The sequence below is a fragment of the Kitasatospora purpeofusca genome, from assembly GCF_034043715.1.
GTDB lineage: Bacteria > Actinomycetota > Actinomycetes > Streptomycetales > Streptomycetaceae > Kitasatospora > Kitasatospora purpeofusca_A.
Map to the genome: position 1 here is coordinate 1 of NZ_JAXCLC010000007.1, position 54740 is coordinate 54740.

Here is a 54740-nt window from a genome sequence, read left to right on the forward strand (position 1 = left end):
CGGTGGTTCCGGCCGTCCCGCCGGGGGTGGACCCGGCGGTACTGCCGGGCGTGCCGGTGGCTCCCGGGCCGGGCGTGCCGGTGGCTTCCGGGGTGGACCCGGAATCGGTCGCGGTGGCCGACACGCCGGGAGAGCCGGGGGCCGTGCTGCCGGCCGCGGTGGTACCGGAGCCCGAGCCGGAGCTGGAACACGCGGCGAGGCTCACCGCGGCGAATGCCGTGAGGGTGGCGGCGAGAAGACGAGTGCGCATGCCGTCACCCTGTCATGTTCGCGCCGCCCAAGGGAAGATCTGTCGAATCCGGGATCGCCGCCCGGCCCCTCCCTCGTCGGTCCCGGCGGTGGAAGGCCCCGGCGCTGGAAGGCGGAAGCCGCCGCGGGGCGGGACCGTCCTCCCGACCGGTCCCGCCCCGCGGCGGCTTCCCTCCGACCCGGGGGTCAGGACAGCCCGCTGCTCTTCAGCCAGTCCTTGGCCACCGCCGACGGGTCCTCCTTGTCCACCGCGACCTTCTTCATCAGCGCCAGCAGCCCCGCCGTGTCCAGCTTGGCCGACACCGCGTTGAGCGCACCGGTCGTCGTCGCGTCCACCTTCGCCTTGTTGACCAGCGGCGTGACGTTCTGGGCGCCGAACAGGTTCTTCGGGTCGGTGAGCGGGACCAGCTTCAGCTGGGTGATCTTCGGATCGGTGGAGAAGACGTTGCCGACCTGGATCGAGCCGTCCTTGACGGCGTTGGCCGTGGTCTCGCCGGTCGACTTCCACTCCTTGAAGGTCAGGCCGTAGACGTCCTTCAGCGGCTGCTCCTGCCGCGACTTGAACTCCGGCGGCCCGCCGATGGTGAACTCGCCCGCCTTGGCCGCCAGGTCGGCGATGGACTTGAGCCCGAGCTTGTCGGCGCTCTCCTGGCTGATGCTCAGGGTGTCCTTGTCCTCGGCGGGCGAGGACTCCAGGATCCCGAGCGAGGCGGGCAGCGTCTTCGTCAGCTCGGCATTGACCGCCGCCGCGGTCGGGTCGGCCGACTTGCCGCCCAGGTAGGCGAGCAGCGCGCCGTTGTACTCCGGCAGGACGGAGAGGCTGCCGCTCTGCAACTGCCCGTAGAGCACCTCACGGCTGCCGATGTTGAACTTCTCCTCGACCTTCACGCCCTTGGCCCGGAGCGCCTGGGCGTAGATCGAGCCGAGCAGCACGTTCTCGGGGAAGTTCGCGGAGCCGACCACGACCGTCCCGCCGGGGGCGGCGGCCGCCGAGGTGCCGGCGCCGCCGGCCGCCGAACTCGACGCGCCGCCGCCCAGCGGGTCGCCACCGGAGGAGGAGCAGGCGGTCGCGGCGAGGACGAGCGCGGCCAGGGTGGCCACGGAGGCGGTGCGGCGCACCGCCGCCGCTCCGGCCGGCTTCGGGGCGGTGGAGCCGTTCAGCGGGATGAATGTCGACATGGTGACAGGGGTCCTCTCGGGATGGTCAACTCGGCAAGGCGGAGCCGGGAGCGGGAACGGAAGTAGGGGGGAGGGCGGGTGCCGGGAGCACGGTGGCCGGGACGCCGGCCCCGAGCGGTCACGACGACCGGCGGTCCGCGGCCCGCTGCTGCGCCCGCAACCCGGGCGGGAGCGCGTACCGGGCCAGCAGGGCGAAGAACGCCTGGGCCGCGACGGCCAGCAGGACGACCAGCAGCGCGCCGCCGACCGTCGCCGCGTAGTCCCGGGTGGCCAGCCCGTCGACGACGTACCGGCCGAGGCCGCCGAGCCCGACGTACGCGGCCACCGTCGCGGTCGCGATGACCTGCACCGTCGCGGTCCGGAAACCGGCCAGCAGGGTCGGCAGCGCCGAGGGCAGACAGACCTGCCACAGCACCTGCGGGTGCGTCAGCCCGACCCCGCGGGCCGCGTCCCGCACGTCCGGGTCGGTGCCCCGGACCCCCTCGACGGCGGCGACCAGCAGCGGCGGGGCCGCCAGCGCGACCAGCGGCACCAGGACGGCGGTGTCGCCGACCCCGGCGAGCAGGACCGCCAGCGTCACCAGCCCGAGCGTCGGCAGCGCGCGGGCCGCACCGGCCATCGCGGTCACCACGGTGACGCCGCGCCCGGTGTAGCCGATCAGCAGCCCGAGCGGGACGGCCAGCAGCGCGGCGTAGAGCAGCGCCTCACCGGAGAGCAGCAGGTGCTCGGCGATCCGGTGGGCGATCGCGTTCGAACCACTGCGGCGGTCCGGGTCGGAGAAGAAGTCCCCCAGCCAGGTGAACCAGTTCACTGCCCGGCTCCCTTCTCCCGGACGGCCCAGGGCGCGAGCAGCCGGCGGGCGCCGACCAGCAGCAGGTCCACGGCCAGCGCGAGCACCGCGATCAGGACGATCCCGGCCACGATCGGCGTCGGGAAGGTGCGCTGGAAGCCGTCGACGAACAGGTAGCCGAGGCCGCCCCGGCCGACCAGCGCGCCGACCGAGGCCAGCGAGATGCTGGAGACGGCCGCCACCCGCAGCCCGGCCACCAGGTAGGGGACGGCGGCGGGCAGTTCGACGGCGGCCAGCCGGTGCCACGGCCCGTACCCCATGGCGGTCGCCGCCTGCCGCACCGGGTCGGGGACGGCGCGCAGCCCGTCCACCGTGGTCGGCAGCAGCACGGCGACCGCGTAGAAGGTGAGCGGGATCATCACGGTGGCCTGGGTGGCCAGCCCGGTGTACGGGATGAGCACCACGAAGACGGCCAGCGAGGGCAGGGCGTAGACGATGTTGAAGACGGCGGCGAGCGGCTGGTAGAGGCGCGGGAACCGGGTGCAGGCCAGGCCGAGCGGGACCGCCAGCAGCAGGCCGATCAGCACCGGGACGAGGGCGATGACGGCGTGGTCGGCGAGCAGGTCGCCGAGGTAGCCGAGGTGGTCGCCGATCCAGTACCAGCGGACGAGCGGTTCATCGTCCACCGCCGGCTCCGTCCTTCTCGACCGTCTCGACCCTCTCGACCGTCTCGACCCTCTCGGCCGTCTCGGCCTTCTCCTTCTGGGCCGTCTCCGTCCCGGCGTCGGCCGTCCCGGCCTTGCCGGTCCCGGCCGCCGTGGCGGGCGGGCGGGCGGCCGCGAGCGCGGCCAGCACGGCCTCGCGGTCGGCCGTGCCGATCGCGCGGCCGTCGGGGTCCAGGGCGACGGCGATCCCGGTGGGGGACAGCACGGCCGCGTCCAGGGCGGCCCGCAGGGTGTCGGCATCCGGCCGGAACCCGGGCGCCGGCTCCAGGGCCGCGCCCGGCGCCTCCCGGTCGATCCAGCCGATGGGCCGCCGCCCGTCGTCCAGCATCAGTTCCCGACCGCCGAAGCGGACCGCGTGCGGTGACCGCCCGGCGTCGTCGTCGCCCGGACCGCCGGGTATCGGCCGGACGGCGACCGAGGCGGCCGGCCGCAGCCCGAGCCCGCGCAGGCCCCGGTCACGGCCGAGGAAGGCGGCGACCTCCAGGTCCGCGGGCGCCGTGAGCAGCGTGTGCGGATCGGCGAGCTGGGCGATCCGGCCGCGCTCGCGCAGCACCACCACCTGGTCGCCGAGCCGGACCGCCTCCTCGATGTCATGGGTGACGAACAGCACCGTCTTGTGCAGCTCGGACTGGAGGCGGAGCAACTCCTCCTGCAGCCCGGCGCGGACCACCGGGTCGACGGCGCTGAACGGCTCGTCCATCAGCAGCACCGGCGGGTCGGCGGCCAACGCCCGCGCGACACCCACGCGCTGCTGCTGGCCGCCGGAGAGCTGGAACGGGTACCGCTTGGCGGTCTCGGGCGCCAGCCCCACCAGGTCGAGCAGCTCGGCCGCCCGGGCGCGGGCCTTCTTCCGGTCCCAGCCGAGCAGATAGGGGACGGTGGCGATGTTGTCGATCACCCGCCGGTGCGGGAACAGCCCGGCCTGCTGGATCACATAGCCGATGCCGCGCCGCAGCTTCGCCGGGTCCAGCGCCGCCACATCGGTGCCGTCCAGCAGGACCCGCCCCGAGGTCGGTTCGACCATGCGGTTGACCATCCGCAGCAGGGTGGTCTTCCCGCAGCCGGACGGGCCGACCAGCACGGTCGTCCGACCGGTGGGGACGTCGAGGTCGAGGCCCTCGACGGCGACCGTGCCGTCGGGGTGGCGCTTGCCCGCGCCGTCGAATCTGATCACGGGGGATGTCCTCGTCTCGGCGGCTCCCGGTGGCGGCGCCGATGGTGGTGTCTGTCGCTCTGCCGGTCCGCCGGCCTGTCTGTGGTGTGCCTGTCGGTCGCGTGGTTGCCCGCCGTCGGACCGGCGGAAACTCTGATCAGCCTATGACCTGGTGAACCCGGTGTCCCTGATTTACCGGGCGTGGTCGGATTCACCAGGGGCGGCCGACGCGCACGCGGGGAGCGCGAGGCACGTGCTCCGCGGCGCCGAACCCCTCAACCTCCCTGACGGGTCGGCAGTCCGGCCGCCGCCCAGGCGACGAATCCGCCGTCCAGGTCCGTCGCCCGGTGCAGGCCGAGCTCGCGCAACGAAGCGGCGGCCAGACTCGACGCGTACCCCTCCGAGCACACCACGACCACCTCCAGGTCGTAGCCGGTGGCCTGCGGGATCCGGTGACTGCCCGTCGGGTCGAGCCGCCACTCCAGCACATTGCGCTCGATGATCAGCGTGCCGGGGATCTCCCCCTCGGCAGCGCGCTGCGCCGCCGGGCGGATGTCCACCAGCAGCGCGCCGTCGCGCTGCGCCCGGAGCGCCTCGTCCGGGCCGGGGCGGTGCACCCCTTCCCGGGCACGGTCCACCAGGTCGTCGATCGTGGTCACCACTGTTCGGGTCCTTCCTCGGAGGTGCGGACCAGGCCACCGGCCCGCAGTTCGTAGTGCGCCATGGAGTTGAGCGGCGGGGAATAGGCGTGCAGCGTCACGGCCGGGCCGGGCGCGGTGTTGCGGACGTCGTGCACGTACTCGGGGCCGAAGGCGCGGGTGGTGCCGGACCCGATCCGTCGGATCAGCAGCCCCTGCTCGGGACCGCCCAGCGACAGCTCCTCCAGCTCGCCCAGCGCGACGGTGAACGCTCCGCGCGAGCCGCCGTGGTCGTGGAAGCCCGTGGACTGGCCGGGCAGCCAGCTGATCAGCCAGACCTCGTGGTCCTCGTCGGCGGCCAGCCGCCGGTACCAGCGCTCCTCGGTGGAGAGGCGGACGTGGTGGATCCACTGCTCGGGCTGCTCGGCCAGCTCGCGGACGATCTCCCGCAGCGCGTTCGGGGTGAGCGGCGCCCGGCCCTCCCCGGTCGGTGCGGGTGCGGGTGCGGGTGCGGGTGCGTGGGCCGGAGCGGGTGCCGGGGTCGGCGCCGACGGGACCGTGACGGCGGTGGGCGGCGTGTCGAGTGCGAGGTCCAGGCTCATGTGGGTGTCCTCGGGACGGGCGGGCGGTGGTCGTGGAGCGGTTCGCCGTGCTCCCCGCGCGCCGCCGCGGGACATGGTGCGGCGGGGCGGGGTGGGACTGCTCGTTGCCGTGCGGTGCGGTGCGCTGCCGTGCGGTGCCTTGCCGTGCGGGCGTTGCCGTGCGGAGCGGTGGCGCGGGATCCGTGCCGGAGCCGGTGGCGGGTGCGTGCCGCGCCGGTCGGACCGGCGGGGCGGCACGGTGGTGCCGGGTGGCGTGGCGTCAGGAGAGCGGGTGCGCGGCGCCGGCCCTGGCGAAGGTCACAGGGCGGAACCGGCGGGAAGGGACTGCGTCAACAAGCACAGATGGAACTCGCCTGGCGTCGGAGGTCGACGTGCAGGCGGCAGACCAGAGTGGTGCCGGTGTCCATGCGCCGGATCCTTCCCGACGGGACGGCCGCGAGTCAAGCGAGCGCGGTCACGGCCGCCCGTCAGGTCCCTGGTCGGACGCGGTCGAACGCGGTCGGACGCGGTCGGAGCCCGTTCAGCGCCGGGCGCCGCCCCGGGCCCCGGGACGGTCCCGCACCGGCCCCGTCCTGATCCAGCCCCGAGCCGGCCCCGAGCCGGCGGGCCCGCGGCCCGGCAGGGCGTCACCGCCTTCCTCCCCGTCGCGCCCCGCCCCGGGCATGCATTCGCCCGAATGAGTAAGGGGTGCGCTCCCGGGGTAGATGACCGTTTCATCCCACCTACGAGACCCCGCGTGTCCGCCCGGCAAGATCGCCCCGGCCGCCTCGCGTCGGACGTATTGTCAGGCGACCGGAGCCGGGCCTACGGTCGACGCACCAACTTTCTACGCACGTAGACATCCACCGCAGGCAGCACCGCCCGCCGACCCTCGGACCGCGGGCCCGCCCCCGGACGGGCCGCGGAGTTGCGGAGGTACCCATGTCGCAGATCGTCCGCGCCGCCCTCGTCCAGACCCGCTGGACCGGCGACCAGGAGAGCATGATCGCCCTCCACGAGCGCTACGCCCGCGAGGCGGCCGCGCAGGGCGCGAAGATCCTCGGCTTCCAGGAGGTCTTCAACTCCCCGTACTTCTGCCAGGTGCAGGACCAGGAGCACTACCGCTGGGCCGAGCCCGTCCCCGACGGCCCCACCGTGCGGCGGATGCGCGAACTCGCCCGCGAGCTCGGCCTCGTCCTGGTCGTCCCCGTCTACGAGGAGGACCAGCCCGGGGTCTACTACAACACCGCCGCCGTGATCGACGCCGACGGCAGCTACCTCGGCAAGTACCGCAAGCACCACATCCCGCAGGTCAAGGGCTTCTGGGAGAAGTACTACTTCAAGCCCGGCAACCTCGGCTGGCCCGTGTTCGACACCGCGGTCGGCAAGGTCGGCGTGTACATCTGCTACGACCGGCACTTCCCCGAGGGCTGGCGCGCCCTGGGCCTGGGCGGCGCGCAGATCGTCTACAACCCCTCCGCCACCAGCCGCAGCCTCTCCGCCTACCTGTGGCAGCTCGAGCAGCCGGCCGCCGCCGTGGCCAACGCCTACTACGTGGCGGCCATCAACCGCGTCGGCACCGAGGAGTACGGCGACAACGACTTCTACGGCACCTCCTACTTCGTCGACCCGCGCGGCCGGTTCGTCGGCGAGGTGGCCTCCGACAAGGAGGAGGAGCTGGTCGTGCGCGACCTCGACCTCGACCTCATCGAACAGGTCCGCCAGCAGTGGGCGTTCTACCGCGACCGCCGCCCGGAGGCGTACGGACCACTGACCGAGGCGTGACGGAGAGGGGCACGAGCACACTATGACCAGCACCCCCGGCGGCACCCCCGCCAACACCCCCGGCAGCACCCCCCGCACCGGCACGGCCACCGCCCGGACCGGGCGCACCGCCATCCGCGGCGGCCTCGTCGTCACCGCCACCGAGGAACTGCGCGCCGATGTCCTCATCGAGGGCGAACGGATCGCCGCCCTCGCCGCCACCGGCAGCGAGGCCGCCCTCTCCTGGACCGCGGACACCGTGATCGACGCCGACGGCCACTACGTCGTCCCCGGCGGCGTCGACGCCCACACCCACATGGAGCTGCCGTTCGGCGGCACCCACGCCTCCGACACCTTCGAGACCGGCACCCGCGCCGCCGCCTGGGGCGGCACCACCACCATCGTCGACTTCGCCGTCCAGTCGGTCGGCGGCAGCCTGCGCGAGGGCCTGGACACCTGGCACGCCAAGGCCGAGGGCAACTGCGCGATCGACTACGCCTTCCACACCATCGTCTCCGACGTCACCGACGCCGTCCTCAAGGAGATGGACACCCTCGTCGACTCCGGCGAGTCCACCTCCTTCAAGCTGTTCATGGCCTACCCGGGCGTCTTCTACAGCGACGACGGGCGCATCCTGCGCGCCATGCAACGCGGCGCCGCCAACGGCGGGTTGACCATGATGCACGCCGAGAACGGCATCGCCATCGACGTCCTCGTCGAACAGGCCCTCGCCGCCGGGCGCACCGCGCCCCGCTACCACGGCGAGGTCCGCCGCGAACTGCTGGAGGCCGAGGCCACCCACCGGGCGATCAAGCTCGCGCAGGTCGCCGGCAGCCCCCTGTACGTGGTCCACGTCTCCGCCGCCGCCGCGCTCGCCGAACTCGCCCGGGCCCGCGACGACGGCCTCCCCGTCTTCGGCGAGACCTGCCCCCAGTACCTCTTCCTCTCCACCGACAACCTCGCCGAGGAGGGCACGGACGGCTTCGAGGGCGCCAAGTACGTGTGCAGCACGCCGCTGCGGCCCCGCGAGCACCAGGAGGCGCTCTGGCGCGGGCTGCGCACCAACGACCTCCAGGTGGTCTCCACCGACCACTGCCCGTTCTGCTACACGGGCCAGAAGGAGCTGGGCCGCGGCGACTTCTCGAAGATCCCCAACGGCCTTCCCGGCGTGGAGAACCGGATGGACCTGCTCCACCAGGCCGTGGTCGACGGACGGATCAGCCGCCGCCGCTGGATCGAGATCGCCTGCACCACCCCGGCCCGGATGTTCGGCCTGCACCCGCGCAAGGGCACCCTCGCCCCCGGGGCCGACGCCGACGTGGTCGTCTACGACCCGAACGCCGTCCAGACCGTCTCCGCCGCGACCCACCACATGAACGTCGACTACTCGGCGTACGAGGGGCGCACCCTCACCGGCCGGGCCCGTACCGTGCTCTCGCGGGGCACCGTGGTGCTCGACCGGGGCACCTGGCTGGGCCGGGCCGGCCACGGCGCCTTCCTGCGCCGGGACACCTGCCAGTACCTCGACTGAGCCACCCGCCCAGCCGCCCACCTGCCCAGCCGCCCACCCGGTCGCCCTTCCCGACCGCACGCCCGACCGCACCCCCGACCAACTCCCGGAGCCCGCCTTGGACATCGGCCTCGTCCTGCAGACCGACCCGCCCGCCCGCCTGCTCATCGATCGCATGATCCGCGCCGAGCGGGCCGGCTTCAGCCACGGCTGGACCTTCGACTCCTGCGTCCTGTGGCAGGAACCCTTCGTCATCTACAGCCGGATCCTCGCCGAGACCAGCACCCTCACCGTCGGCCCCATGGTCACCAACCCCTCCACCCGCACCTGGGAGGTCACCGCCTCCCTCTTCGCCACGCTCAACGACATGTTCGGCAACCGCACCGTCTGCGGCATCGGCCGCGGCGACTCCGCGATGCGGGTCGCCGGCCGCAAGCCCGCCACCCTCGACCGGCTCGGCCACGCGATGCACGCCGTCAAGGAGTTGGCCGAGGGGCGGACCGTCGAGGTCGACGGCACCGAGATGCACCTGCCCTGGGTCGGCGAGGGCGCACGCCTGCCGATCTGGATGGGCGCCTACGGACCCAAGGCTCTCGATCTGACGGGACGTCAGGCCGATGGCTTCATCCTCCAACTCGCCGACCCGTTCCTCACCGAGTACATGGTCAAGGCCGTCCGCCGGGCCGCCGCCGAAGCCGGCCGCGACCCCGAGGCGCTCACCGTCTGCGTCGCCGCCCCCGCCTACGTGACCGCCGACGACTCCCCGGCCGCCCTCGCCCATGCCCGCGAACAGTGCCGCTGGTTCGGCGGCATGGTCGGCAACCACGTCGCCGAACTCGTCCGGCACTACGGCGAGCACTCCGGCCTCGTCCCCGACGCCCTCACCGCCTACATCAAGGACCGCCAGGGCTACGACTACAGCCACCACGGCCGCGCCGGGAACCCCGACACCGCCTTCGTCCCCGACGAGATCGTCGACCGCTTCTGCGTCATCGGCCCGGTCGAGACCCACCTCGCCCGCCTCGAACAGCTCCGCGGCCTGGGCGTCGACCAGTTCGCCGTCTACGCCATGCACGACGCCGTCGAATCCACCATCGACGCCTACGGCACGGACATCATCCCCGCACTGGGCGCCTGACCGATCCCCTGACCGATCCCGGAGTGGGGCCGAACCTCCTCCGACGGCTCAACGGCCCCCGAAACGACGGCGTTTGGAGGCCCTGCTCCACCCGCTCCCGGCCCCGTCCGCCGAAGGTCCACCCCGGGGCGACGGCACCGGGCGGTCCGCCGGGCGGTGGATCAGCGTGAGCCCCTCGTGGTCCACCGGCTGCCACCGGTGTTCGTGGGTCGCGAAGGCGAAGCCCTGCTCGCTGTCCGTGCTGTACGTGAGGACGGCCCGGCCCCGGCCCCGGTATGCCCGCACCTCCTCCCACAGCACCTCACGGATCCGCGCCGACGGATCGCCGACGAAGACCCCGGGCGAGATCTCGGTGAGCCACCTGGTCAGCAGCCCCCGCAGCCCCACCGGGCAGTCCGCGAGCACCAGGGTGATCACCGGACCGCCTCGGCGCCGTGGTTGCGGCCACCGGCCAGCATGCTGCCGTGGTCGTCGTGCAGCATCACGACGTCCTCCTCCGGACCGTCCGGCCCGTCCGGGCCACCCGGGCCGTCCGTCTCGCGCGCCTCGCCCGCGCCGGCCTGCCGGTACGGAGCGAACAGGCCCTGGACGTCCGTGACCACCCGCTCCAGCAGCCTCCCCGCGCGGATCCGCTCGCGCAGCGCCCGCCGGGTCCGCCCGGCCACGTCCTCCGGCCCCTCCGCGGCCGCGTCGAACGCCGCCGGGATGCCGAACTCCACCTTGTAGAGGTCCGCGACGTCCAGCACGAACGACCGCTCGTGCCCCGAGTGCACGAAGCCGAGCGAGGGCGAGCACCCCAGCGCGACGACCACCGAGTGCGCGACCCCGTACAGGCACTGCGCGGCCGCCGTCACCGCCTGGTTCGGCGCGTCACCCGCCGCGAAGTCCCCCGGATCGTAGGTACGCCGCATCCAGCGCACACCCGTCCGGGCCGCCTCCGCGCGGTACACCTCCTTGACCCGGGTGCCCTCGCCGCCCAGCAGCTCCCGCCTGGTCATCCCCGCCGGCTCCGCGTCCGGGAACCGCAGCCGGTACATCTCCCGTGCCACCTCCAGCCGGTGGCGCCGGTTCACCCACGCCGTGGCCTGCGCCTCCACCAGCCCGGCCGACCGCGTCAGCGCCCGCCCGCCCGCGTAGTACCGCACGCCGTGCTCGCCCACCCACACCACGCCGGCGCCGCACTCGCCGAGCAGGCTCATCGCCTGGTGCGTCACCGTGGTACCCGGCCCGAACAGCAGCACCCCGATCGTCGCCGAGGGGATGTACCGGACACCGGACTCGTCGGTGGCGATGATCGCGTTGTCCTCGCGATGGATCGTGCAGCGCTCCAGATAGAGGAACGAGACCCGGTCGCCGATCCGGGTCAGCTCACGGGGAGAGGAGACCGGCCTGCGCGCCGGAGTCGTGGCCATCCCGTCACCCCCGCACCGGCGTGAGGGTCATCAGCCCGCACCCGTAGGCCTTCGCCTTTCCCAGCCCCGCGGTGAGGGTACGGCGCAGCGCGTCCGGATCGGTCACCCGCAGCCGGCCGTCGTAGGTCGCGGTCACCAGGGTGACCGTGTGGCGGCCGGCCTTCACCCGGTCGTTCTTGCCGAACGACACCGCTTGCTGCCGGTGGACCACGAGTTCGTGCTCGTCCCCCTCCGGCAGCAGCCGCCGGTCCGGCGCCTTCTCGACGACGGTGAAGCCGGACCGCTCCTGCTGCTTCAACAGCCAGGCCGCCTGGTGGCGTTGGGTGAGGTGCGCGGTCCGCTTGGTCGGCTCGTCCGGGTTGCGGCGGATGCTGTGGACGGGGTTGGCGGTCAGCCGGAACGCGAAGGTCGAACCGGCGGCGATACCGGCCAGGAACGCGCCGTAGTCGAAGGTCTGCCAGCCGCCGGTGGTCGGCCAGCCGGCCTGCTCGACCAGGTGGGTGAGGTCCGGGCGCTGCGGGCTCACCAGGTAGAGGAGTACCTCGGAACGGGAGTTGTGGTCGATCCGCCAGAGCACGCGCGGCGCCGACCCGCCCGCGGCAGGCTCGCCCGCGGCAGGCCCGCCCGCCGCCCAGGGGCCCGACGGCAGCGGTTCGGCGAACGAGGCCATCACGGCACCGTGCAGGAGCTGGGGTGAGGAGAGCAGCCGCCGGGCCCCGGCGCGGGCGGTGTTGACGCGAAAGCGGGTGAGGAACATGTCAGACCGATTCCGGTTCCAGGAGGTTCAGGTGGGCCGTCGGATCATGCTCGGCGGCGAGCGTCGGCGCGTTGACGACGAAGGAGACCACCCCGCGCAGCGCGTACCGGCGGTGCCGGGGGTCGAAGCTCAGCGGGAGGTCCCGCAGCAGGTCCGCCCGGGGCTGTTCCCCCGGTTCGGCGTCGGCCTGGACGGGCAGCGCCACGGACGCCGCGTGGTGACGCCTCCGGTACCAGGGCGCCGCCTGCCACGGCTCCCGCTCCAGCACCGACCGCAGCCCCGCCTCCGACCGGACCCCCAGGTCGACCGGCCCGCTCGGCGGGCACGAGCGGCGGCCCAGGTACGGGAGGTGCACCGGTGCGCGCAGCGCCGCCGCCAACGCGTCGACCGTCGCGTCCGGCCCCTCCAGCGCGGCCACGAACACCGCGTCCGCGAGGTAGAACCGCTCGGACAGCGGCATGGGCTTCCCGGTGTCCGCGTGGTGGGCCGTCTGGAGGTCCCGGACGCGGGTGCCCGGCTGGTCGGTGCGGACCGCGAACCGCAGCGCCGCCAGGTCCGCCAAGTCCTCGCCCCGGTCCCGGCCGAGCGCTCCCGCGAGCATCCCCAGCACCCCGCTCTTCGTGGGCGCCGACTCGGTGGTCCGCCGGACGAACCGCGCGGCGACCCCCCAGGACTGGAGGGGCCCGGCCAACCGCAGCAGCAGCACGCTCACCCGGCCGACCCCGTCAGCCGCTTCGACACCGCCACGCCGATCGCGCCGACCAGCTCATCGAGCCCCACCTCGGTGCCGAGCCCCGAGAGCGCGGCCGTCCGCTCGCCGACCCTGAGCACCCAGCTGTCCTCGGTCACCGCGCCGAAGGCCCGCTCCACCGCGGGCACGTACGCGGCCAACGCCGCACAGGCGCCCGCGACATGGCCACCGGTGAGGCCGTCGCCACCCGCCTGCACGGCCTCCTCGAACGCCCCGGCGAAGCTGATCGGCCGGGCCGAGCGGAGCTTGACGACCACCGCGTCCGGCAGGGTCTGGTTGGCGAAGGTGTTGATCTTGCCGGTGGGGATCGACATCACGAACGCCTCGACGAACGCCTCCACCGCACGCCGGACCGGCTCCGCCGCCGGTTCGTCCGCGCGCAGCCCGTCCCCGAGGTTCGCCCGCAGCCGGTCCACGTCCACCGCCGCGTAGCGGTACAGCGTCGCCGAGTTGAAGTCGACCGTGCCGATCATGCCGGCGCCGGGCTCGTCCTCGGACCGCTGGTCGTCCACGGCCGTGTAGTAGTCCGATTCGATCTCCACCGCGTGCACGCTGATCGCGTGGGCCACCTGCGCGGCGGCGTCCACATTGATGTCCGAGGCGTCCGCGACCATCCGGCCGAACAGCGCGATGTCCACCGAATGGCGGGTGTTCGCCGCCTCGCGGGCGCGGGCCTTGTTCTCCTTGCCCTTGAAGAACTCCTTCAACCCGCCGGACTCCTTCAATCCGCCGGACTCCTTCAACCCCTCGGCGGCGAGCGCCGCCAGGGCGTCCAGCTGCCGGCTGCTGAGGAACATCAGGTACTGCGACTCGGGCGCCGGATCGTCACCCTCGCTCTTCGCCTTCCGCGTCGGCGGAGCCACCTTGGCGCCCGTCGCGGCCGTGATCGTGTCGGCCGCCGCCTCCCAGGCCGCCGCCTCCTCGAGGCCCACCCCCAGCGCGGTGATCCGCGCCGCCAGCAGCTCCGCCACCTTCTTGGTGCGCACCCCGAGCTCGGCCGGGTCCAGCAGCCCGTCGAAGGCCCTGCGGGTCGCCCGCTTCCACGCCTGACTGGACACCCGGGCCCGCCGAACGCCGCCGTACACCGCCGACTTGGGCGAACCGGTGTCGTCCCGGTTGAGGTTGCTCGGCGGCACGGTCTGCAGGATGTGGATGTCCAGGATGGTCCGGCTGCTCACGATTGGTCCTTGTCGGTGTCGGGGTCGGTGTCGGTGCCCGGATGGTCGCTCCCGGTCCGGTCGGCGGAGGTCCCGTCCGTGGTGCTCCTCGGACGCCGGTACGCGTGGAAGCTGCGCCCCCAGGACCTGTTCACCTCGCCCCGGCCGTCCGGCAGTTGCCACCGGTACAGCTGGTCGGCGAGCAGCCCGTAGTCCAGCGGGACGGCCTCCCGGCGCAGCAGCACGACGATCTCCCGCAGCCGCTGCGCGAGGATGTCGAAGGTGGGCGCGGCGCCCGCCCGGACGAACCGCTTCCGCAAGGGCTCGTCGATATCGTCGGCTGGCATCAACTGCCTGACTGCTCCGCCCAGTTGAGGTCCACTGGTGCGGTGCATCCCGGTCTCGCGGTGCGACTGCTGGTGCAGCGACCAGAGGGTGACGGCCGTGTGCATCGCGTTCTCGGCCAGGGCGTCCGAGGAGCCGGTCCGACCCTGCGGATAGAGCCGCTCCAGGCCGGTCAGGCCCCACAGTTCGGGCAGCGCGCCGATCGGCCGGCCCGCGCCACGCCGGATCTGCGCGACCCGGGCGACGGCGGCGGCCTCGTCGGCGCGGTAGCCGCGCTGCAGTTGGCCGATGTGGTCGCGCGTCGCCGCGCCCGCCCGTCCGAGAGCGGCGAGCCGGGGCGGCGGTACGTGGTCGGGGGTCATCGCTCGTCGTTCTCCAGGGAGTCGTCGTGGTTCCCGGCAGGGCCGTCGGGCGGGTTCCGGCCGGGGAAGGCCCTGGCCAGCGCGAAGCCGAACCGCCGGAACGCCAGAGTGTCGTTGAGCCAGATCCGGCCGCCCGGGCCGGTCGCCACCCGGCCCTCCCGGGCCGCCTGCGGGGCGGTGTCCACCAACTCGGCGCCCAGCGCGAACAGGATGCTCCGGGCCTGCGCCTGCCAGTCCGCCAAAGCCCCTTCGGGGTCGGTCCGCTGGCCCAACTCCGCGATCCAGAGCCGGAAAGGGCCGTCCAGGTCGGCATAGCCGCGCTCGGCCGCCGCCGCCCTGGGCCCGTCGACCGCCGCACCGGTGGCCTCGGCCAGGTCGGCCGCCAGGTGGACGACCGCCTGGACAGCCTTGTCCGAGTGCTCCACCGCACTCACGGCCTGCCGTCCGTAGCGCCGGTCCTGTCGGTGCATCAGGACCACCGCCAGGGCGACGCTGTCGTCCACGACCTCGTCGAACACCGACTGCTGGGTCCCGTACACCGCGCCGATCGTCCGGGCGCGGATCAGGCGCCCGCGCTCCAGCGCTCGCTCCGTGGTCAGCCGGGCCACCCACTCCAGCACCAACGGGCTCAGGTACTCCGCTGGTTCACCGGGCTTCGCGGCCTTCGATGCGGTCTCCTTCTGCAGAAGCGCGGGCAGACCGCGCCATGCCGAACGCGCCGGATCGTGCTGACGGGGCAGGTACACCGGCACCCGGCCGAGCTTCTTCTCCTGGGGCCGACTGCGCCGCCAGCCGGTGAGCGGCTCGGTGAACCGGCGGTCGTGGGCCGCGAGCGGGTCCCCGTAGGAGAGCACCGCCCCGGTCACCGCGCTCCCGTCGTGGTGCAGCCGGATCCGTCGGGACTGCCAGGTGTACAGGTCGCGTGGTCCGGACGGGCGCTGCGAGGGGTCCGCCGCCTCCGGGTCGGCCTCCGGGCCGTACGGGCCGCGCCGCCAGGCCGGCCGGTCGTCCGGGCGGAAGCGGGCGCCGGTGGTGTCCGCGGCCACCAGGTTGAGGAGGAGGGTCTCCCGCAGGTCGTCCCCTTCGGCGAGGATGCCGCCGAGACCGCCCGCCCACCCCGTGCCCAGCGGGTACACCTTCCCACCCTTCGCCCGACCGTCACCCGCCGCGGCCGACTTGATCCCCGAGGTGTCGAAGGCGTGCGCGTGCACCAGCCAGCGCGCCGCCTCGGCGAAGGTGAGCCGGTCGACGGACGGCATCCGCATGGAGAAGAACGGGTCGCCGTTCGGCACATCGGCCACCAGCCGGTTCAGCGAGGCGACTTCGTTCTTCCCGGTGCGCAGATCCGGGACCTGGAAGAACGGGCTCACCGGGTGCAACAGGTCGAAGTGTTCACGGTGCCGGTCGAGGTAGCGGCCGACGACGGCGAAGGCGCCGGGGTCCTCCCACAGCTCCTCCCAGTGCTCCAGTTCGGCGGGCCCGTCCACCGCGTCGTGCAGGATCGCCAGCAACAGCCGCATCAGCGCGAACTCCTGCGTCGGCACGTCTCCGACCAGCCGGCGGACCGTGGCCGCTTCGGTGAACACCTCGCGCAGCGACAGCTCGGCGGTCGTACCGTCCAGCCGCCGCACCGGCAGCCAGGGGCGGGCGACCAGGTCGAACGACGGCACGTTCTTCACCAACCTCACCTCGCGGGCGCCGGCCGGGTGCACTGCCAGGCCGTCGCTCGGGTTGTAGTCCAGCTCGAAACCCGCCAGTTCGGCCCGGCCGTGCTCGTCGAGCAGCAGCACCAGCTCGCCGTCGAGCTGCGGACACTCCTTGACCTGCCACGCGGGGATGTACAGCCGTTCCAGCTCCTTGATCGCCTTGTCGATCACCCAGGGCTTGGAGAAGTGGTAGGGGAGCCGCAGGCTGCTGGCCGCGAGGGCCTGGGCGGCGTTCCAGGCGGGCACCGTCTCGGTCGGCAGCGGCAGGCCGCCGCGGCCCCGGTCCAACCAGGGGAGAGTGGTGAGGCTGCCGTCGGGGTGGCGCATCGCGACCATCACCTCCAGGCTCTCCTCGCCGTCCCGGACCTGGGCCTGGCCGGAACGCTGGTCGTCCACGTCGCCCACCCCGGCGTCCAGCCAGCCCACCAGGGACCGCCCCGGCCGCCGCACCTCGCCGAGCCGGAACACTTCGGCCCGGGCGGTCTGCGCGGCATCCGCGAGTCGCTGTTCCTCCGCCGCCTCGGCCATCGCGCCGGACCAGGCGGGCGGGCCGAGCGGTTCGCCGCCGTAGGCGCGCTGGACGAGCGCGTTGATGCCGTCCGGGAGCGTCAGGGGGACGTTCTCCGCCAGGTGCGGCCACAGCACGGCGGCCGAGCGCAGCAGGTGGTGCGGGCCGTAGACGGACACCGAGCCCTTCGCCGGGCCCGGCAGCGGTTGCGCCGCCCAGTCCACGCCGGTGACCAGGCAGCGCGCCGTCCGCAGCCGCGCCGGCCGGGCGCGCTGCCCCTCGCCGCGGCGGTGGCGGTGCAGTCGGCCCATGCGCTGGAGCATGAGGTCCACCGGGCACAGGTCCGTGACCAGGAGATCGAAGTCGACGTCGAGCGACTGCTCCGCCACCTGGCTGGCGACCACGACGTGCGGCCCGCGCGGCCGGTCCCCGGCGGGGCCGAACCGGGCCAGCAGGCCGTCGTCCTTCCGTGCCCGGTCGAGGTCGACGAAGCGCGCGTGCGCGACGGTGACGGCCTCGTCCCCGAACCGCTCGCGCAGCCGCTCGGCAGCCGCCAGGACGCGGTCGACGGTGTTGCGGACGACCAGCGCGCAGCCCCCGTCGGCAAGCTCGGCCGCCAGGCGGTCGGTGAGCACGGCGAGGTCGTCGTCCAGCCGTTCGAGAAGGACGGTGGTCCGACGGGCGGCGTCGGCCCCGGGGCGGCGCGTCAGGGGAGGGTGTCCCGGCGCGACGGCGGTGAGCAGGGGATAGCCGAGTTCCCCGGCGGCCCCTTCGGCTTCTTCCGGCGCCGTCACCGTTCCGCAGTACGCCCGCACCAGGGCGCGCCGGGTGGCGGCCGGCAGGGTGGCCGACAGCATCACCACCGGTACCCGGTAGGCGCCCAGCCAGGAGAGCACCCGCTCCAGGTAGGTGTTCATGTAGGCGTCGTTGGCGTGCACCTCGTCGATCACGACGACCTTGCCGGCGAGCGCGAGATGGCGCAGCGCGAGATGCCGGTTCTTGAGACCGGCGAACAGCACCTGGTCGATCGTCCCGACCGCGAAGGAGGCGAGCATGCCCTTCTTGCGTCCGCGCAACCACTGGTGGGCGATCAGCCCGGCGTTCTTCCGCCGCGCGCGATGCCCGGAACCCTGCGATCCGTCCGTGTCCACGGCCGCGATCCGGCGCCGGTCGGTGGCCATCATGCCCGCGTACTCGTCGTTGAGCGCGGCTTTCGCATGGGCGAGGAACACCGCCCGCTCGTCCCCGTCCGCGGGCAGGTGGTCCAGCCATGCGGTGAGGCGGGGGAACATCGCGTTGGCGGTCGCGCGGGTCGGCAGCGCGACGTAGCACCCGCCGGCGCCGGTCCGGGCGGCGAAGATCTCGGTGACGGCGAGCGCGGCCTCCGTCTTCCCCTCGCCCATCGGCGCCTCGATCACCAGCAGCCCCGGCACGGGCAGTTCGCGCGCCAGCCGGACAGCCTCCTCCTGAACCGGCCGGGGTGTCGCCCCGGCGGGCAGCTCGAAGCGGGCTTCGAGCAGCTCGTTCGCCGTCAGCGGGGGATCCCCGGCCTCCCAGACGGGCGGAAGGTTCAACCCGGCCCAGGCGGACCGGATCCGCTCCTCCTCCGAACGGGGGCGCTCCTGCGGGAAGTAGGGGAAGAGGTCGGGATTGCTGGCGATCCAGTCGGCCATGATGACGACACCGGTCAGCAGCACCTGGACGGGCTGCGGGAGCTTGACACCCTTGACGGTCGTCAGCAGGCGGTCGGCGCCGAGCACCGCCGTGCACGTGTCGAGCAGCTCGAACTGCACAGCGCGCCAGAGCGTTTCACTCGCTCCGGGCGTGCGGATCAGGTCCTCCCGCAGTTCGAGGTCGTGCAACTGCCCGTGCCCCGGCGGCACTCCGTGGTGTCCGCCGACCACCGCCGCCAACTGCCCGGCGCTCCGGTGCGCCCACCCGTGCCGCTCCACCAGCCATTCCTGAATGATCAGTTGACCCGCGAGCCCGTGCGGAGCCGTCCGCCGGTCGTCCCCGTACTGCTTCGGGTCGCGCATCGCCAGCCCGGCCGCCCGCATCCGGTCGGCGAGTCCGTCGACCTGACAGGCGAACGCGGGCGTGGCCTTCCCCACGTCGTGCGTGGTCGCCAGCCACACCGCGAGTTCCCGCGCCGACTCCTGGCTGTCCCCGAGCGCCGCGGCGATCAACTCCCGCACATTCCGCGGAAGCCACTCGTCCCACAGCAACCCCGCGACAGCCCCGCTGTCCGCCATGTGCCGCCACAGCGGCATCCACCCGGAGGTGTCCCGGTCGGACTTGGCCCAGACGGTGCGAGCGGCATCGGACAACCCCGCGGACAGGTCTGGACGGGTAGGCGTTCCAGTCACGCCGCCATTCAACAGGGCCTACGGGTGGGCACTGATTGATCGACCGGGAGTGATCGGACCTGATCGGAATTGAATTCTGGCGGCCCTATTTGCTTGGCCTTCCCGCGCTGTCTTCGACGGTCGGCCCGCGGGCCGGCAGTGGCACCTGCGGGCGCCGGTCAGGGGCCCTTCCCCGCCGCCCGGCATCCCTAAGCGGATACATCATCCGATTGTGTGCTACGGTCCCGACAAGCGGATGAACTATCCGAATGACTGGATGGAGGAGCGCATGACGAAGACGGCTCTGGTGACGGCGGGGACAGCCGGCATAGGACTGGAGACGGCCCTGGGCCTGGCCGACGCCGGGTTCTCGGTCACCGTGGTCGGACGCAACACCGGCCGGGGCGCCCAGGCGGTCGACCGCATCAACGCGACGAACCCGGCGCTCCCCGCACGGTTCCTGCCCGCCGACCTCGGCTCGCTCGACCAGGTGCGCGCGCTCGCCGACCGGATCGCCGCCGAGCACGCCGCCCGCGGCGAACCGCTGACCGTGCTGGTCAACAACGTCGGGGCGATGTTCCCCGAACGGCAGACCCTGGACGGGATCGAAGCGTCGTTCGTCGTCAACCACCTCTCGCCCTACCTGCTGACGGAACTGCTACTGCCCACGCTGACGGCCGGGGCCCCGAGCAGGATCGTCAACGTGACATCGAGTGCGGTCGGGCTCGCGAAGAGGTCCTTCGACACGGTCGAGCCGCCCGGCGGCTACTACGGTTTCCACTGGTACGGCCGCGCCAAGCTCGCCAACCTCGCCTACACGTTCGACCTGGCCACCCGACTGGAAGGCACGGGCGTCTCGGTCTTCGCGGCCGATCCCGGAGGCGCCGCGACCGACATGACCAACGGCACCATGACCGACCCGAAGATCGTCTCACCGGCCCTGCGGCTGCTGTGGCCACTGGTACGCCGCAAGTTCGAACGCTCCACCTCGGGTCCGGCATCCCTGGCCGCACGGCCTTCGATCGTCGCCGCCACCGACACCGCCCTTGCGGGTCGGACCGGCATCGTCATCGGAGCCCGCGCGCAGCCGGTGGCGCCGCTGCGCGCAGCCACGGACGCCCGCGTCGCCCAGGACGTGCGCCGGCTCAGTGAACGGCACGCACCTCTCACGGTCTCCTGACCCGAGAGGCGGTGCGGGTGCCGGCGGCGGCATCATCCGGATGGGGAATCCGGTTAACATGGCCCCTATGACGACGCCCCTGCGCAAGGACGCGGCCCGCAACTGGGACCGGATCGTCGCCGTCGCCCGCGCGCTGGTCGACCAGGGCACACCATTGCAGCTGAACGACGTCGCCGGCCGCGCCGGACTCGGAGTCGGCACCGTCTACCGGCACTTCGCCACCCCCGAGGCGCTGCTGGAGACCGTCGCCACTCCCTGCCTCGAAGCCCTGGTCGCCCACGGCCGGCACGCGCTGGCCGACACCGACCCCTGGCGCGCACTCGAGGCCTTCCTGTTCCGCACTGTCGAAGCGCAGGTCACCGACGCGTCCTTGGCCCCGGTCGCCGCCGCAGCCACCGACACCCTGCCGCGAACCACGGAACTCAAGGAAGAGCTCCAGTCGGTCGGCGGCGCGCTCCTCGACCGGGCCCACGACGCCGGGGCGGTCCGCCGCGATCTGGCCGCCGCCGACCTCGTCCCGCTCATGTGCGGCATCGCCTACGCGGTCAACGTCCACGACGGCACACCCGCCGACCGGATCGACACCGCGCACCGCTACCTGGCCACACTCCTCGAAGGACTGCACGCCACGCCACAGCACGCGTGAGAACACCGCCCGCGCACCAATCTGGGCGATCCGGGCGGTCCGTAGGGTTCCCCGTGGACGACGAGGTCGCCGTCGACCGCGTAGTGCACGCCCCTGTCACCGTTGATCCGAGCAGGAGCCCGAAGCACCTGCCCCCGGATCGGCTGAGGATCGTAGATCTCGTCAGCCACCAGAAGGCGCGCGGCTCGGGGCCGCCGCCGAACCGCCGGATCACCTCGGCCTCGGCAACACCCTCGACGAGTGCGAGGACCGGACCGGGGAGAACTCTTCCTCGTCCTCGATCCAGGGGCCGCCCGGGCTCGCGACCACAAGCTGTCGGCGCCCCGGCCAAGCCTTCTCGGACGTTCCGCCCAGACCCGGCAGGTCGGCCGATCAGTGGCTCCCCAACTCGCCGAAGTGGCTCCCGAACTCACCGAAGAACACCCGCCATGAACGAGTACACCGCCGCCCCGAACGGCCTGGACCCGGCCCGTTCACGCCGAAACCATGGCGCTTCATATGACCCGACAAGATCGGGCCGTTGCCCCCGCACCGGGCCCGACGGTGGGTCGGGCCCGGTGCGGCGCAGGGGACTACGAATCCTGCTGGGACCCGCGGCGGCGTGCCGGCCCAGCCGCAGCCGCGACAACTACCAGGGCAACCAGGGTGGCGACACCGAGCCGGACGCCGACGTCGGCTGGGGCGCTCGACCCCGCACCAGCCGCCACGCAGACGGCGAGCAGGCTCAGCAGTGTCATCTCTCCGTGGCGGCTGAGGCTGAACGGCATTGGCTTGGACGTCATGTGGTTCTCCGTTGATCAGATCGGAGGTCGAGGCCGCGATTGCGGCAGCGCCGTCGGAGTCGAAACGACTCGGTGGCGAGCGCTGGACCTGGCGCCCAGTATGCGCAGAGATGTACCGAAAAGAGCGGAATGACTTGTTGGAATGTAGCTGTTGGTGCGGAGGCAGTAACACAGTTGTCGAGACAGGTCATGGCAAGCAGGCGCGTTCGCGACGATGCGGACGACAGATCCCCATCGGAGTGGCGAAAAAGACAGGCCTTCCGATTCCAGGGATGGGGTTCGGGTGGCCAACCCCGCATGCACGGGGAGCAGAGGTCCGCTGGTGCCGCGAGGGCAGTCACACAGGGATCATCCCCGCGTACCGCAGGGATCGGCTGCCCATTGTATTTCGAGGATGTGATGTGAACGGCCCTCCCCGCATGCGTGGGGAGCAGTTCGTCTACGAGGTCCGGGGCGTCGTTCGCCGGGGGCCAACCCCGCATGCGCGGGGAGCAGGAGGAGTTCGAGCGGATGCGCCGCGACCTGCTGGGACCAACCCCGCATGCGCGGGGAGCAGATGAGCACCTTCGAGAAGATCGGCATGGGGATCGGGGCCAACCCCGCATGCGCGGGGAGCAGGAGACCACCTGCTCGAGAGCCGTGACGGCACTGGGACCAACCCCACATGCGCGGGGAGCAGGCGGCCGAGGTGGCGTTCTTGACCGTGTCCCAGGGACCAACCCCGCATGCGCGGGGAGCAGGCGGCCGAGGTGGCGTTCTTGACCGTGTCCCAGGGACCAACCCCGCATGCGCGGGGAGCAGAGCTCGAACGTCAACTTCGTCTTGCCGCGCCCGGGACCAACCCCGCATGTGCGGGGAGCAGGACCCGGCCACCTGGGCCAAGGCCAACCCCGGGGGACCAACCCCGCATGTGCGGGGAGCAGACACCGGCCCACCGGGGCAGCGGGGCGTCCGGGGGACCAACCCCGCATGTGCGGGGAGCAGCTGCAGATCGGCGGGGAGGCGGTGATGGAGACGGGACCAACCCCGCATGTGCGGGGAGCAGAATGGACCTCTCCGGCCGGGCCCTCGGGACTTGGGACCAACCCCGCATGTGCGGGGAGCAGAGTTCGTGAGCTGGGGTGTTGTCACGCGCGAGTGGCGGTTTTGGTAACTTCCTTTGAATCGGGCATTCTTCGCAATCCGGCGAGAGTGTGGGTCAATGTCAGGCTACTGGGCACGAAGATCGAGGGCAGGCGAGCCATGGCGAGTCTCCTTCGACGGCGGTAGCCGGTGTGCGGGCGTGTCGGATGCTAGGCCAGTGCAGCGGCGGCCAGCCTGGCGGTCTCGGCGATCAGTGGTTCATCGGCCGACGCGTCGGCGGCGTTCTTGGTGGAGAGCACGGCCACCACGATCGGGCCTCCCGCCGGGGGCCAGGTGATTCCGACATCGTTGGTGGTGCCGTAGCTGCCGGTGCCGGTCTTCTCTGCGACGGCCCAGGTTGTCGGCAGTCCGGCGCGCAGGCGGTTGGTGCCGGTGGTGTTGGTCAGTAGCCAACTGGTCAGCCGCTGCCTGTCGGCCGTGTCGAGGGCCTTGCCGAGGGTGAGTCGGGCGTAGGTGAGGCCGAGGGCGCGAGGGCTCGACGTGTCGGTGGGGCGGCCTGGTTCGGCGGAGTTCAGTGCGGGCTCCCAGCGGTCGAGCCGGGTCACTCGGTCGCCGACGGAGCGGCAGAACCGGGTGATCGCTTCCGGGCCGCCGAGTTCACGGAGGAGGAGGTTGGCGGCGGTGTTGTCGCTGTACTGGATGGCCGCCGCACACAGCTCCTCGACCGTCATGCCGGCTTCGAGGTTCGCGGGCAGGCCCGTGATCGGCGCGTAGCCTGATTCCGCTACATCCCTCGTCGTGTAGTGCAGTCGTTCGGCGAGGAACGTGCCGTCCTGATCGAGGTCCCTCAGCACCGCGGCCACGGCGATCGTCTTGAACGTGGAGCACATGGGGAACAGTTCGTCCGCGCGATACGCCACCCTCCGTCCGGTGGCGGCGTTTTGGGCGAAGACCCCCAGTCGTGCGGAGTGCAACCCTTCGAGCGCGCCGAACTGATCGGCGAGTTCGCCGCCACGTGCGTGTGTTCCCTGCGCGAGGGCGCGTCCTCCACTGGAGAGGACGGTGACTGTCGCGACCGCCGCGACTCCACCAAGGACCTGTCGCCGCCCCGGCCGGTAGTTCATGCCGCCTCCTCTTGATGCCGTGTTCGCGAGCATTCCCCGTACGCGCGAGGGGTCTTCTGAACGTATCGCCGAATTCACTGCGCCGGACGATGGGGGTGCGCTTCGACGAGTTCCCGGCCGGTTCGGGGCTATCGGGCCAGGCGGTCGATGGTGGCCAGGACGCCGGCCGGGCCGTCCTCGGTGGCGAGGGCCGAGGCGAGGGTGTGGGCGTGGGTGCGGTGGTGGGGGTTGTCGAGGGTCTGGCGGATGGCGGTGGCGAGGCGGGGGGCGGTGAGGCGGGGGAGGGGGATCGGGCCGGGGGAGGTGCCGAGGCGGGTGAGGCGGGCGGACCAGAAGGGGGCGTCGAGTTGGGCGGGGACGGGGATGGTGGGGGTGCCGGCGCGGAGGGTGGCGGCGGTGGTGCCGGCGCCGGCGTGGTGGACGGTGGCGGCCATGCGGGGGAAGAGCCAGTCGTGCGGGGTGTCGCCGATGGTGAGGACGTCGTCGTTGTCCTCGGGTGCGGCGAGGCCGCTCCAGCCGGACTGGACGACGGCGCGGACGCGGGCGGCACGGACGGCGGCGAGGACGGTGGCGGTGAGCCGTTCGGGGTCCGGGACGACGAGGCTGCCGAAGCCGATGTACACGGGTGGCGGTCCGGCGGCGAGGAAGTCCAGGAGGCGGTACGGGGGTTGCCAGTCGGGGTCGGTCCGGGGCCACCAGTAGCCGGTGACGCCGAGGGACGGGTGCCAGTCGGCGGGGCGGGGGACGACTCGTGGTGAGAAGCCGTGCAGCACGGTGCGATGCCGGCGGCCATGTGCTACGGAGCTTGCGGGTAAGCCGAGTTGGCGGCGGAGGCCGTGCACGGCGGGGGCGAAGAGCCGGTCGACGGCGGACTGCACGGCGTGGCCGGCGAGCAGGTTGCCCGGTCCGCCGAGGGATCGGGTGCCGGTGACGGCCGGGGCGAACTCGCGTGTGGGGGTGAGGGGTTGGAGGTGGAGGGCGATGTTCGGGATGCCGGCGGCCTCGGCGACGGCCTGCCCCAGGTCGGCGGTGGTGCTGGTGGTGAGGAGGAGGTCGGCGCCGGGTTCTGCCGCGGCGGCGATCCCGACGCCGAGGGCGGGCATGAACGCGCGGGCGAGGCGCATCAGTTGGATGATGCCGAGTGGCCCGGATCCGGCCCGCAGGAGCTGTTGGCCGTGGGCGGAGGCGAGTTCGGCGCGCGGGTCGATCGGCAGCGGGCGGAACTCCAGTCCGCAGGCGCGGACGGATTCGGCGAAGGTGGTGTGGGTGGCGAAGGCCACCTGATGGCCGGCCGCGTGGAGGCGGGCGCCGAGTCCGGTGAACGGAGCGACGTCGCCCCGTGAGCCGGCGGTGGCGATCAGGATGCGCATGGCCGCAGTATTCCGGGGCAGTCGGGTCCCGAGAAGGGCGCCACGCCAGCGGTGGACCGCGGGCCGCGGGCCTTCGCGCGCGGAGGTGCCGGGCGCGGAACCGTCCGGCGGTGGTGCGGCGTCCCTGCAGGCAGTACGGCGTGCACGGGGCCGCCGTACGGCTCGGAGGGCGGTTGGACGCATGAGCTTCGTCGCATGGATCGTGCTTGGCCTGGTGGCCGGGGCCCTGGCCAAGCTGCTGCTGCCGGGGCGGGACCCGGGGGGCCTGGTCGTGACCACCCTGATCGGTGTCGCCGGCTCCTTCGTCGGCGGATGGATCTCCGCGAAGTTCCTGGACCGGCCGGTGACGGCGCAGTTCTTCGACCTGGCGACGTGGGCCTCCGCGATCGGTGGCGCCCTGGTGCTGCTGATTCTCTACCGGGTCGTCTTCGGCAACTCCCGCGACTGACGGCGGGCCGGGGCGAAGGATCGGGACGACTGGTCGGACCGGCCGCGCGGAAGACGGCGCGGCCGGTCCGTCGTGTCCGGTCTGTCGTGTCCAGCGGGTGGGTGCGGGAGGAACATGCGGCAGGTGGGTGGCGCCGCGCGGGGGAGGGTTGCGCGGGGGAGGGCTCAGGCCCTGGCCGCCAGGCCGCCGAGGATGAGCCGCCAGAGGGCCTCGAACCGCTCGTCGGCGGCCGGGTCGGACCAGCTCGCCGCATGGGCGGGGTCGTGGAAGTGGGCGGTCGCCTCGAACACGGCGCGGGCGGTCGGGCCGATGTGGACGGTCGGGTCGGTGGGGGCGGAGTGGAACTCCTTGCTCTCCACGCCGGCCCGGACGATATCGGCGATCTGGGCGATCAGCGTCCCGATGTGGGTCTCGACCGTGCGGCTGTTCTCGCCGACCAGCGTCATGTACGTCGCGAACAGCTGAGGGTCGTCGAAGGCCTTCCGGCGCTTGGCGGCGAAGAGCGCGGTCAGCCAGCGGTGCAGGCGCTCGGCGGCCGGCCCGGGCCCGGTGGCGATGAGGCGCAGCTCGTCGTGGGCCTGGGCGAGCCAGCGTTCGGTGACGGCCTCGCGCAGCGCCGCCTTGCTCGGGAAGAAGCGGTAGACGCTGCCGTGGCTGACGCCGAGCGTGCGGGCGACGTCGACGACGGTGGCCTTCGCCGGGCCGAACCGCCTGAGGACGTCCTCCGTCGCGCTCAGGATCTGCTCGGCGGTGAGTGCGCTGTCCGTGCTCACGGGGCGGTACGTCCTTACGGGTGAGGCGTCCGCCCGCCGGGGTGCGGCGGGTGGACGGTCTGCCGGGCGGCAGCCGGTCGAGGGCGGGGCCGTCGGTCGGCCGGGCGGTCGGCGGCTGGTACGGGTGCTGACGGCCCGCCCGGAGCGGGCTGCCGACGCGGCCGCGACCGCGCTCAGTGCTCGCTGTCGAGATGGGCCATCTGGGCGGCAGCGTACCTGTCGCCGGCCGCGGACCCGGCGGGGACCGCCGCCTCGATGGCCGCGAGGTCGGCCTCGGTGAGGGTCACGTCGAGCGCTCCGAGGGCCTCGGTGAGGCGGTCGCGGCGGCGGGCGCCGACCAGCGGGACGACGTCCTCGCCGCGCGAGGCGACCCAGGCGATCGCGATCTGCGCGACGGTGGCGTTCCGTTCGGCGGCGACCGTGCGCAGGGCGTCGACGAGCCGGAGGTTGTGGGCGAGGTTGTCGCCCTGGAAGCGGGGGCTGTGGCCGCGGAAGTCGGTGCCGGACAGTTCCCGGTCGTTCTGCCAGTGGCCGCTGAGCAGGCCGCGCGAGAGCACACCGTAGGCGGTGACGCCGATGCCGAGCTCGCGCGCGGCGGGCAGGATCCCGGTCTCGACGGAGCGGGAGATGAGCGAGTACTCGATCTGGAGGTCACTGATCGGGTGGACGGCGGCGGCCCGGCGCAGGGTGTCGGCGCCGACCTCGGAGAGGCCGATGTGGCGGACGTAGCCGGCCTGGACCAGCTCGGCGATCGCGCCGACGGTCTCCTCGACCGGCACGGCCGGGTCCAGTCGGGCGGGGCGGTAGATGTCGATGTGGTCGGTGCGCAGACGGCGCAGGGTGTAGGCGAGGGCGGTCTTGACCGCCGCCGGGCGGGCGTCGTAGCCGAGCCACTGGCCGTCCGGGCTGCGCTGGGCGCCGAACTTCACGCTGATCCGGACGTCCTCGCGGTCGCGGCCGCGCAGCGCCTCGTGGATCAGCAGCTCGTTGTGGCCCATGCCGTAGAAGTCGCCGGTGTCGAGCAGGGTGACGCCGGCGTCGAGGGCGGCGTGGATGGTCGCGACGCTTTCGGCCTCGTCGGCGGGTCCGTAGAGGTCCGACATGCCCATGCAGCCGAGGCCGAGGGTGGAGACCGTCGGGCCGGTGGCGCCGAGCTTGCGCGGGGGGAGGTGCTGGGAGTTCTGGGTGGTGGACATGGGTCAACGATGACACAGCGAGTGACAGAATTCAAAATCTGTCATCTGAAATCTGTTCGCTGTTATTTGTCGATCGCTGGGCCCGGATCTGGCTGCAGAGGCGCTGCGGGGCGGGCTCTAGGGCGGGCGCCGGGAGGCGCGGGGCCATTCAGGCCTTGGCCGCCGCGTACCGATGGGAGGGCCTCATCCCTTGTGCACGCCGCACTCCCCGCTCCGGTCGCAGTACGGCGGCTCCGCGCTCCGGCCGCAACCGCACAGCATCGCCCGCGGTGTCTCCCGGACCTCGCCCGACGCGTCCGTCACCCGCAGTTCGCCTCGGACCAGCAGCCGCCCGTCGGCCGCACGCCGCACCGCGGTCGGCCGCTCCGGGAGCTCCGCCCCGCCGTCCGCCAGCCGGTAGGCCAGCGCTCCCGTCGGACAGCGGCGCACCACTTCGGCGATCACCCCCGGCTCGGCGGCGTCCGGCATGATCCACGGCCGCCGCGCCGTGTCGAACACCGCGGGCAGCCCGTGCACGCACTCGGCGGCATGCCGGCACAGCCGGGCGTCGAAGGACACCGTGATCCCGTCGCCCCGGTAGGCCCGGGCGCCGCTGCCGCGCCCACCCGCTGCCCTTCCGCTCCCGCTCTCACCCGCGCGCCCGGCGTCACGCATGCCCTCGGTGCCGCCCGCGCCCTCGGTGCCTGCGCGGCTGACGGCGGCCATCAGTCGCTCACCCGGCTGCGGTTCTCGTACGCCAGGTCGACGTACTCGGGATGCCGGAGCATCCACCCCTTGATGAACGGGCACGTCGCCAGGACCGCCAGCCCCCGCGCCCGCGCGTCGTCCAGGGCCGCCCGCGCCAGCGCCCCGCCGATGCCCTGCCCCTCGTACGCGGGCTCGACCACCGTGTGCGGGTACACCACCAGCCCGTCGCTGCGCAGGTACTCGGCGAACCCGGCCAGAGTGCCGTCCGACCACGCCTCGAACCGGGTGGCACCTTCGGCGTCACGGATCGTGACTGTCATGGCGGACTCCTCGCTGCTCGACCTACTGCCCGATGCTTCTTCGCTGCTCAACGCACTGCTTGATCCACTGCTCGGCCTGCCAGCCGGCCCGCCGCCGCGTCGGGGGCGCCGGTCCATCATCGAGCGGACGCCGCGGCCCCGCCCGCCGAACTGTCGACGCTCGTGACGGCCGCACCCGGTTGGCCCGCAACCGGTGCACCCACCGCCGCGCTCGCGGGCCCCGAGCCCGTCGCCGACCGGCTCCCACCCGGTGCGCGCAGCAAGTGGGCCCGCGCCGGGGGGACGTTCCGCCACACCACCCGGCTCCCCAGCCCGTACTCCTCCTCGAACCGGCGCAGTAACCGCGCCACCGCCCGGTGCCGCGCACTCTGCCGGGGGCCGGACGTCAGCAGCCGTGCCGCCGACGTCCCCAGGTATGCGAAGTACGTCAGCTCGCCTCCCGGCACCAGCAGCCGCAGATAGAGATCGAGGATGCGCCGCACCTCCGCCGGCTCGAAGTTGGTGAACGGCAGCCCCGACACGATCACGTCGTACCGTTCGGCCGTCGCTCCCGACCGACCGTCGCCGTGCGCCCCGTCCCCGGCGTCGGGTGGGCCGCAGCCCGGGAGCTCCTGCACCCGGCATGTCGACAGCCGCAGGTCCAGCTTTCCCCCGCGCCGGGCCAACTCCTCGTCCGCCCGCAGCCGTTGGGCGAACCGGGGATTGGGCTCCACCACATGCAACCGGTCTCCCGCCCGCAGCACCCGGACCAGCCGCCGCGTCACCGCGCCCGTCCCGGCACCCACCTCCAGCACCGAGAGCGGCTGGTCCGGGCGGCTCGTCGCCGGGATCGCCAACGCGTTCACCAGATCCACCCCGCTCGGTGCCACCGCGCCCGTCCGCCGGAATGTGCGCAGCGCCTCGGACAGGAAGAGCCAACCGTCGCCACCGTCCGGTCCCCGTCGCCCGGCGCGAGCGGTCGGGGTGTTCGCGATCTCTGTGGTGTCGGTGTCGGTGTCGGTGTCGGTGCCGGTTTCGGTGTCGGTGTCGGAGGCGGGCCCACGAACAGGCTGATGCGTCGTCATGACAGCGACGTTAGAGACGGTCCGACCTGCGTGGAATGGCCGAAAGATGCTCCGTACCCCCGACGAAAGTCGAGGGTGCCGATGGCCGATCGACAGGGGAGACGCACTGCCGGTTCGTCGTAGCATCGGGGCCCGGACGACGGACGGAAGGAGGCGAGATCCCCATGGACAACCAGAAACCCCTGCTCGGCTGGTACGCGCCCGGCCGGCACCGCCCGACCGAGACGCTGCTCCTGCTGACCGTCCTCGCACTCGTCGTCGAGGAGAGCCTCGCCCAGTGGCACGTCCACGACCTCCCCTGGCACCCGGTGCGCATGGCCGGGGCCGTCCTCGCCCCGCTGTCCCTGCTGCTGGCCCGTCGCCACCCGGTCGCCGCCGCCGTACTTCCCGTACTGTTCAGCGGACTGCTGAACCGCGCCTTCCCCGGCCTGTTCAGCCTCTACCACCTGGCCTCGACGGGCCGCTCCGGCCCGGCACTCGTGGCCGCGGCCGTGCTCGCCGGGCTCGGTGCGGTCCGTGCCGAGTCCCTCGCCGACTGGGCCGGCAGCACCGGTTCCCAACTCCTGGTCGAGGCGGCCGTCGTCTCCCTCGGGCTGTGGCTGCACGGCCGCCGCGAGCTGATCCGGACCCTGAACGCCAAGGTCGAGGCACTTGACCGGGAGCGCGAACTCCGAGCCGAACAGGCCCGCTCCGCCGAACGCGCCCGGATCGCCCGCGAGATGCACGACGTCCTCGCCCACCGGCTCAGCCTTCTCGTCCTGCACGCCGGTGTGCTGCGCGACCAGAGCCAGGCAGGCACGGTGGCGGACGACCCGGACCGCCTCGCCCACCGCCTCGAACTGCTCCGGGCCACGGCCGCCCGCTCGCTCGACGACCTGCGAGACGTACTCGGCGCGCTCCGGGCCGATCCGCCCGAACCCGTGGGGACGACTCCGTCGTCCGGTCCGTCGGAGCCGGTCGTCCCGTCCGGCCACGCCGGACCAGCCGGTGACGCCGGGGCGCCCGACAGCACCCGAACCGCCGTCGGGCCGTGGAGCGCGAGCGCGAGTACGAGAGCGAGTACGGGCGGGAGTACGGGCGGGAGTACGGGGCCGGGCACCGAATCGGGCCCCGCTCCCACTTCGGCAGGCGACGCGCTGCTCCCCGGACTCGCCGCGTCCCGTCCATCCTCCGATCCCCACCGGCCCGTCGACCCCGACGCGCCGGCCGACTCCAGTCCGCCCGTCGCCGCGCCCGCCCTGCGCGACCTCGCCGAACTCGTCGCCGAGGCCGCCGGCTCGGGCCAGCGCGTGGAACTCGCCCTCACCGGTGACCCGGAGGACATCCCGACCACCCACCGGCTGGCCGTGCACCGGGTCGTCCAGGAGGCGTTGACCAACGCGCGCAAGTACGCGCACACCGCCCCGGTGACCGTCCGCGTCCGGTACGGCGCGCCCGCGACGACCGTGGAGGTACGCAACGGCGCGGGTGACCCGGCTCCGTCCGGTGCCTGTACCGGGGGCGGTTACGGCCTGGTCGGGCTCGGCGAGCGGGTCGGTGCGCTCGGCGGGCACTTCGACGCGGGCTCCGACGGGCGGGGCGGGTTCCGTCTCGCCGCCCGCCTCCCGGCACCGGCCCGGCCCCCGGTCCGGCCGCCGCACCCACGGCCGCCCGCCCCACCGGCCGTCCCGCCGCCCGGCCAGCACACTGGCCAGCACCCCGCCCCGGCGGCCGCCGGCCCGCGGACCGGCCCGAACCCGCCGAGTGAGGCGCTGTGATCCGCACCATGGTGGTCGACGACGATGCGCTGGTCCGGCTCGGACTCGTCGACCTGCTCGCCCAGGACCCGGAACTGACCGTGGTCGCCGAGGCCGCCGACGGACTGGAGGCCGTCGAACTCGCCACCCGCCACCGCATCGACGTCGCCCTGATGGACATCCGGATGCCCAGGCTCGACGGCATCGCCGCGACCCGGCGGCTGCGCGCGCTGCCGGACGGTCCGCGCGTCATCGCGCTCACCACCTTCGACCTCGACGAGTACGTCTACCGGGCGCTGGCAGCCGGCGCCGACGGCTTCCTGCTCAAGGACACCCCGCCCGCCGAGATCGCCCGCGCCGTCCACGTGGTCGCCGGCGGACAGGGCATGCTCCACCCGTCCGCCGCCCGCCGCCTCATCGACCGTTACCACCGCACCGGCGAGCCACGCGCGGTCGCGGCCCGGAGCCGCCTGGAGGGGCTCACGCCGCGCGAGGGCGAGGTGCTGCGGGAACTCGCCGTCGGCCGCTCCAACGCCGAGATCGCGGCCGTCCTCGGGATGCGCGAGAGCACGGTCAAGGCCCATGTCAGCCGAATCCTCACCGCGCTGGGAGTCGGCAACCGGGTCCAGGCGGCACTGCTCGCCCGGGACGCCGGCATGGTGGACGACAGCGGCTGACCCGACCGCCCTCGGCTCGTGCGACGATCCGTCCGCACTTCTCCACCATCGCGTGGGAACACGGTGATTTGCCCGAACCGACCGCTCCCGGATCAGCGTCGCGCCGTACTCGAAGCCGATCCGCCGTCACCCATCTGGCTTGGAAAAGGCGCGGCTTGGCGTTCTGTGCTGCCGAACCCCGGCCCCGGGTCCATGGTGGAGGTGGGCGCGATCCGGCGACCGCGCCCGCGCGCCGAGCCGGGTTCGCATGTCGTGCGCCGACCGCCGTTCAGCGGCCGGGCGACGGGGCGGATTCCCGACCCCGGCACGCTGGGAGCAGGGCCACCTCGCAGGAAACCGAACGGTTCTTCTAGGCTCACATCTCGGCTTCCCTGCAGCGGTGCGTCGTTCTGCGCCCGCCGCAAGGGAAGCCGCCGTCCACGGTGGCTCCGGGACGATCGGGGCCACCGGATCGAGCGAGGAGGACGTACATGCCACACACGCCGCCCAGCCGTTCCAGCGCAATTGGAACGGACGGAACCTCTTGGTGTCCCGCCGTCACGCCCGGGCCCGTCGGCCCGGCGGCCTGGTCGGGGCGGACCGGCCGCACCGGCCGATCCGCGCGGCCGCTGTATACCGGCGGCGGCCGCGGAGGCAAGCGTTGAGTCCTCAAGCCGTCCGCCCCGCGACTCCCGCGGCGAGCCCCGTGACCGCCGTGACCCCTGTCCCTGCCGCTGCCCCGGTGGCCGTCGCCGCCGGCACGATCACCACCCCGGCCGCCCCAACACCGGCTGCCGCCACCGGATCCGCCACGGCGAACGTCGCCGCCACCCCGGCGAACGCCGCCGGCACCACGACGGGCAGCACGATGACGGCCGGCGCCACCACTGCCGCCGCCGCCCTCGGAACGACCGTGAGAACCGGCACCGCCCGAACCGCCCTCGCCCAGGCCGCCCCCACACCCGCCGCCGCGTCACCCACCGCCGCGGCCCCCCGCACTCCGGCCGTCCCCGACAGCGAGGGCCAACCCGGCCCCACCGCCGCTCTCCCCGGTCTGCCGCAGGCCCTCAGCACCCGCGCCCGCACCCTCGCCGGAGCCGTCCGGCGACGCTGCGCGGACCTGGCCCGGATCGAGTCCCCCAGTGGCGACGCGCCCCGACTCGACGCCCTCGCCGAGGAATTGGCCGCCGGATTCCGGGCCACCGGCGCCACCGTCCAGCGCGAACCGGGCCCGGCCGGCGACCACCTCGTCCTCCAATGGGAGGGCCGGGACGAAAGCCTGCCGCACCTCCTCGTGGTCGGTCACCACGACACCGTCTGGCCGGCCGGCATCCTCACCGACTGGCCGGTCACCGAGCAGGACGGCATCCTGAGCGGGCCCGGCGTGGTCGACATGAAGGGCGGACTCGCCATCCTGGAAGGCGCCTTCGCCCTGCTCGCCGACCTCGGCCAACGCCCCCACCGCACGGTCCGCCTGGTCGTGGTCTCCGACGAGGAGGTCGGCAGCCCGGACGGCAAGCGCCTCGTCGAACGCCAACTGCGGGACGCCGCCGCCGTACTGGGCCTCGAACCGCCGCACCCGGACGGCCGGCTCAAGACCGCCCGCCGCGGCTCCACCCGGGTGCGGCTCACCGTCACCGGGCGCGAGGCCCACGCCGGCAACGACGCCGCCGACGGCGTATCGGCAGTGGACGAACTGGTCGACCAGCTCGTCGCCGTCCGCGGCCTCGTCAGCTTCCCCGGCACCGAGCTGAACGCGGGCCGGATCAGTGGCGGCAGCCGGGCCAACGTCGTGGCGGGCCGGGCCGAGGCGGAACTCGGTCTGCGCTTCTCCACCACCGAGGCGCAGCGCCGGACCCTCGACCACCTCGCCCGGCTGACCGCGCTGCGACCGGGCGCGCGGGTGCGGACCGAGGTGCTGTCCAGCCGCCCGGCCTGGCCCGAGCGCTCCGCCAACCCGCTGCTGCGCCATGTCCGTTCGCTCGCTGCGGTGCTCGGGCAGCAGCTGGACGGCGGTCCGGCGGGCGGCGCGGGCGACACCAACCTGCCGGGCTCGCGCGGACTCCCCACGCTCGACGGCTTCGGCGCCGTCGGCGGCGGCGCGCACGCGCGGCACGAGCACATCCGGATCGACCAGCTGGCACCGAGGATCGCCCTGCTGGCGGCGCTCCTCGCCGTCCCGCTCCCACGGCTGCGCGACCGCTCGGAGGGGTGACAGGGCGGAGTGTGCCGGCCGGTGACGGCTGACGCGTGACCGTGGACCGTCGGCGGACAGCTGACGGCTGGCAGATCGTGAAATCTGTCAGCCGTCGGCTGTTCAGTGCGCTTCGGCTTCCTCTCCGGTGCCCGCGAGCAGCGGGTAGAGCCGGGTGACCGCCGCGACGGGGTGCGTCCCGGTGCGCGGTTCGCGCTGCCGGTAGGGCGCGAGCAGGGCTCGGACGGCGGCGCCGAGGTCGGCGAGTTCGTCGCTGGTGAGGTGCAGGACGTCGCTGGAGGTCTGGTCCCGCTGCCATTCGGCGGGTGCGGCGGACCGGTTGGCGAGCCAGCGGCGGTAGCTGCCGTCCTCCAGCTCGGTCGCCAGCTGGGGGGTCAGGTCGCCGCCGGTCCGGCCGGTCGCCGACGGACCCGGCTCGGGAGGCATCAGCGACCCCTCCCATCGCAGCCGCCACGGACGGGAACGGCCGTCCCCGGTCGGCGCCTCCTCGATCAGCCCGTGCCGGGCCAGCTGCCGGAGGTGGAAGGAGCATGTCCCGGAACTCTGGCGGAGCATCTGCGCCGCCTGGTTCGAGGTGATGCTGCCCCACTCGGCGATCAGGTCGAGCAGTGCGGCGCGGACCGCGTGCTGCGGCAGCGGTCGCGAGGGCGCCCCGCTCCGGGGGACGGCCGGTTCGGCGGGAGTGCTGTGGGTGGTCACTTTGCAAAGAGTCCACTTTGCAAAGTTCTTTGGCAAGTCGGGATCGCGTCGATTCGTAGCCAGTCGGGTGTTTGCCCAGCATATGAGGCTAATGAGGGCGGGTGAGGGATCGTTCGGCGACGGCTTCCCCACACTTTGCAAAGTGCCCACTTTGCAAAGTGTGGAACAGTGACGAGCAGTCGAGCCGAGCCGAGCCGATGCCGCATCGCCGGTGCCGGATCCTGCCGCCACGGTGCCGCATCGGGCACGGTGGCGCGGAGAGCACGGTGACGCAGGGCTTCGGACGCACGGCAACGCGGGACTTCGGGCACAAACGGCAACGCAGGCTTCGGATACGCAGCCACGCAGGATGGGGCACGCGCGAGCGCAGCAGCGCGGAAGCCGCAGGCATCGCAGAGGGGGAAGGACCATGGCGCGACGCGGGTCGGTGGAGCGGCTGGAGCAGGTGGAGCCGGTTCGGGGGCAGGTGAGGTCGCAGGGCGAGGTGCAGGCGGCCTACCCGGAGGTGCCGCCGGAGGCGTTGCGGGGTGAGGTGCGGCGGGTCACCGTCGTCGGGGAGGACGTCCTGCACCGCCGGTGCCGGGAGGTGGCGGAGGAGGAGTTCGGCACTCCCGCACTGGCGCGGCTGATCGACGACATGTTCGCCACCATGCGGGTCGCCGAAGGGGCCGGACTGGCCGCGAACCAGATCGGCGTCGACCTCCGGCTCTTCGTCTGGGACTGCTTCGACGATGACGGCGTCCGCCACGTGGGCCACATCCTCAACCCGGTGCTCGACGAGCTGCCCGCCGGGGCGCGCCGGCTGGTCGAGGCGGAGGAGGGCTGCCTGTCCGTCCCCGGCCCGTACGCGGACCTGGCCCGCCCGGACCGGGCGGTGGTCCGGGGCCGGGACCTGGACGGCCGGCCGCTGGTCGTCGAGGGGCGCGGCTACTTCGCGCGCTGCCTCCAGCACGAGGCCGACCATCTGGGCGGCGGCCTCTACATCGACCGTCTCGCCGCCCGGGAGCGGCGCGCGGCGCTGCGCCGGATGGAGGAGCGCAAGGCGGAGGTGTTCGCCGGGCGGGCCGTTCGCGCGGAGGAGCTGGCCGCCCTGCGCCGGACGTCGGCCTGACCTGGGCTCTTTGCGCCGTCGGCGGGTGACCGACAGCGACGCGCTCCACTCGGCCGGGCCCGAGCCCCCAGAGGCCCGGGCCCGGCCTCTGCTCGACCCCTCCCCGCCGTTCCAGTTCCGGGCCGCTGCCGGACTCCGGGCCGTCGCCCCGCCCCCGAGCCCGCCGCCCCGACATCGGCGGTGCTCCCTTGTCAGCCGCCCGTCTCACCGCGCACAATGGTACCGACCGAACGGTCAGTCGGTTGGCGGACCGCCGACGGGTGGGGACACAGGCAGCGAAAGGGGACCGTGGTGACAGCAGAGGTGGCCGAGCGGCCCGGGGCATCGCCCGAGGAGGCGTTCGAGGCCGTCATCGCCGCGGAGCAGCGCATCGAGCCCCGCGACTGGATGCCCGACGCCTACCGGGCGACCCTCGTCCGCCAGATCGCGCAGCACGCCCATTCCGAGATCATCGGCATGCAGCCCGAGGGCAACTGGCTCACCCGCGCCCCCTCCCTCCGGCGCAAGGCGATCCTGCTCGCGAAGGCCCAGGACGAGGCCGGCCACGGCCTGTACCTCTACGCCGCCGCGGAGACCCTCGGCGTGGACCGCGCCGAACTCACCGAGAAGCTGATCTCCGGTCGCCAGAAGTACTCCTCGATCTTCAACTACCCGACCCTCACCTTCGCCGACGTCGGTGTGATCGGCTGGCTGGTGGACGGCGCCGCGATCTGCAACCAGGTCCCGCTGTGCCGCTGCAGCTACGGCCCGTACGCGCGCGCCATGGTCAGGATCTGCAAGGAGGAGTCCTTCCACCAGCGCCAGGGCTACGAGCTGCTGATGACGTTGATGCGCGGCACCGAGGCCCAGCGCCGGATGGTCCAGGACGCGGTGGACCGCTGGTGGTGGCCGTCGCTGATGATGTTCGGCCCCTCGGACGCCGCCTCGCCGAACACCGCCCGTTCGATGGCCTGGCGGATCAAGCGGCACACCAATGACGAGCTGCGGCAGCGCTTCGTCGACATGACCGTGCCGCAGGCCGAGCACCTCGGCGTCACCCTCCCCGACCCCGGGATGAGCTGGAACGCGGAGCGCGGCAGCTGGGACTTCGGCGAGCCGGACTGGTCGGAGCTGAACCGGGTCATCCAGGGCCAGGGCCCGTGCAACGCCCAGCGCGTGGAGCGTCGGCGGGCCGCCCACGAGGACGGCGCGTGGGTGCGCGAGGCGGCCACCGCGTACGCGGAGAAGCGCCGCGCCGAGGCCGGCGCGGGTACGCGGACGGACGCCCGTACGCGGACGGACGCCGGTACCCAGACGGACACCCGTACGACGACGAACGCCGCTACGACGACGAACGCCGGCACGGAGAAGGAACAGGAGAACGGAAAGTGACCGAGTCCAAGGCCGGCTGGCCGCTCTACGAGGTGTTCGTGCGCCCCCGGCGGGGTCTGAACCACGTGCACGTCGGTTCCCTGCACGCGGCCGACGACCGGATGGCGCTGCTCGCCGCCCGCGACCTCTACACCCGCCGCAACGAGGGCGTCAGCCTCTGGGTGGTCCGCTCCGACGCCATCACCGCGTCCACCCCGGACGAGCGCGACCCCTTCTTCGCGCCCAGCGGCGACAAGGTCTACCGCCACCCGACCTTCTACGACATCCCCGAGGATGTCCCGCACATCTGACCGGGAGCAGCCGAACCATGACCGACGACCACGTGTACCTGAGCCTCGCCGAGGCGTCCCCCGAGCCCGAGGGCGAGGGCCGCTGGGCGTACGGGACGGGCTTCGCCGACCCGCTGCTCGGGGTGGACACCGCCGTCCCGCCCGGGCTGGACGGGGCCGACCTCGCGGCCTACTGCCTCATGCTGGGCGACGACGCGCTCGTGCTCTCCCAGCGCCTCATCGAGTGGTGCACCCGTGCGCCGGAGCTGGAGGAGGAGGTCGCGCTCGCCAACCTCGGCCTCGACCTCCTCGGCCAGGCCCGCCAACTGCTCACCCGGGCCGGGCAGGCGGACGGTTCCGGGCGGACCGAGGACGACCTGGCGTACTGGCGCGAGGAGCAGGACTTCCGCAACGTCCGCCTGGTCGAGGCGCCGAACGGGGACTTCGCGTACTCGATCGCCCGCCTGCTGCTGTTCTCCACCGTCCGCGGCGCGCTGTACGAGGCGCTGGCCGGGCACGCCGATCCGGTGCTGGCGGCGGTCGCGGCGCGCGGGGTGAAGGAACTGGCGTACCACCGCGAGTACGCCACCGCGTGGACGCTGCGGCTCGGCGACGGCACACCGTACTCGGCCGCCCGGATGCAGGCCGGCCTGGACGCGGTCTGGCCGCTGTTGGAGGAGCTCTTCACCGCGCACCCGGTCGAGCTGCGGGTCGGGGTGGACCCGGCGGTGCTGCGCGAACCGGTGCTGCGCTCACTGGCGGCGGTGCTGGCGGAGGCCGGGCTGGCCGTGCCGGACGCACCGGGGCTGGCGACCGTCGGCGGCCGGGCGGGCCGGGACGGTGTGCACAGCGAGGCCCTGGGCCTGCTGCTCGCCGAGATGCAGGTGCTGGCCCGCGCGCATCCGGGTGCGACGTGGTGACGGCCGTGGCCGGGGAGCGCGCGTCGAGCGGGGCGGCCTGGGCGGTCGCGGCCGCCGTGCCGGACCCGGAGCTGCCGATGCTGACCCTGGCCGACCTGGGTGTGCTGGCCGAGGTGGAGGTGGCCGGGGGGCCTGAGGACCCGGTGGTGACCGCCTGGCTCACCCCGACCTATTCCGGCTGCCCCGCCGTCGCCGAGATGGCCGCCGATGTGGACCGGCGGCTGCGCGCGGCCGGGTTCGCGGACGTCCGGGTCCGGCTGCGGCTCGACCCGCCGTGGTCGACCGACCTGATCACCCCGGAGGGCCGGCGCAAGCTCGCCGAGGCCGGCATCGCCCCGCCGAGGCCCGGGGGCGGTGCGGCGGGCAGCGGCGGCACCACCCTGCTGAGCCTCGGCCCGACCCGGGTCGCCGCCGCCCCGCCCGTCGCCTGCCCGCTCTGCGGCGGTACCGACACCGAGGAGCTGTCCCGCTTCGGCTCCACCGCGTGCAAGGCGCTGTGGCGCTGCCGCGAGTGCCGCGAGCCTTTCGAACGCGTCAAGGAGATCTGAATGGCCGCCGTCCCACCAGTAGTTCCGGCCGTTCCGGCCGTCCCCGCAGCCGCCCCGTCGCCCGTCCGCCCGGCCCGCCGGCCGGCGTTCCACGTCCTGCGCATCGCCGCGGTGGAGCGGCTCTGCGACGACGCCGTCGCCGTGACCTTCGCGGTGCCGGAGGGGCTCACGGAGGCGTTCGCGTTCCGGCCGGGGCAGACGCTGACGCTGCGCCGGGTGGTGGACGGGGTCGACGAGCGCCGCTCGTACTCGATCTGCGCCCCCGTCGGCGGCCCGCTGCGCATCGCCGTGCGCGAGGTGCCGGGCGGCCTGTTCTCCCGCTGGCTGGTGCGGGACGCCGGGCCGGGGGAGGAGGTGGAGGTGCTGATGCCGTCCGGCCTGTTCACCCCCGACCTCGGCGAGCCCGCCGACCATGTGCTGCTGGCCGCCGGTTCCGGTGTCACACCGATGCTGTCCATCGCCGCCTCCGTGCTGGCCGCCGACCGCACCTCGACCGTGACCCTGCTCTACGGCAACCGGCGCAGCGACACCGTGATGTTCGCGGACGAGCTGGCCGACCTGAAGGACCGCTACCTGGGCCGCTTCCAGCTGGTCCACGTGCTCTCCCGGGAGACCCGGGACGCGGAACTGCTCAGCGGCCGGCTCGACCCGGAGCGGGTCGAGGCCCTGCTGCGGGCGCTGGTGGACGTGCCGGCGGTCGGCCACTGGTGGCTCTGCGGGCCGTTCGGGATGGTCGCCGGGGCGAAGGAACTGCTCGGCGGGTTGGGCGTGCCGACCGAACGGGTGCACCAGGAGCTGTTCCACGCCGAGGACGATCCGATCAGTGGACGCGCCGACGACACGCCGGGCGCGGCGGACGGCGCCGAGGGCGTCGAACGCAGCGAGGTCACCGTCGTCCTGGACGGCCGGGGCAGCACGCTCAGCCTCCCGCGCGACCGGTCGGTGCTGGACGGCGCGCAGCGCTCCCGGCCGGACCTGCCGTTCGCCTGCAAGGGCGGCGTGTGCGGGACGTGTCGCGCCCTGGTCACCGAGGGGGAGGTGTCGATGCGGCGCAACTTCGCCCTGGAGGAGAAGGAGTTGGCGGCCGGCTACGTCCTCACCTGCCAGGCCCGTCCGGTGACGGACCGGGTGACGGTCGACTACGACCGCTGACAGCCGAGGCGGGCGAGCGCCCGGCCGCGCCCGCCTCGGCCGCGCCGCCCGCCGGCGGCCGGCCCTACCCGGCCGCCACCGCGACCTGGGCCACCGCGACGTTCGCCACCGCGATGTCGGCCATCGCCACGTTCCGCACCGCGACATCCGCCGAATCGGCGACGCCCGGTGCGCCGAGCAGCCCGACGATCTCGTTGGCCGCCGTCCGGCCCGCGCGGTTGGCGCCGACGGTGCTGGCGGACGGCCCGTAGCCGACCAGGTGGACCCGGGGGTCGGCGGTCGCCCGGGTGCCGGTCAGGGCGATGCCGCCGCCGGGGGAGCGCAGGCCGAGCGGGGCGAGGTGGCCGACCTCGGGGCGGAAGCCGGTCGCCCAGATGATCGCGTCGACGGCGAGTTCCTCGTCCCCCCACGCGACCCCGTGCTCGGTGAGGCGGTCGAACATCGGCCGGCGCCGCAGCGCGCCCAGCTCCTCGGCGCGGCGGTAGGCCACCGACGGTCCGAGCCCGGTCACGCTCACCACGCTCCGCACCGGCAGCCCCTGGCGGACCCGCTCCTCGACCTTGGCGACCACGGCGCGCCCGTACTCGGGGGTGAACGGCCCGGCGTGGTACACCGGCGGGGTGCGGGTGACCCAGACGGTCTCGCCGACCGCCGCGACCTCCGACAGCACCTGGATCGCCGAGGCGCCTCCACCCACCACCAGGACCCGCCGGCCGGCGAACTCCTCCGGCCCCCGGTAGGCGGCGTAGTGCAGCTGCCGCCCGGTGAACCGGCCCGGGTAGTGGGGCAGGAAGGGCCGGGTCCAGGTGCCGGTGGCGTTGATCAGGGCCCGGGCCGACCAGGTGCCGGAGTCGGTCTCGACCAGCAGCCGGGCGTCGGGGCGCGCCGATTCCGAGCGCACCGCCAGGACCTTGACCGGGCGCACCACCGGGAGCGCGTGCTGTGCTTCGTACGCCGCGAAGTACCCCGGGACGACTTCGCGCGCCGGTGCGTTCGGGTCGACGTCGGGCAGTTCGACGTCGGGCAGGTCGTGGAAGCCGTGCACGGTGGCCATCCGCAGCGAGGGGGACCGGTGGGCCCAGGCACCGCCGGGGGCGTCGTCGGCGTCGAGTACGACGAACCCGCCGGTGCCTCCGGCGTCGGTCGCCCCGCTCGCCCCGCTCGCCCCGCTCGCGCCGCTTCCCGCGACGGCTTCGCGGTACGGGGCGAAGCCGCGGCGGCGCAGGTGGTAGGCGGCGGACAGGCCCGCCTGGCCCGCGCCGACCACCACGACGTCGACCCGCCGGACCGGGTCGGACTTGGTTGCACCGTAAACAGTCACGCCGGTGAAACATCCGGTGCGCGGCGAGTGTTCCCGGCCGTGGCCGGGCCGGGAACACGTCCGACTCGGGCCGTGGCCGGGCCGGAGCAGGTCGGACTCAGGCCGTGGCCGGGGAGATCACCACCGCGGTCCCGTACGCGCAGACCTCCGTGCCGACGTCCGCCGCCTCCGTGACATCGAACCGGAACATCAGCACCGCGTTCCCGCCGCGCGCCTTGGTCTGCTCGACCAGCCGCTCCATCGCCTCGTTCCGGCTCTCCACCAGGGTCTTGGTCAGGCCGCGCAGCTCGCCGCCGACCAGCGACTTCAGCGAGGCGCCGATCTGGCTGCCGATGTGCCGGCTGCGCACCGTCAGGCCGAAGACCTCGCCGATCACATGGTCCACCCGGTAGCCGGGGATGTCGTTGGTGGTCACTACCAGCACCTGGGCGTCCGGGCGCTGCCCACCGCCGTACTCGTCGATGTTTGCCATGGCGCCATCCTGCGGGCGGTTCGACGCCCTCGAACAGAGGCGCGCGGGGGCGCGGTCGGGAGAAGGCGGAGCAGTGACGGCGAGAACGCACAGGGTAGCCGGAACAGACCGGTGATCGGACGGCCGAAAGGCCGTACCGTAGCCCCATGGGCGAGCGAAGCGATCATCCACAGGGGCCGGGCGCGGCGGAGGACTCGGGCGCGCAGGAGATCGAGGCGACCGTGGTCCTGGGACTGCGGATCACGGACTGGCCGGCGCTGCGTGCCGCAGCCGTCGCGGCCGTGGAGGAACTGGACTTCGACGGCATCGATCCGGCCGGGCAGCGCCGTGAACTGCTGCGCGAGGTGGCCGAGGACGCCAACGCGGCACTCGGCGCACTGCTCCACCCGGACCGGCTGGTGGCGGCGATCCCCGGGGTCGAGGCGGTCGGCGGCACGCTGGAGATCAGCGTCACCGAGGACTTCGCGCCGGACTTCGCCGAGCTGTTCCCACTGGACGGCGAGGAGGAGGACGGCGGCAGCGCGGCGGGCGACTGGACGCTCACCCCCCGCACCGCGTGCCTGCTCCACGCCCAGCTGCTCGGGCTGGCCGACGCCGCCTACGACGACCTCGACGAGCACGAGGACGAGCCGGTCGTCGACGGCGAGGAGGCGGACTGGACGGTGTTCGGGAGGCTGCCGCAGCGCACCTGGCGGCTGCACCGGAACTGGCGCCGTGCGATGGCCCGCACCTTCGACGACCTCGCCGACGACCTCGCGCTCGGCGAATGGCCGCTCCCGCGCTGCCTCGCCGAGGAGATCGCGCTGCGGATGGCCCTGGTCGACGCCCGGACCCTGCTCGGCGCGCAGCCCGAGTCGGTCGCCGACATGATGGGCGACCTGCCCGCGGACCTGTACGACTACGACTGGGACGGCTGCCACGACGAGCTGTTCGGCGTCTACGGGCCGGACGACGGGGATCCGGAGCTGACCGCGGAGCAGCGCGCCGAACTGCTGCTCACCGCCACGCACCCGGAGGGCTGGTTCCTGAACTACGACGACGCGGAGGAGCGGGACGCGCAGCGCGGCTTCCGCCGCTGACCGCGACCCGGGAGGCGGGCGCCGCGAGGTGGGCGCCGGGCCCCGGGAGCCCCGCGGTGATCGCCCCGGGGCGGGGGCTGGCATGCTGGTCCGGTGACCTCACCGTTCGACGCCCCCGTTCCCGACCCGACGCCCGAGGACCGCGACGCCCGGCAGCAGTACGTGCTGCCGCTGGTGGTCCGGATGGAGCGCGCGACGCCGCCCGGGCGGACCGACGCGCTGGAGACCTCGGCGCGGGCGGTGCTGACCCTGCTGAACGACCCGCGGGTGACCGCGGCGGAGGGCGAGTGGGCGGAGCGGGTCCTGGCCTGGGAGGACGCGCGGATCCGCAAGGTGGTCCGGCGGGCGCGGGGCGGCGAGTGGCGCCGGGCTGGCGAGCTTCCCGGGATCACGGTGACGGGGCAGCAGGCGGAGGTGCGGGTGTTCCCGCCGGTTCCGCTGGACGGCTGGCCGAAGGAGCTGGCCAAGCTCCAGGTGTCGGGCACCGACCTGGAGGAAGCCGGTCCGGTCGGCGCCGCGGCGCCGGGTGTGCCGGTGCTGTGGCTGAACCCGGAGCTGGAGATGAGTGCCGGCAAGACGATGGCGCAGACCGGCCATGCCGCGCAGCTCGCCTGGTGGCGGCTGGACGACGCCCGGCGCAAGGAGTGGGCGGAGAGCGGCTTCGCGCTCGCCGTCCGTACGGCGACGCCGGAGAGGTGGGCGGAACTGGTGGTGAGCGAGCTCCCGGTGGTGCGGGACGCGGGCTTCACCGAGATCGCCCCCGGGCCGACCGTCGTGCTGGAAGGCGGCGAGCGCTACTGCCCCACCCCGCGCCTGCGACGCCCGTGAACGCACCACGCAGGCCCTCGCCCTGATCCCGACTCCGACGCGGCGGCGGCGCGCGTTACCGGTCGGCGGGGTTGCTCACCGCTCGCCGAGGAGGTCGAGGACAGCGAGTTCGACGACCTGGCCGGTACCCGGCAGGCCGTCGGGGCCGGCCCGGCCGGGGGCGAGGTCGGGCAGGGCGGCCGTGATGGTGTCGCCCTGGTCGTAGAGCTCGAACAGCCGGGGGTTGAGGTAGGAGGCGCGGCACACGGTCGGGGTGTTGCCGAGGTAGGCGGCGGTCTCCCTGACGACGCGGGCGGCCGCCCTGCGCCGGGCCGCGGCGGAGCGGCCGGCCTGGGGCCAGGACACGGCGAGGCCGACGGCGGCGAGGACGGTGGCGTGCCAGGTGCGGAAGTCCTTGGCGGAGACATCGGTGCCCAGGCCGGCGCGGAGGTAGGCGTTGAGGTCCGGTGCGGTGAGCGGCTCCCAGCGGCGGTGCGCCCAGTAGGCCCAGAGACCGGGGCTGTCGTCCCTGCGGCGCAGCAGCGCCCGGACCGTCCGGGCGGCGGGCCGGTCGGTGAGGGTGAGGTCGCGCTCGCGGCCGGACTTGGCGGGGTAGGCGAAGTGCAGCGTGCCACCGTGGACGGTGGTCTGGTCCCGGCGCAGGGTGGTGAGGCCGTACGAGCCGTTGGCCTCCTCGTAGGCGGGTGAGCCGATCCGGAAGAAGCCCAGGTCGAGCAGGCGGGCGGCGCAGGCGGCGACGCGGTCGTGCTGGAGGCCGCGCAGCTCCAGGTCCGAGGCGACCCGGGCGCGGAGTTCGGGCAGCCGGCGGGCGACGGTCAGGACGTGGTCGTGCTTGGCCGCCTCCTGCTGGGCGCGGAACTCCGGGTGGTACAGGTACTGGCGGCGACCGGCGGCATCGGTGCCGAGGGCCTGGATGTGGCCTCGGGGGTCCGGGCAGATCCATACGTCGGTCCAGGCCGGGGGGATGACGAGGGCCTTGAGCCTGGCGAGTTGTCCGGCGTCGTGGATGCGGGTGCCCGTCGTGTCCCGGTAGCCGAATCCGGAGCCGTGCCGCACGCGGGTCCAGCCGGGCCGGGTGGGATCACTGGTGGTGAGGCGGGCCGTCCGTGGCACCGTCACGTCAGTGCTCGACGCTGACCCGGAAGGTGTCCAGACTCGGGTCGGCGCTGTCGGGGACCAACATACCCGCCCGCGTCCCACTGCGCAGGTAGTCGATGACGTCCTGGTTCAGGCGCTCACCGGGGAGGGCGGCGGGGACGCCGGGCGGGTAGGGGGTGAGCATCTCGGCGACGATCCGCCCGGCGGCCTTCTGGGCCGGGACCTGCTCGGTGGGCCCGAAGAACGCGTCGCGCGGCACCATCACCTGGTCCAGCCGCAGCCGCTCCGGGTCCGGGACGTCGACCTGGGGCGCCGGCCGCAGGTCGGGCGCGATCGCGAGGAGTTCCCGCAGGCCCTGGATCAGGGCGTCGGTGGTGGTCGTGTCGTCGGCGTGGGTCAGCTGGGCGCTGATCCTGCGGTGGTCGCAGAGGTGCAGGGCGAGCTGGTGGTGGGAACGCAGCCAGTCGCCGGCCCGGTAGCCGGTGGTGCCCAGCTCGGAGATGTCGATGATGACCTGCAGGGGGTCGAGGTCGGCAGCGCGTCCGGGACCGCAGAAGTCCGCCCGGCCGTGGACGTGCAGGCCCTCCATCCGCTCGACCCGGTCGCGGACCGTGTCGGCGAGGTCGAGCGCGTGGTCGTACAGGGCGCGGCCGTGCTGCGCCATCTGGCGGCGCCAGCCGTCGAGGGCGGCGTACACCAGCGTGGAGGGGCTCGTGGTGCCCAGCAGGTCCTCGCACTGACTGAGCGCCGTCCGGTCGACCCGCTCGCCCTGGAGGTGGAAGACGGAGCTCTGTTCCAGGCCGGAGCCCATCTTGTGGACGGAGGTGACGCACACGTCGGCGCCGGCGTCCATCGCCCACCGGGGCAGCCGGGGGTGGAAGGGCAGGTGCGCGCCCCAGGCCTCATCCACGATCAGCGGCCGGCCCGTCGCGTGGCACTCGTCCGCGACGGCCACGAGGTCGGCGCAGGTGCCGTAGGGGGTGGGCGAGGTGACGAGGGCCCCGCGGGCATCGGGGTGGTCCTGGAGGGCGGTGCGGAAGGACTCGGCCGACGGCGGGTGGGCCAGGTGCAGGTCCGGGTCCCACTGGGGCTCGACCCAGACCGGCTGGATCCCGGCCAGGATCAGACCGGCGACGACCGACTTGTGCGCGTCCCGGCCGATCAGCAGCTTCTCGTGCGGGCCGGCGACGGCCAGCATCGCGGCCTTGACGGACAGGGAACTGCCGCAGGTGGAGAAGAAGGTGTGGTCGGCGCCGACGGCTTCCGCCATCAGCTCCTGGGCGTGCTGCAGGATGCCGCGGGAGTCGGTGCGGTCGTCGAGGCCGCCGGTCGCCAGGACGTCGGCGCGGAAGACGTCGGCGCCGAGCGTCTGGAGGACGCGGGGGTCGGTGCCCCGCCCTTGCTTGTGACCGGGTGGGGTGAACACGGTCAGCGGGTTGGCGTGGAAGGCCGCGAGGGCTTCGAGTACCGGTGCCTGGGACTGGTCCATGTTGTCGCGTGTTCCCGTCGTCCCGCACAGGAAACGGTGGTGCCGGCCCGCACGGGAAACGGCGGTGCCGGCCCGTACGGCCGACACCGCCGCTCCACCACCCGGAGCCGGTCAGCCGCCCGGGGCGATGCGGCCCCGCCAGCCGCCCTCCTCGACGCCGTGGTCCTCGATGAAGGACTTGAAGCGCCGCAGGTCGCCCTTCACCCTGCGGTCGACCATGCCCATCGCGTCGGCGGCCTTCTCCGCGACGCCGTCGGGTTCGAAGTCGATGGCCAGGCGGACGGTGGTGTGCCGGTCGTCGAGGCGCTCGAAGGTGACGACGCCCATCTGCTGCACTTCGCCGCCGGTCGTGCGCCAGGCGATCTTCTGGTCCGGCAGCTGGTCGACGATCTCGGTGTCGAACTCGCGGGTGACACCGGCGACCTTGGTCGTCCAGTGGTTGTGGCGGTCGTCGAGCTGGGTGACCTGCTCGACACCCTCCATGAAGCGGGGGAAGTCCTCGAATTGCGTCCACTGGTTGTAGGCGGTGGTGAGCGGGACGTCCACCTCGATCTGTTCCTGCACGATGCTCATCGCGGGTCCTCCGTGGTTTCGTGGTCGGACTATCCGCTCGCCTGCCCCGCTCGTGCCTGCCCATGCGTCGCGAGGTCCTATTGGGCGGGGGCGGACCCGGCCGGACGGCGACGGCCCCGGCGCCGGGACACCGCCGCCCCTGTGGACGCGCATGGATCGGACCGCACGGGGCACACGCTGCGGCGTCCACGACGATCGACCGGCCGGGGAGGCCGCCGAGAGGGTTGTCCGTACCGTTGGAACGGGTGGTCGCGGGGTTCCGAGGAGGTGCCCGATGGCTCCGCAGTTGCGGTACGCCGTGACGCTGCCGGGTCCGGTCGGCGCCCACGGCGCGGCGAAGGTGGTCGTGGTGCAACTCCTCCACGACGGCGGCGGGGTCGGCCCGGTGTGGGGCGACACCGGCGGCCTGTGGCGGATGCGGATCGACGGCGAGGCCGCGATCGTGCTGCGGGCGCCCTCCGGGTACGAGGGCCGGCAACTGTGCCTGCACGCGGTCCTGCTGGCTTGACGTCCCTGACCTCCCTGATGTCCTTGACCCCGCCACGACCCGCACCGGCCACCCGGACCCCTCGGACCTTCCACGCGCCGGCTACCCCGGTCGGCGCAGCCCGTCCCGCATCCGACGAAAGGTGATGGCAGCGTGGTTGTCATGGGAACCAGCTCCGACCGCCCCACTCGCACCGACCGCCCGGGCCCGGTGGCCGGGCTCGGCACCCGGACGCTCAAAGCCCTCGACGCCCTGGCCGGCGCGAGGCAGCTCGACCCGGTCGTCGAACCCCTGCAACGCGTGGTCCGAAGCCTGCCGCTCGGGCGGCTGCGCGACGTTCTGCACGGCCGTCCGCTCGGCCACCCCCTGCACCCCGCGCTGGTGCAGCTGCCGGTCGGCGCCTGGCTTTCCAGTGCCGTGCTGGACCGGGTGCCAGGCTGCGAGCGGCCCGCGCGCGTCCTGGTCGCGGTGGGCGTGGCGACCGCCGGGCCGGCCGCGCTGGCGGGCTGGGTCGACTGGGCCGAACAGCCCCAACAGCAGCTGCGCACCGGTGTGGTGCACGCCGCTTCGATGGTGGCCGCGCTGGGCCTGTACGGCACGTCGTGGGCGGTCCGCGCACGCGGCGGGGCACGGCTCGGCCGTGGCCTGGGCCTCGCCGGGCTGGCCGTGCTGGGCGTCGGGGCCGCGCTCGGCGGCCACCTCGCCTACCGGCAGGGCGCCGGCGCGAACAAGAGCGAGCCCGTCCCGCACCTCGTCGAGCCAGGCTGGCACGACCTCGGCCGCGCCGACGGCTTCCCACTCGGAGAGGCGGTGCGCCGCACCGTCGGCGAGGTTCCCGTGCTGGTGGTCCGCGAGGCGGACGAGGTCTTCCGGGTCCTCGCCGACCGGTGCAGCCACTTCTCCGGCCCGCTCTCCGAGGGGGAGATCGCTGACGGCTGCGTCACCTGCCCCTGGCACGGCAGTGTGTTCCGCCTCGCCGACGGATGGAACGTGGGCGGCCCCGCCACCGCACCCCAACCGTGCTTCGCCACCCGAGTCGACGCCGACGGCACTCTCCAGGCGTGCCTGCCCGACGCGGGCTGACTGCCGGCGGCCCCGGTCGGCTACTGCGAACCGGTAGACCTGCACCCGACCGCGCATGCCGGCGTGCGGAGGTGGGAACGCGAGCCGCGACCGACCGCCGTTTCCTCCCCCTGGAGCGCAGCATGACAACCGACGAGTTCGTGATCGACGTGACCCGCATCCGCGACGAGGCCCGCCAGAAGATGGCGGACGGAGCGGTCACCGCCACCTACGGCCTCGACGCGGACAAGGTGATCGCCGTCCTCAACGACGTGGTCGCCACCGAGATCGTGTGCTGGCTGCGCTACACACGGCACGCGGTCTCCGCCACCGGCATCGACCGCGCCCAGGTCGCCGCCGAGTTCACCGAGCACGCCGCCGAGGAGATGCAGCACGCCCTGCGCGCGGCCGAGCGCATCTCCCAGCTCGGCGGCGAACCGGACTTCGACCCCGCCACCCTCGTCCAGCGCGCCCACACCGACTACACCACCCCGGCCGGCACCGACCTCAGGGCCATGCTGGAGAACAACCTGCTGGCCGAACGCATCGTGATCTCCACCTACCAGGAGATCGCGCGCTGGCTGGGCGACCACGACCCCACCACCCGCCGCCTCATCGAGTCCATCCTCGAAGAGGAGGAGGAGCACGCCGACGACCTCACCGACCTCCTCGCCACCTGAGCCGGGCCCGTCCTGCCCGGCTCGCCTCCCGACGGTTCGCGCGGCGCGGCCCGGGAAGACGACTACTGCCTGCACGATCGCCACCCCGTCGGGAGGCCCCCATGTCCAGGATTCTCTACAAGCCGCTCGGACTGCTGGCCGGCGCCCTCGGCGGGGTCGTCGCCGGTGCCGTCTTCAAACGCCTCTGGGCCCTTCTCGGCCACGAGGACGAGGCGCCGACCGCGACCGACCCCGAGCGCACCTGGGCCGAGGTCCTGGCCGCGGCCACACTCCAGGGAGCGGTGTTCGCGCTCGTCAAGGCGGTGGTCGAACGAGGCGGTGCGGTCGGCGCCCGGCGTCTGACGGGCACCTGGCCCGGCTGAGGCGGCGCCACCCACCCCTACGGCGGCCCCGCGCCGGCGCCGGTGCTGATGACGGCTGACGCCGAGGGCTCGGCCCCCGGCCCCCGGGCCGTCCCCCCAGGCGACCGGTGTCGCCGTTCACCCGATTGCCGGGGCGGGGCCCTGTCGGTCCAGGGCCGTCGGTACCGCCCGGCGGCGGATGCGGCCGAGGCGTCGTAGGTTGCGGGCATGACCAGTGAAGAGACGACGATCCTGGCCGTGGGGGTCCGCCCGCTGGACGAGGTGTTCGACGCGATCGAGACCGCCAACCGTCGCCCGCAGCCCTGGACCGGATTCGACCACGCGGTCCTGGGCGCCTACCGGTGGGCCGCCGGAGCCCAGGTGGCGGCGCCGGTCACCGCCGCCGCCGCGCTCGGAGCCCTCGGCCCGTGCCGGGCCCAGCTGCTGGCCGAATGCCAGGCCGCCGCGGTCCGCCTGCGCCACGCCCTGGACGCATCGACGGACGCCGCCGGCGCTCTGGGCGCCTACCGGGCGCTCGCCTGGCTCTGCGGCCACCACGACGACCGGCCCTGACCGCCGCCGCTCCGGACCGCTACCCCTTCCGACCGCCACCGCTTCTGACCGCTACCGCCAGGGCAACGGGCCGGGCCCGCGAGCCGGTTATGCCGGGTGCCCCGCGTCGATGTCCTTCACGTCGCGGAAGTACAGCGGGCGACCGTCGGACGCGGTCGCGGCATCGACCGGGTCGAGCAGGAAACCCACGTGGTCGCCCCAGTCGGCCCGGTCGACGACACGGCCGGCGAACCAGGCCGTGGCACCCGTCAGTACGGGCACCCCCGCGGGGCCGGGCTCCCACCCGGCGACGGCGAACTTGTCGACGTCGTCGCCGGTACGGCCGCCGAAGAGTTCGGCGAGATCGTGCCGGTCCGCCGGGAGCAGGTGGACCACCAGCAACTGCGAGCGCGACGCGACACGGTAGGTGCGGTTCGCCTTGGAGACCCACACGGCGAAGCGCGGCGGCTGGATCGAGCACTGTCCGGCGAAGCCGACCAGGCAGCCCGCGCGCTCCTGGCCGGCCGCCGCAGTGACCACGTACACCGGATAGTCCAGCAGCGCGGCGAACGATTCGAATCGATCCATGACTGCTCCTGCGGCTCTGCGGCTCTGCGGCTCCTACGACTCTTACGACTCCTGCGACTTCTGCGACCGGGGCAGCGTCGAACGTCGGCTCGCGGGCCGCTGGAGCGAGCCCACGGGCCGGGGCGGCCGACGCGGGGCTCGTCGGCCGCCGTTCAACGCCTTGCGGCGTCCTTGATCTTCTCCAGTGTCCGCTTGACGTCGGCCAGGGCCTGCCGGTCCGTCACCCGGGCGGCCATCGTCCTGGCACCCGTGGCTGTACCGGCCGTCCCCTCAGCCTTCCCCTTCGACATGTCGGACGCGTTCGCCCGCTTGCGTTCCGTACCCACTTCACCCTCCTCCCGACTGCCTCCCTGTCGGTCACCACCGGTACCAACGGCCTCCGGCCGTACCGCGCATGACGAAGCCGAGGATCCACACCACCAGGACGGCCAGGGCGACCCACCACAGGACGTGCACCGCGAACCCCGCCCCGGCCAGGACCAGAGCCAGCAGAAGAACCACAACCAGTGCGACCACGAGACTCACCCGTCCTTTCAGTCACTTCGTGTGCCCAGCTCCACGCCGGTCACACGTCCGCCATCAGCGGCTCGAACCGGTGCTGCCGGCCGCTCGCCGTCCCTGTCGCGGCCGCGTGCCGCCGTGCGCGGGGTCGCCCGGACGTGAGCACGGCCGCAGGCCCCGGCACGGGCGCTCGGCTACCGGCTCGGCAGCGGCGCGCCGGTCACGCTTCCGGCCCGCCGGCGACGGTGAAATCCCCGTCCGTGCCGGTGATCCTCAGCAACCGGCCGACCGGCCCGCTGAGGGCGGTCAGGACCAGGGACTTGTCGGCGTCGGCGGCCGAGGCACGCAGGTCGATGAGGACGTTGAGGCCGGCGCAGTCGCAGAAGGTGACGGCGCCCAGATCGAGGTCCAGCCCTGTGCTGCTCGCACGGAGCGCCGTGACCAGGGCCTCGCGCAGATCCTGGGCGACATCCATGTCGATCTCCCCCCGCACGCGGGCCACGATCCGGTGCGGAGCGGCGGGCGCGAGACGGACCGCGAGGCGGCCGAGCCCGGCGTGGACCTCGCCCAGAGGCCCCCCGGAGGCCAACGGCGTGCTGGCGGTGAGATCCGCCGGAACGGGGAACGCGCGGACATCTCCGAAGGCCATCGCTCTCTCCCCTTCCAGGGTCATGTCATGCCTTGCGACCCGGCGAGACCGGTACGGCGGGACGGGTGATCGCCTGTTTCTCGGGGCCGCCCTCGCGGCCCGGGCTGTCGGCGGGCTCCTGGCCCTGCCGGTCGGGTCCTGCGAGCAGCTCCAGAAGCCCCGCCACCTGGTGCTCGCCCTCGGCCGGGTGGCGGAAGAGCGTGCCGGGCGTGACCCGGTAGTGGTTACGGCGTCCCTCGCGTGTGTGGGTGAGGTAGCCGGCCTTCTCCAGATCGCGGACGATCGCCTGGACCGCGCGGTCCGTCAGACCACAGGTGGCGGCCAGCTCCCGCAGCCGCACGTCGTGGTTGCGGGAGATCATGACGAGTACCCGTGCGTGGTTGGTCAGGAAGGTCCAACCGGTTCGGGCTTCCCACGACTCCATGCCCGAATTATACGATTTGCGATTCAGGTTTCGCCAGAGGTGTATCGAGCTTCACCTGTCGCCTGATCGTTAGCGTCGGACCGGACCGGGCAGACGAGCAGCAAGTAGCACTCGACCCGTGGAAGGAAGGATCATGCTTCTCCTTGGACTTCTGCTGCTGGCCGCGACGGGAGCCTTCACCGGACTGCTCATCGCCGACAACCTGTCCGGGGGCCCGGACTACGGCGTGACGGTGCTCGGCAACCAGATCGCCACCATGAACAGCCTGGCCGTCTTCCTGTCCGGCATCGCCCTGACCTTGATCTTCGGGCTCGGCCTCGCCATGGCGACCGGCGGCGCGGCGCGGATGCGCCGCCGGGCGGACGAGCGGCGCGAGACCCGGGCCCTCGCCCGACGGCAGTCCATGGCCGAGCGGGAGGCCGTGACCGAGCGGGAGGCCGTCGCCGACCGGCCGGCCATGACCGACCGGCAGGCCATGGCCGAGCGGGAGGCGCCGGTGGACCGCGAGGCGCCGGCGGACCGCACGACGGAACCCGCGGTGGTACCCGCGGCCGAAGGCACGTCAACGAGGTCGCGGCCGCACCGCGGACTGCACCTGTTCGGCCACTGACCGCTGATCGGCCACTGACGGCGCCCACCCGCGGGCCGGTGGCCGTCTCGGTCTGCCGTCGGTCCTGGAACCGCATCTCCGTCGCTCCTTCACCGGGCCGTGAACCGCTCGCCCGCACGCCGTTAGAGCGACCGCGTCCCGGGCACGAGCCCGGTTGAGGGGCGTCGCCGACCTGTGGAGGTGGCGAAATGGACGGGCCTGCCCTTTCGTGGAGCGAGCGGCGGAAGCTGAACGAGATCGAGAACGACCTGCGGGCCGACCGCGAGCTGGAGCGTGAGCTGACCGGGATGCGGCTCAGCGCCCGACGCCAGACCGCGTACGCGCTCGACGCGCTCCGCCGGATCCCGGCCGTGGCGCAGTCGCTGCTGGTGGTGACCTCCGTCGGGCTGCTTGCGGCCGCGGTGCGGCTGCGCCCGTCGGGCGCGCTCGTGCTCTTCGGCCTGGTCTGGGCCGTCACGCTCGCCGTCCTGGCCGCCCATGCCGCCCACCGGTGGCACCGCCGACATCCGAGGGAGCGAGAACCATGACCGAACCGTTGACGGCTGCCCAGCAGCTCATCGAGGCGCATCTCGTCGAGGGCCGGACGGTCGCGGGGGAGGAGATCGGCCTGCGGGTCGACCAGACCCTGTGCCAGGACGCCACCGGGACGCTGGTGATGCAGGAACTCGAAGCCCTCGGCCTGGACCGGGCGCGTACCGAGCTGAGCGTCCAGTACGTGGACCACAACATCCTCCAGGCCGACGAGCGCAACGCCGAGGACCACCTGTTCCTGCGCTCGGCCGCGCAGCGCTTCGGCCTCTGGTACTCCAAGCCCGGCAACGGCGTGTCGCACCCCACCCACATGCAGCGCTTCGGCATCCCCGGCAAGACGCTGATCGGCTCCGACTCCCACACCTGCGCCGCCGGCGCACTCGGCATGCTCGCCATCGGCACCGGCGGCCTGGACGTCGCCCTCGCCATCGCCGGCGAACCCCTGTACCTGCGGATGCCGCGGATCTGGGGCATCCGTCTCGACGGCGAACTCCCGGACTGGGTCAGTGCCAAGGACGTCATCCTCGAACTGCTGCGCCGCCACGGCGTCAAGGGCGGCCTGGGCCGGATCCTCGAGTACCACGGGCCGGGGCTGGCCGGCCTGACCGCCATGGACCGGCATGTGATCGCCAACATGGGCGCCGAACTGGGCGCCACCGCAAGCGTGTTCCCCGCCGACGAGGCCGTCCGCGACTTCCTCCGCTCCGAGGGCCGGGAGGAGGACTTCGTCCCGCTGGCCGCCGAGCCCGGCGCCGCCTACGACCTCACCGAGGAGGTCGACCTCGCCGCCCTCGAACCCCTGATCGCCGAACCGTCCTCTCCCGGCAACGTCGTCCCGGTCCGCGAGGCGGCCGGAACCCCGGTCCACCAGGTGGTGGTCGGCTCCTCCGCCAACCCCGGACTGCGCGACTTCGCGATGGCCGCCGCCATGGTCAAGGGCCGGCAGACCGCCGGACGGGTCAGCTTCGACGTCAACCCCAGCTCGCGCGAGGTGCTCCAGGACATGACCCGCACCGGCGCCACCTTCGACCTGAT

At 73.5% G+C, this 54740-nt stretch carries 57 protein-coding genes, 1 pseudogene and 1 CRISPR repeat array (1 of these 59 running past the window's edge); of the genes and pseudogenes, 25 read left to right on the forward strand and 33 right to left on the reverse strand.

The window, feature by feature from the left end; all coding sequences use genetic code 11:
- The 8 genes and pseudogenes from SM793_RS05320 to SM793_RS36345 form a co-directional block, all read right to left on the reverse strand.
- Positions 1 to 250, reverse strand: a pseudogene (locus SM793_RS05320) (DUF4232 domain-containing protein); the annotation flags it as partial.
- A gap of 185 nt (positions 251 to 435) precedes the next feature.
- The gene (locus tag SM793_RS05325; RefSeq protein ID WP_320436835.1) at positions 436 to 1428 is read right to left on the reverse strand and encodes an ABC transporter substrate-binding protein; all 993 of its coding nucleotides are present in this window, start codon (positions 1426 to 1428) and stop codon (positions 436 to 438) included.
- Positions 1429 to 1546: 118 nt separating this feature from the next.
- Complete coding sequence (locus SM793_RS05330; protein WP_053651018.1) at positions 1547 to 2239, reverse strand: ABC transporter permease; 693 nt, start codon at positions 2237 to 2239, stop codon at positions 1547 to 1549.
- A complete protein-coding gene (locus SM793_RS05335) occupies positions 2236 to 2904 on the reverse strand; it encodes an ABC transporter permease (protein WP_030391900.1) in 669 nt (222 codons plus the stop codon). The genes SM793_RS05330 and SM793_RS05335 overlap by 4 nt, the downstream gene beginning before the upstream one ends.
- The gene (locus SM793_RS05340) at positions 2894 to 4117 is read right to left on the reverse strand and encodes an ABC transporter ATP-binding protein (protein WP_320436836.1); all 1224 of its coding nucleotides are present in this window, start codon (positions 4115 to 4117) and stop codon (positions 2894 to 2896) included. Before SM793_RS05340 ends, SM793_RS05335 begins: the two co-directional genes overlap by 11 nt.
- Positions 4118 to 4371: 254 nt before the next feature.
- Positions 4372 to 4758 (reverse strand): rhodanese-like domain-containing protein, encoded by a 387-nt coding sequence (locus tag SM793_RS05345; RefSeq protein WP_320436837.1) that lies wholly within the window; start codon positions 4756 to 4758, stop codon positions 4372 to 4374.
- Complete coding sequence (locus SM793_RS05350; RefSeq protein WP_320436838.1) at positions 4752 to 5336, reverse strand: cysteine dioxygenase family protein; 585 nt, start codon at positions 5334 to 5336, stop codon at positions 4752 to 4754. Before SM793_RS05350 ends, SM793_RS05345 begins: the two co-directional genes overlap by 7 nt.
- A gap of 329 nt (positions 5337 to 5665) precedes the next feature.
- Complete coding sequence (locus tag SM793_RS36345; protein WP_106981192.1) at positions 5666 to 5743, reverse strand: putative leader peptide; 78 nt, start codon at positions 5741 to 5743, stop codon at positions 5666 to 5668.
- Between the two features lie 514 nt (positions 5744 to 6257).
- Between SM793_RS36345 and SM793_RS05355 the strand changes: the two genes are divergently transcribed.
- From SM793_RS05355 to SM793_RS05365, 3 genes are all read left to right on the forward strand, one after another.
- Complete coding sequence (locus tag SM793_RS05355; protein WP_320436839.1) at positions 6258 to 7100, forward strand: nitrilase-related carbon-nitrogen hydrolase; 843 nt, start codon at positions 6258 to 6260, stop codon at positions 7098 to 7100.
- Positions 7101 to 7122: 22 nt separating this feature from the next.
- Positions 7123 to 8610, forward strand: a complete 1488-nt coding sequence (hydA, locus tag SM793_RS05360; protein WP_320436840.1) for a dihydropyrimidinase — start codon at positions 7123 to 7125, stop codon at positions 8608 to 8610.
- A gap of 97 nt (positions 8611 to 8707) precedes the next feature.
- Entirely contained in the window at positions 8708 to 9727 is a 1020-nt protein-coding gene (locus tag SM793_RS05365; protein WP_320436841.1) for a TIGR03842 family LLM class F420-dependent oxidoreductase, read from the forward strand.
- 48 nt (positions 9728 to 9775) lie between these two features.
- Here SM793_RS05365 and cas2e read toward each other — a convergent pair whose 3' ends face one another.
- From cas2e to casA, 7 genes are read right to left on the reverse strand one after another with little or no spacing between them, the layout of a single operon-like run.
- On the reverse strand, positions 9776 to 10144 hold the full coding sequence (gene cas2e / locus SM793_RS05370; RefSeq protein WP_320436842.1) for a type I-E CRISPR-associated endoribonuclease Cas2e: 369 nt from the start codon (positions 10142 to 10144) through the stop codon (positions 9776 to 9778).
- Positions 10141 to 11139 carry a type I-E CRISPR-associated endonuclease Cas1e gene (cas1e, locus tag SM793_RS05375; protein WP_320436843.1) on the reverse strand — a complete coding sequence of 333 codons (999 nt, stop codon included), beginning with the start codon at positions 11137 to 11139 and terminating at the stop codon, positions 10141 to 10143. Before cas1e ends, cas2e begins: the two co-directional genes overlap by 4 nt.
- A 4-nt stretch (positions 11140 to 11143) precedes the next feature.
- Positions 11144 to 11896, reverse strand: coding sequence for a type I-E CRISPR-associated protein Cas6/Cse3/CasE (gene cas6e / locus SM793_RS05380; RefSeq protein WP_320436844.1), 753 nt, complete (start codon positions 11894 to 11896; stop codon positions 11144 to 11146).
- A gap of 1 nt (position 11897) precedes the next feature.
- Positions 11898 to 12608: a type I-E CRISPR-associated protein Cas5/CasD gene (gene cas5e, locus SM793_RS05385; RefSeq protein ID WP_320436845.1), complete on the reverse strand. Its 711-nt coding sequence runs from the start codon at positions 12606 to 12608 to the stop codon at positions 11898 to 11900.
- The gene (gene cas7e, locus SM793_RS05390; protein WP_320436975.1) at positions 12605 to 13828 is read right to left on the reverse strand and encodes a type I-E CRISPR-associated protein Cas7/Cse4/CasC; all 1224 of its coding nucleotides are present in this window, start codon (positions 13826 to 13828) and stop codon (positions 12605 to 12607) included. Before cas7e ends, cas5e begins: the two co-directional genes overlap by 4 nt.
- A complete protein-coding gene (casB, locus tag SM793_RS05395; protein ID WP_320436846.1) occupies positions 13822 to 14511 on the reverse strand; it encodes a type I-E CRISPR-associated protein Cse2/CasB in 690 nt (229 codons plus the stop codon). The genes cas7e and casB overlap by 7 nt, the downstream gene beginning before the upstream one ends.
- On the reverse strand, positions 14508 to 19052 hold the full coding sequence (casA, locus tag SM793_RS05400) for a type I-E CRISPR-associated protein Cse1/CasA (RefSeq protein WP_320436847.1): 4545 nt from the start codon (positions 19050 to 19052) through the stop codon (positions 14508 to 14510). Before casA ends, casB begins: the two co-directional genes overlap by 4 nt.
- Before the next feature lie 307 nt (positions 19053 to 19359).
- Here casA and SM793_RS05405 point away from each other — a divergent pair, with 307 nt between their 5' ends.
- Positions 19360 to 20250, forward strand: coding sequence for an SDR family NAD(P)-dependent oxidoreductase (locus SM793_RS05405; protein WP_320436848.1), 891 nt, complete (start codon positions 19360 to 19362; stop codon positions 20248 to 20250).
- Between the two features lie 67 nt (positions 20251 to 20317).
- Positions 20318 to 20896 carry a TetR/AcrR family transcriptional regulator gene (locus SM793_RS05410; protein ID WP_320436849.1) on the forward strand — a complete coding sequence of 193 codons (579 nt, stop codon included), beginning with the start codon at positions 20318 to 20320 and terminating at the stop codon, positions 20894 to 20896.
- Positions 20897 to 22144: 1248 nt separating this feature from the next.
- Positions 22145 to 22784: direct repeats of the CRISPR family, unit length 29 nt; unit sequence GGGACCAACCCCGCATGTGCGGGGAGCAG.
- A gap of 186 nt (positions 22785 to 22970) precedes the next feature.
- Here SM793_RS05410 and bla read toward each other — a convergent pair.
- Entirely contained in the window at positions 22971 to 23885 is a 915-nt protein-coding gene (bla, locus tag SM793_RS05415) for a class A beta-lactamase (protein WP_320436850.1), read from the reverse strand.
- Between the two features lie 128 nt (positions 23886 to 24013).
- A complete protein-coding gene (locus SM793_RS05420; RefSeq protein ID WP_320436851.1) occupies positions 24014 to 25255 on the reverse strand; it encodes a glycosyltransferase in 1242 nt (413 codons plus the stop codon).
- 181 nt (positions 25256 to 25436) lie between these two features.
- Here SM793_RS05420 and SM793_RS05425 point away from each other — a divergent pair, with 181 nt between their 5' ends.
- The gene (locus SM793_RS05425) at positions 25437 to 25703 is read left to right on the forward strand and encodes a GlsB/YeaQ/YmgE family stress response membrane protein (protein WP_320436852.1); all 267 of its coding nucleotides are present in this window, start codon (positions 25437 to 25439) and stop codon (positions 25701 to 25703) included.
- 164 nt (positions 25704 to 25867) lie between these two features.
- Here SM793_RS05425 and SM793_RS05430 read toward each other — a convergent pair whose 3' ends face one another.
- From SM793_RS05430 to SM793_RS05450, 5 genes are all read right to left on the reverse strand, one after another.
- On the reverse strand, positions 25868 to 26476 hold the full coding sequence (locus SM793_RS05430) for a TetR/AcrR family transcriptional regulator (protein ID WP_320436853.1): 609 nt from the start codon (positions 26474 to 26476) through the stop codon (positions 25868 to 25870).
- Between the two features lie 173 nt (positions 26477 to 26649).
- On the reverse strand, positions 26650 to 27672 hold the full coding sequence (locus SM793_RS05435) for an aldo/keto reductase (RefSeq protein ID WP_320436854.1): 1023 nt from the start codon (positions 27670 to 27672) through the stop codon (positions 26650 to 26652).
- A gap of 183 nt (positions 27673 to 27855) precedes the next feature.
- Entirely contained in the window at positions 27856 to 28377 is a 522-nt protein-coding gene (locus SM793_RS05440; protein ID WP_320436855.1) for a (4Fe-4S)-binding protein, read from the reverse strand.
- Positions 28377 to 28679 carry a GNAT family N-acetyltransferase gene (locus SM793_RS05445; protein ID WP_320436856.1) on the reverse strand — a complete coding sequence of 101 codons (303 nt, stop codon included), beginning with the start codon at positions 28677 to 28679 and terminating at the stop codon, positions 28377 to 28379. The genes SM793_RS05440 and SM793_RS05445 overlap by 1 nt, the downstream gene beginning before the upstream one ends.
- Before the next feature lie 116 nt (positions 28680 to 28795).
- Entirely contained in the window at positions 28796 to 29743 is a 948-nt protein-coding gene (locus SM793_RS05450; RefSeq protein WP_320436857.1) for a methyltransferase domain-containing protein, read from the reverse strand.
- A 164-nt stretch (positions 29744 to 29907) separates the two neighbouring features.
- On the opposite strand from SM793_RS05450, the gene SM793_RS05455 reads away from it, so the two are divergent.
- The 3 genes from SM793_RS05455 (at position 29908) to SM793_RS05465 (ending at position 34350) form a co-directional block, all read left to right on the forward strand.
- Positions 29908 to 31500, forward strand: coding sequence for a sensor histidine kinase (locus SM793_RS05455; RefSeq protein ID WP_320436858.1), 1593 nt, complete (start codon positions 29908 to 29910; stop codon positions 31498 to 31500).
- Complete coding sequence (locus SM793_RS05460) at positions 31497 to 32156, forward strand: response regulator transcription factor (protein ID WP_320436859.1); 660 nt, start codon at positions 31497 to 31499, stop codon at positions 32154 to 32156. Before SM793_RS05455 ends, SM793_RS05460 begins: the two co-directional genes overlap by 4 nt.
- A 694-nt stretch (positions 32157 to 32850) precedes the next feature.
- Entirely contained in the window at positions 32851 to 34350 is a 1500-nt protein-coding gene (locus SM793_RS05465) for a M20/M25/M40 family metallo-hydrolase (RefSeq protein WP_320436860.1), read from the forward strand.
- 102 nt (positions 34351 to 34452) lie between these two features.
- On the opposite strand, the gene SM793_RS05470 is transcribed toward SM793_RS05465, so the two are convergent.
- On the reverse strand, positions 34453 to 35049 hold the full coding sequence (locus SM793_RS05470; RefSeq protein WP_320436861.1) for a winged helix-turn-helix domain-containing protein: 597 nt from the start codon (positions 35047 to 35049) through the stop codon (positions 34453 to 34455).
- Between the two features lie 409 nt (positions 35050 to 35458).
- Between SM793_RS05470 and def the strand changes: the two genes are divergently transcribed.
- The 6 genes from def to paaE all read left to right on the forward strand — a co-directional run bounded on the left by def (position 35459) and on the right by paaE (position 40420).
- A complete protein-coding gene (gene def / locus SM793_RS05475; RefSeq protein ID WP_320436862.1) occupies positions 35459 to 36160 on the forward strand; it encodes a peptide deformylase in 702 nt (233 codons plus the stop codon).
- Between the two features lie 216 nt (positions 36161 to 36376).
- On the forward strand, positions 36377 to 37531 hold the full coding sequence (paaA, locus tag SM793_RS05480; RefSeq protein WP_320436863.1) for a 1,2-phenylacetyl-CoA epoxidase subunit PaaA: 1155 nt from the start codon (positions 36377 to 36379) through the stop codon (positions 37529 to 37531).
- The gene (paaB, locus tag SM793_RS05485) at positions 37528 to 37821 is read left to right on the forward strand and encodes a 1,2-phenylacetyl-CoA epoxidase subunit PaaB (protein WP_030391930.1); all 294 of its coding nucleotides are present in this window, start codon (positions 37528 to 37530) and stop codon (positions 37819 to 37821) included. Before paaA ends, paaB begins: the two co-directional genes overlap by 4 nt.
- 17 nt (positions 37822 to 37838) lie before the next feature.
- A complete protein-coding gene (gene paaC / locus SM793_RS05490; RefSeq protein ID WP_320436864.1) occupies positions 37839 to 38720 on the forward strand; it encodes a 1,2-phenylacetyl-CoA epoxidase subunit PaaC in 882 nt (293 codons plus the stop codon).
- A gap of 5 nt (positions 38721 to 38725) precedes the next feature.
- The gene (gene paaD, locus SM793_RS05495; RefSeq protein ID WP_320436865.1) at positions 38726 to 39268 is read left to right on the forward strand and encodes a 1,2-phenylacetyl-CoA epoxidase subunit PaaD; all 543 of its coding nucleotides are present in this window, start codon (positions 38726 to 38728) and stop codon (positions 39266 to 39268) included.
- On the forward strand, positions 39269 to 40420 hold the full coding sequence (gene paaE, locus SM793_RS05500; RefSeq protein WP_320436866.1) for a 1,2-phenylacetyl-CoA epoxidase subunit PaaE: 1152 nt from the start codon (positions 39269 to 39271) through the stop codon (positions 40418 to 40420).
- A 64-nt stretch (positions 40421 to 40484) separates the two neighbouring features.
- Here the strand turns inward: paaE and SM793_RS05505 are convergent, their stop codons facing one another.
- A complete protein-coding gene (locus tag SM793_RS05505; RefSeq protein ID WP_320436867.1) occupies positions 40485 to 41741 on the reverse strand; it encodes an NAD(P)-binding domain-containing protein in 1257 nt (418 codons plus the stop codon).
- A gap of 97 nt (positions 41742 to 41838) precedes the next feature.
- Positions 41839 to 42213: a YbjQ family protein gene (locus tag SM793_RS05510; RefSeq protein ID WP_045938048.1), complete on the reverse strand. Its 375-nt coding sequence runs from the start codon at positions 42211 to 42213 to the stop codon at positions 41839 to 41841.
- Between the two features lie 146 nt (positions 42214 to 42359).
- Between SM793_RS05510 and SM793_RS05515 the strand changes: the two genes are divergently transcribed.
- The gene (locus SM793_RS05515; protein ID WP_320436868.1) at positions 42360 to 43292 is read left to right on the forward strand and encodes a hypothetical protein; all 933 of its coding nucleotides are present in this window, start codon (positions 42360 to 42362) and stop codon (positions 43290 to 43292) included.
- A gap of 93 nt (positions 43293 to 43385) precedes the next feature.
- Positions 43386 to 44120 (forward strand): peptidyl-tRNA hydrolase, encoded by a 735-nt coding sequence (locus tag SM793_RS05520; RefSeq protein ID WP_320436869.1) that lies wholly within the window; start codon positions 43386 to 43388, stop codon positions 44118 to 44120.
- Between the two features lie 75 nt (positions 44121 to 44195).
- Here SM793_RS05520 and SM793_RS05525 read toward each other — a convergent pair whose 3' ends face one another.
- From SM793_RS05525 to SM793_RS05535, 3 genes are all read right to left on the reverse strand, one after another.
- Complete coding sequence (locus tag SM793_RS05525; protein ID WP_320436870.1) at positions 44196 to 45239, reverse strand: DNA topoisomerase IB; 1044 nt, start codon at positions 45237 to 45239, stop codon at positions 44196 to 44198.
- A gap of 1 nt (position 45240) precedes the next feature.
- Positions 45241 to 46707, reverse strand: a complete 1467-nt coding sequence (locus tag SM793_RS05530) for an ornithine decarboxylase (protein ID WP_320436871.1) — start codon at positions 46705 to 46707, stop codon at positions 45241 to 45243.
- Positions 46708 to 46818: 111 nt separating this feature from the next.
- Positions 46819 to 47280, reverse strand: a complete 462-nt coding sequence (locus SM793_RS05535; RefSeq protein WP_320436872.1) for an SRPBCC family protein — start codon at positions 47278 to 47280, stop codon at positions 46819 to 46821.
- 274 nt (positions 47281 to 47554) lie between these two features.
- Here SM793_RS05535 and SM793_RS05540 point away from each other — a divergent pair, with 274 nt between their 5' ends.
- The 5 genes from SM793_RS05540 (at position 47555) to SM793_RS05560 (ending at position 50423) form a co-directional block, all read left to right on the forward strand.
- Positions 47555 to 47788 carry a DUF6296 family protein gene (locus SM793_RS05540; RefSeq protein WP_320436873.1) on the forward strand — a complete coding sequence of 78 codons (234 nt, stop codon included), beginning with the start codon at positions 47555 to 47557 and terminating at the stop codon, positions 47786 to 47788.
- Between the two features lie 141 nt (positions 47789 to 47929).
- Entirely contained in the window at positions 47930 to 48850 is a 921-nt protein-coding gene (locus SM793_RS05545) for a Rieske (2Fe-2S) protein (RefSeq protein WP_320436874.1), read from the forward strand.
- A gap of 122 nt (positions 48851 to 48972) precedes the next feature.
- The gene (locus SM793_RS05550) at positions 48973 to 49509 is read left to right on the forward strand and encodes a ferritin-like domain-containing protein (RefSeq protein WP_320436875.1); all 537 of its coding nucleotides are present in this window, start codon (positions 48973 to 48975) and stop codon (positions 49507 to 49509) included.
- A 101-nt stretch (positions 49510 to 49610) separates the two neighbouring features.
- Entirely contained in the window at positions 49611 to 49871 is a 261-nt protein-coding gene (locus tag SM793_RS05555) for a DUF4235 domain-containing protein (protein WP_320436876.1), read from the forward strand.
- Positions 49872 to 50078: 207 nt separating this feature from the next.
- The gene (locus SM793_RS05560) at positions 50079 to 50423 is read left to right on the forward strand and encodes a hypothetical protein (RefSeq protein WP_320436877.1); all 345 of its coding nucleotides are present in this window, start codon (positions 50079 to 50081) and stop codon (positions 50421 to 50423) included.
- Positions 50424 to 50510: 87 nt separating this feature from the next.
- Here the strand turns inward: SM793_RS05560 and SM793_RS05565 are convergent, their stop codons facing one another.
- From SM793_RS05565 to SM793_RS05585, 5 genes are all read right to left on the reverse strand, one after another.
- The gene (locus tag SM793_RS05565; RefSeq protein WP_320436878.1) at positions 50511 to 50990 is read right to left on the reverse strand and encodes a flavin reductase family protein; all 480 of its coding nucleotides are present in this window, start codon (positions 50988 to 50990) and stop codon (positions 50511 to 50513) included.
- Positions 50991 to 51142: 152 nt separating this feature from the next.
- The gene (locus tag SM793_RS05570; RefSeq protein ID WP_320436879.1) at positions 51143 to 51316 is read right to left on the reverse strand and encodes a hypothetical protein; all 174 of its coding nucleotides are present in this window, start codon (positions 51314 to 51316) and stop codon (positions 51143 to 51145) included.
- Between the two features lie 31 nt (positions 51317 to 51347).
- Entirely contained in the window at positions 51348 to 51506 is a 159-nt protein-coding gene (locus tag SM793_RS05575) for a hydrophobic protein (RefSeq protein WP_320436880.1), read from the reverse strand.
- Between the two features lie 205 nt (positions 51507 to 51711).
- Positions 51712 to 52140 (reverse strand): STAS domain-containing protein, encoded by a 429-nt coding sequence (locus SM793_RS05580; protein ID WP_320436881.1) that lies wholly within the window; start codon positions 52138 to 52140, stop codon positions 51712 to 51714.
- A gap of 25 nt (positions 52141 to 52165) precedes the next feature.
- A complete protein-coding gene (locus SM793_RS05585; RefSeq protein WP_320436882.1) occupies positions 52166 to 52564 on the reverse strand; it encodes a helix-turn-helix domain-containing protein in 399 nt (132 codons plus the stop codon).
- A 133-nt stretch (positions 52565 to 52697) separates the two neighbouring features.
- On the opposite strand from SM793_RS05585, the gene SM793_RS05590 reads away from it, so the two are divergent.
- From SM793_RS05590 to SM793_RS05600, 3 genes are all read left to right on the forward strand, one after another.
- Complete coding sequence (locus SM793_RS05590) at positions 52698 to 53174, forward strand: hypothetical protein (protein ID WP_320436883.1); 477 nt, start codon at positions 52698 to 52700, stop codon at positions 53172 to 53174.
- Between the two features lie 188 nt (positions 53175 to 53362).
- Positions 53363 to 53701 carry a hypothetical protein gene (locus SM793_RS05595; RefSeq protein ID WP_320436884.1) on the forward strand — a complete coding sequence of 113 codons (339 nt, stop codon included), beginning with the start codon at positions 53363 to 53365 and terminating at the stop codon, positions 53699 to 53701.
- Positions 53698 to 54740, forward strand: the 5' portion of a protein-coding gene (locus tag SM793_RS05600; protein ID WP_320436885.1) for an aconitate hydratase. It continues 1015 nt past the right edge of the window; the window shows 1043 of its 2058 coding nt (coding positions 1-1043); it begins with the start codon at positions 53698 to 53700; the stop codon falls past the right edge of the window. The genes SM793_RS05595 and SM793_RS05600 overlap by 4 nt, the downstream gene beginning before the upstream one ends.

What these genes read in the sequence shown, in the direction of transcription:
- SM793_RS05325 (WP_320436835.1), bottom strand. Translation starts at nt 1,428, where the DNA reads ATGTCGACATTCATCCCGCTGAACGGCTCCACCGCCCCGAAGCCGGCC.
- SM793_RS05350 (WP_320436838.1), bottom strand. Translation starts at nt 5,336, where the DNA reads ATGAGCCTGGACCTCGCACTCGACACGCCGCCCACCGCCGTCACGGTC.
- SM793_RS36345 (WP_106981192.1), bottom strand. Translation starts at nt 5,743, where the DNA reads ATGGACACCGGCACCACTCTGGTCTGCCGCCTGCACGTCGACCTCCGA.
- SM793_RS05355 (WP_320436839.1), top strand. Translation starts at nt 6,258, where the DNA reads ATGTCGCAGATCGTCCGCGCCGCCCTCGTCCAGACCCGCTGGACCGGC.
- hydA (WP_320436840.1), top strand. Translation starts at nt 7,123, where the DNA reads ATGACCAGCACCCCCGGCGGCACCCCCGCCAACACCCCCGGCAGCACC.
- cas1e (WP_320436843.1), bottom strand. Translation starts at nt 11,139, where the DNA reads ATGGCCACGACTCCGGCGCGCAGGCCGGTCTCCTCTCCCCGTGAGCTG.
- cas6e (WP_320436844.1), bottom strand. Translation starts at nt 11,896, where the DNA reads ATGTTCCTCACCCGCTTTCGCGTCAACACCGCCCGCGCCGGGGCCCGG.
- casB (WP_320436846.1), bottom strand. Translation starts at nt 14,511, where the DNA reads ATGACCCCCGACCACGTACCGCCGCCCCGGCTCGCCGCTCTCGGACGG.
- SM793_RS05405 (WP_320436848.1), top strand. Translation starts at nt 19,360, where the DNA reads ATGACGAAGACGGCTCTGGTGACGGCGGGGACAGCCGGCATAGGACTG.
- SM793_RS05410 (WP_320436849.1), top strand. Translation starts at nt 20,318, where the DNA reads ATGACGACGCCCCTGCGCAAGGACGCGGCCCGCAACTGGGACCGGATC.
- bla (WP_320436850.1), bottom strand. Translation starts at nt 23,885, where the DNA reads ATGAACTACCGGCCGGGGCGGCGACAGGTCCTTGGTGGAGTCGCGGCG.
- SM793_RS05420 (WP_320436851.1), bottom strand. Translation starts at nt 25,255, where the DNA reads ATGCGCATCCTGATCGCCACCGCCGGCTCACGGGGCGACGTCGCTCCG.
- SM793_RS05425 (WP_320436852.1), top strand. Translation starts at nt 25,437, where the DNA reads ATGAGCTTCGTCGCATGGATCGTGCTTGGCCTGGTGGCCGGGGCCCTG.
- SM793_RS05435 (WP_320436854.1), bottom strand. Translation starts at nt 27,672, where the DNA reads ATGTCCACCACCCAGAACTCCCAGCACCTCCCCCCGCGCAAGCTCGGC.
- SM793_RS05440 (WP_320436855.1), bottom strand. Translation starts at nt 28,377, where the DNA reads ATGGCCGCCGTCAGCCGCGCAGGCACCGAGGGCGCGGGCGGCACCGAG.
- SM793_RS05445 (WP_320436856.1), bottom strand. Translation starts at nt 28,679, where the DNA reads ATGACAGTCACGATCCGTGACGCCGAAGGTGCCACCCGGTTCGAGGCG.
- SM793_RS05450 (WP_320436857.1), bottom strand. Translation starts at nt 29,743, where the DNA reads ATGACGACGCATCAGCCTGTTCGTGGGCCCGCCTCCGACACCGACACC.
- SM793_RS05455 (WP_320436858.1), top strand. Translation starts at nt 29,908, where the DNA reads ATGGACAACCAGAAACCCCTGCTCGGCTGGTACGCGCCCGGCCGGCAC.
- def (WP_320436862.1), top strand. Translation starts at nt 35,459, where the DNA reads ATGGCGCGACGCGGGTCGGTGGAGCGGCTGGAGCAGGTGGAGCCGGTT.
- paaA (WP_320436863.1), top strand. Translation starts at nt 36,377, where the DNA reads ATGGTACCGACCGAACGGTCAGTCGGTTGGCGGACCGCCGACGGGTGG.
- paaC (WP_320436864.1), top strand. Translation starts at nt 37,839, where the DNA reads ATGACCGACGACCACGTGTACCTGAGCCTCGCCGAGGCGTCCCCCGAG.
- paaE (WP_320436866.1), top strand. Translation starts at nt 39,269, where the DNA reads ATGGCCGCCGTCCCACCAGTAGTTCCGGCCGTTCCGGCCGTCCCCGCA.
- SM793_RS05510 (WP_045938048.1), bottom strand. Translation starts at nt 42,213, where the DNA reads ATGGCAAACATCGACGAGTACGGCGGTGGGCAGCGCCCGGACGCCCAG.
- SM793_RS05515 (WP_320436868.1), top strand. Translation starts at nt 42,360, where the DNA reads ATGGGCGAGCGAAGCGATCATCCACAGGGGCCGGGCGCGGCGGAGGAC.
- SM793_RS05530 (WP_320436871.1), bottom strand. Translation starts at nt 46,707, where the DNA reads ATGGACCAGTCCCAGGCACCGGTACTCGAAGCCCTCGCGGCCTTCCAC.
- SM793_RS05535 (WP_320436872.1), bottom strand. Translation starts at nt 47,280, where the DNA reads ATGAGCATCGTGCAGGAACAGATCGAGGTGGACGTCCCGCTCACCACC.
- SM793_RS05540 (WP_320436873.1), top strand. Translation starts at nt 47,555, where the DNA reads ATGGCTCCGCAGTTGCGGTACGCCGTGACGCTGCCGGGTCCGGTCGGC.
- SM793_RS05545 (WP_320436874.1), top strand. Translation starts at nt 47,930, where the DNA reads ATGGGAACCAGCTCCGACCGCCCCACTCGCACCGACCGCCCGGGCCCG.
- SM793_RS05550 (WP_320436875.1), top strand. Translation starts at nt 48,973, where the DNA reads ATGACAACCGACGAGTTCGTGATCGACGTGACCCGCATCCGCGACGAG.
- SM793_RS05555 (WP_320436876.1), top strand. Translation starts at nt 49,611, where the DNA reads ATGTCCAGGATTCTCTACAAGCCGCTCGGACTGCTGGCCGGCGCCCTC.
- SM793_RS05560 (WP_320436877.1), top strand. Translation starts at nt 50,079, where the DNA reads ATGACCAGTGAAGAGACGACGATCCTGGCCGTGGGGGTCCGCCCGCTG.
- SM793_RS05565 (WP_320436878.1), bottom strand. Translation starts at nt 50,990, where the DNA reads ATGGATCGATTCGAATCGTTCGCCGCGCTGCTGGACTATCCGGTGTAC.
- SM793_RS05580 (WP_320436881.1), bottom strand. Translation starts at nt 52,140, where the DNA reads ATGGCCTTCGGAGATGTCCGCGCGTTCCCCGTTCCGGCGGATCTCACC.
- SM793_RS05585 (WP_320436882.1), bottom strand. Translation starts at nt 52,564, where the DNA reads ATGGAGTCGTGGGAAGCCCGAACCGGTTGGACCTTCCTGACCAACCAC.
- SM793_RS05590 (WP_320436883.1), top strand. Translation starts at nt 52,698, where the DNA reads ATGCTTCTCCTTGGACTTCTGCTGCTGGCCGCGACGGGAGCCTTCACC.
- SM793_RS05595 (WP_320436884.1), top strand. Translation starts at nt 53,363, where the DNA reads ATGGACGGGCCTGCCCTTTCGTGGAGCGAGCGGCGGAAGCTGAACGAG.